At 64.0% G+C, this 55,781-nt stretch carries 53 protein-coding genes and 3 tRNA genes (1 of these 56 only partly in view); 33 read left to right on the forward strand and 23 right to left on the reverse strand.

Annotated elements, in window-relative coordinates:
• Together JLC71_RS01670 and motD are read left to right on the forward strand one after the other, a co-directional pair.
• Positions 1 to 156 carry the 3' portion of a S49 family peptidase gene (locus JLC71_RS01670; protein ID WP_200916955.1) on the forward strand. Its footprint begins 786 nt before the window's first position, so 156 of the gene's 942 nt are visible here — the last part of the coding sequence; its start codon lies off the left edge, out of view; its stop codon occupies positions 154 to 156.
• An 8-nt stretch (positions 157 to 164) separates the two neighbouring features.
• Positions 165 to 959 carry a flagellar motor protein MotD gene (gene motD / locus JLC71_RS01675; protein WP_200916956.1) on the forward strand — a complete coding sequence of 265 codons (795 nt, stop codon included), beginning with the start codon at positions 165 to 167 and terminating at the stop codon, positions 957 to 959.
• A gap of 13 nt (positions 960 to 972) precedes the next feature.
• On the opposite strand, the gene JLC71_RS01680 is transcribed toward motD, so the two are convergent.
• The 5 genes from JLC71_RS01680 to JLC71_RS01700 all read right to left on the reverse strand — a co-directional run bounded on the left by JLC71_RS01680 (position 973) and on the right by JLC71_RS01700 (position 4,901).
• Positions 973 to 1,401, reverse strand: coding sequence for a DUF411 domain-containing protein (locus tag JLC71_RS01680; RefSeq protein ID WP_200916957.1), 429 nt, complete (start codon positions 1,399 to 1,401; stop codon positions 973 to 975).
• Positions 1,402 to 1,461: 60 nt separating this feature from the next.
• Positions 1,462 to 1,941, reverse strand: a complete 480-nt coding sequence (locus JLC71_RS01685) for a cupredoxin domain-containing protein (RefSeq protein ID WP_200916958.1) — start codon at positions 1,939 to 1,941, stop codon at positions 1,462 to 1,464.
• Between the two features lie 42 nt (positions 1,942 to 1,983).
• A complete protein-coding gene (locus JLC71_RS01690; RefSeq protein WP_200916959.1) occupies positions 1,984 to 3,294 on the reverse strand; it encodes a multicopper oxidase family protein in 1,311 nt (436 codons plus the stop codon).
• Positions 3,291 to 4,433 (reverse strand): TolC family protein, encoded by a 1,143-nt coding sequence (locus JLC71_RS01695; RefSeq protein WP_200916960.1) that lies wholly within the window; start codon positions 4,431 to 4,433, stop codon positions 3,291 to 3,293. The genes JLC71_RS01690 and JLC71_RS01695 overlap by 4 nt, the downstream gene beginning before the upstream one ends.
• Positions 4,434 to 4,532: 99 nt before the next feature.
• Positions 4,533 to 4,901, reverse strand: a complete 369-nt coding sequence (locus tag JLC71_RS01700; RefSeq protein WP_200916961.1) for a hypothetical protein — start codon at positions 4,899 to 4,901, stop codon at positions 4,533 to 4,535.
• Between the two features lie 122 nt (positions 4,902 to 5,023).
• On the opposite strand from JLC71_RS01700, the gene JLC71_RS01705 reads away from it, so the two are divergent.
• The 3 genes from JLC71_RS01705 (at position 5,024) to JLC71_RS01715 (ending at position 9,930) form a co-directional block, all read left to right on the forward strand.
• Positions 5,024 to 6,790: an ATP-binding protein gene (locus JLC71_RS01705; protein ID WP_200916962.1), complete on the forward strand. Its 1,767-nt coding sequence runs from the start codon at positions 5,024 to 5,026 to the stop codon at positions 6,788 to 6,790.
• Positions 6,791 to 6,903: 113 nt separating this feature from the next.
• The gene (locus JLC71_RS01710) at positions 6,904 to 8,199 is read left to right on the forward strand and encodes a hemolysin family protein (RefSeq protein ID WP_236250942.1); all 1,296 of its coding nucleotides are present in this window, start codon (positions 6,904 to 6,906) and stop codon (positions 8,197 to 8,199) included.
• A gap of 81 nt (positions 8,200 to 8,280) precedes the next feature.
• The gene (locus JLC71_RS01715) at positions 8,281 to 9,930 is read left to right on the forward strand and encodes a tannase/feruloyl esterase family alpha/beta hydrolase (protein WP_200916964.1); all 1,650 of its coding nucleotides are present in this window, start codon (positions 8,281 to 8,283) and stop codon (positions 9,928 to 9,930) included.
• Between the two features lie 13 nt (positions 9,931 to 9,943).
• Here the strand turns inward: JLC71_RS01715 and lplT are convergent, their stop codons facing one another.
• A complete protein-coding gene (gene lplT / locus JLC71_RS01720; protein WP_200916965.1) occupies positions 9,944 to 11,236 on the reverse strand; it encodes a lysophospholipid transporter LplT in 1,293 nt (430 codons plus the stop codon).
• Between the two features lie 181 nt (positions 11,237 to 11,417).
• On the opposite strand from lplT, the gene JLC71_RS01725 reads away from it, so the two are divergent.
• The 6 genes from JLC71_RS01725 (at position 11,418) to JLC71_RS01750 (ending at position 14,877) form a co-directional block, all read left to right on the forward strand.
• Positions 11,418 to 12,038 (forward strand): DedA family protein, encoded by a 621-nt coding sequence (locus tag JLC71_RS01725; protein ID WP_200916966.1) that lies wholly within the window; start codon positions 11,418 to 11,420, stop codon positions 12,036 to 12,038.
• Positions 12,039 to 12,069: 31 nt separating this feature from the next.
• Complete coding sequence (gene alr / locus JLC71_RS01730) at positions 12,070 to 13,140, forward strand: alanine racemase (protein WP_200916967.1); 1,071 nt, start codon at positions 12,070 to 12,072, stop codon at positions 13,138 to 13,140.
• Between the two features lie 149 nt (positions 13,141 to 13,289).
• On the forward strand, positions 13,290 to 14,513 hold the full coding sequence (locus tag JLC71_RS01735; protein WP_200916968.1) for an aspartate kinase: 1,224 nt from the start codon (positions 13,290 to 13,292) through the stop codon (positions 14,511 to 14,513).
• Positions 14,514 to 14,582: 69 nt separating this feature from the next.
• A tRNA-Ser gene (locus JLC71_RS01740) sits at positions 14,583 to 14,676 on the forward strand.
• A gap of 39 nt (positions 14,677 to 14,715) precedes the next feature.
• Positions 14,716 to 14,792: transfer RNA gene (locus tag JLC71_RS01745), tRNA-Arg, on the forward strand.
• 9 nt (positions 14,793 to 14,801) lie between these two features.
• A tRNA-Glu gene (locus JLC71_RS01750) sits at positions 14,802 to 14,877 on the forward strand.
• Here JLC71_RS01750 and JLC71_RS01755 read toward each other — a convergent pair.
• A complete protein-coding gene (locus tag JLC71_RS01755) occupies positions 14,846 to 15,706 on the reverse strand; it encodes a recombinase family protein (protein ID WP_200916969.1) in 861 nt (286 codons plus the stop codon). The genes JLC71_RS01750 and JLC71_RS01755 overlap by 32 nt on opposite strands.
• A 199-nt stretch (positions 15,707 to 15,905) precedes the next feature.
• On the opposite strand from JLC71_RS01755, the gene JLC71_RS01760 reads away from it, so the two are divergent.
• Both JLC71_RS01760 and JLC71_RS01765 read left to right on the forward strand, forming a co-directional pair.
• Positions 15,906 to 16,199: a transposase gene (locus JLC71_RS01760; RefSeq protein WP_200916970.1), complete on the forward strand. Its 294-nt coding sequence runs from the start codon at positions 15,906 to 15,908 to the stop codon at positions 16,197 to 16,199.
• Positions 16,196 to 17,062 carry an IS3 family transposase gene (locus JLC71_RS01765; RefSeq protein WP_200914866.1) on the forward strand — a complete coding sequence of 289 codons (867 nt, stop codon included), beginning with the start codon at positions 16,196 to 16,198 and terminating at the stop codon, positions 17,060 to 17,062. Before JLC71_RS01760 ends, JLC71_RS01765 begins: the two co-directional genes overlap by 4 nt.
• 235 nt (positions 17,063 to 17,297) lie before the next feature.
• On the opposite strand, the gene JLC71_RS01770 is transcribed toward JLC71_RS01765, so the two are convergent.
• The 5 genes from JLC71_RS01770 to tauA all read right to left on the reverse strand — a co-directional run bounded on the left by JLC71_RS01770 (position 17,298) and on the right by tauA (position 21,615).
• Positions 17,298 to 17,672, reverse strand: a complete 375-nt coding sequence (locus JLC71_RS01770; RefSeq protein ID WP_200916971.1) for a tyrosine-type recombinase/integrase — start codon at positions 17,670 to 17,672, stop codon at positions 17,298 to 17,300.
• Between the two features lie 419 nt (positions 17,673 to 18,091).
• Positions 18,092 to 18,928 carry a taurine dioxygenase gene (tauD, locus tag JLC71_RS01775; protein WP_200916972.1) on the reverse strand — a complete coding sequence of 279 codons (837 nt, stop codon included), beginning with the start codon at positions 18,926 to 18,928 and terminating at the stop codon, positions 18,092 to 18,094.
• A gap of 16 nt (positions 18,929 to 18,944) precedes the next feature.
• Positions 18,945 to 19,787: a taurine ABC transporter permease TauC gene (gene tauC, locus JLC71_RS01780; protein ID WP_200916973.1), complete on the reverse strand. Its 843-nt coding sequence runs from the start codon at positions 19,785 to 19,787 to the stop codon at positions 18,945 to 18,947.
• Positions 19,784 to 20,569: a taurine ABC transporter ATP-binding subunit gene (gene tauB, locus JLC71_RS01785; RefSeq protein ID WP_200916974.1), complete on the reverse strand. Its 786-nt coding sequence runs from the start codon at positions 20,567 to 20,569 to the stop codon at positions 19,784 to 19,786. Before tauB ends, tauC begins: the two co-directional genes overlap by 4 nt.
• A gap of 56 nt (positions 20,570 to 20,625) precedes the next feature.
• A complete protein-coding gene (gene tauA / locus JLC71_RS01790; protein ID WP_200916975.1) occupies positions 20,626 to 21,615 on the reverse strand; it encodes a taurine ABC transporter substrate-binding protein in 990 nt (329 codons plus the stop codon).
• 297 nt (positions 21,616 to 21,912) lie between these two features.
• Here tauA and JLC71_RS01795 point away from each other — a divergent pair, with 297 nt between their 5' ends.
• Positions 21,913 to 22,971 carry a sigma-54 interaction domain-containing protein gene (locus JLC71_RS01795; protein WP_236250943.1) on the forward strand — a complete coding sequence of 353 codons (1,059 nt, stop codon included), beginning with the start codon at positions 21,913 to 21,915 and terminating at the stop codon, positions 22,969 to 22,971.
• An 11-nt stretch (positions 22,972 to 22,982) separates the two neighbouring features.
• On the opposite strand, the gene JLC71_RS01800 is transcribed toward JLC71_RS01795, so the two are convergent.
• Positions 22,983 to 24,035: an ABC transporter substrate-binding protein gene (locus JLC71_RS01800; RefSeq protein WP_200916977.1), complete on the reverse strand. Its 1,053-nt coding sequence runs from the start codon at positions 24,033 to 24,035 to the stop codon at positions 22,983 to 22,985.
• A gap of 434 nt (positions 24,036 to 24,469) precedes the next feature.
• Here JLC71_RS01800 and JLC71_RS01805 point away from each other — a divergent pair, with 434 nt between their 5' ends.
• From JLC71_RS01805 to JLC71_RS01865, 13 genes are all read left to right on the forward strand, one after another.
• Complete coding sequence (locus JLC71_RS01805) at positions 24,470 to 26,704, forward strand: TonB-dependent receptor (protein ID WP_200916978.1); 2,235 nt, start codon at positions 24,470 to 24,472, stop codon at positions 26,702 to 26,704.
• Positions 26,705 to 26,789: 85 nt separating this feature from the next.
• Positions 26,790 to 28,091 (forward strand): amidohydrolase, encoded by a 1,302-nt coding sequence (locus JLC71_RS01810; protein WP_200916979.1) that lies wholly within the window; start codon positions 26,790 to 26,792, stop codon positions 28,089 to 28,091.
• Between the two features lie 206 nt (positions 28,092 to 28,297).
• Complete coding sequence (locus JLC71_RS01815; protein WP_200916980.1) at positions 28,298 to 29,467, forward strand: LLM class flavin-dependent oxidoreductase; 1,170 nt, start codon at positions 28,298 to 28,300, stop codon at positions 29,465 to 29,467.
• A 9-nt stretch (positions 29,468 to 29,476) separates the two neighbouring features.
• Entirely contained in the window at positions 29,477 to 30,517 is a 1,041-nt protein-coding gene (locus JLC71_RS01820) for an ABC transporter substrate-binding protein (protein WP_200916981.1), read from the forward strand.
• Positions 30,518 to 30,530: 13 nt separating this feature from the next.
• On the forward strand, positions 30,531 to 31,337 hold the full coding sequence (locus tag JLC71_RS01825; protein WP_200916982.1) for an energy transducer TonB: 807 nt from the start codon (positions 30,531 to 30,533) through the stop codon (positions 31,335 to 31,337).
• 10 nt (positions 31,338 to 31,347) lie between these two features.
• On the forward strand, positions 31,348 to 32,055 hold the full coding sequence (locus JLC71_RS01830; protein WP_200916983.1) for a MotA/TolQ/ExbB proton channel family protein: 708 nt from the start codon (positions 31,348 to 31,350) through the stop codon (positions 32,053 to 32,055).
• Positions 32,055 to 32,465, forward strand: a complete 411-nt coding sequence (locus JLC71_RS01835; RefSeq protein ID WP_200916984.1) for an ExbD/TolR family protein — start codon at positions 32,055 to 32,057, stop codon at positions 32,463 to 32,465. Before JLC71_RS01830 ends, JLC71_RS01835 begins: the two co-directional genes overlap by 1 nt.
• A gap of 17 nt (positions 32,466 to 32,482) precedes the next feature.
• Entirely contained in the window at positions 32,483 to 33,562 is a 1,080-nt protein-coding gene (locus JLC71_RS01840; RefSeq protein WP_200916985.1) for an ABC transporter substrate-binding protein, read from the forward strand.
• Positions 33,559 to 34,623 (forward strand): PhnD/SsuA/transferrin family substrate-binding protein, encoded by a 1,065-nt coding sequence (locus tag JLC71_RS01845; protein WP_200916986.1) that lies wholly within the window; start codon positions 33,559 to 33,561, stop codon positions 34,621 to 34,623. The genes JLC71_RS01840 and JLC71_RS01845 overlap by 4 nt, the downstream gene beginning before the upstream one ends.
• Entirely contained in the window at positions 34,620 to 35,834 is a 1,215-nt protein-coding gene (locus JLC71_RS01850) for an MFS transporter (RefSeq protein WP_200916987.1), read from the forward strand. The genes JLC71_RS01845 and JLC71_RS01850 overlap by 4 nt, the downstream gene beginning before the upstream one ends.
• Before the next feature lies 1 nt (position 35,835).
• Positions 35,836 to 36,630: an ABC transporter permease gene (locus JLC71_RS01855; RefSeq protein ID WP_200916988.1), complete on the forward strand. Its 795-nt coding sequence runs from the start codon at positions 35,836 to 35,838 to the stop codon at positions 36,628 to 36,630.
• Between the two features lie 10 nt (positions 36,631 to 36,640).
• Complete coding sequence (locus JLC71_RS01860; RefSeq protein ID WP_200916989.1) at positions 36,641 to 37,405, forward strand: ABC transporter permease; 765 nt, start codon at positions 36,641 to 36,643, stop codon at positions 37,403 to 37,405.
• 60 nt (positions 37,406 to 37,465) lie between these two features.
• Positions 37,466 to 38,158 carry a class II aldolase/adducin family protein gene (locus tag JLC71_RS01865; protein ID WP_200916990.1) on the forward strand — a complete coding sequence of 231 codons (693 nt, stop codon included), beginning with the start codon at positions 37,466 to 37,468 and terminating at the stop codon, positions 38,156 to 38,158.
• 6 nt (positions 38,159 to 38,164) lie between these two features.
• Here JLC71_RS01865 and JLC71_RS01870 read toward each other — a convergent pair whose 3' ends face one another.
• On the reverse strand, positions 38,165 to 38,668 hold the full coding sequence (locus JLC71_RS01870; protein WP_200916991.1) for a methylated-DNA--[protein]-cysteine S-methyltransferase: 504 nt from the start codon (positions 38,666 to 38,668) through the stop codon (positions 38,165 to 38,167).
• A 176-nt stretch (positions 38,669 to 38,844) separates the two neighbouring features.
• Here JLC71_RS01870 and JLC71_RS01875 point away from each other — a divergent pair, with 176 nt between their 5' ends.
• Both JLC71_RS01875 and JLC71_RS01880 read left to right on the forward strand, forming a co-directional pair.
• A complete protein-coding gene (locus tag JLC71_RS01875) occupies positions 38,845 to 39,576 on the forward strand; it encodes a helix-turn-helix domain-containing protein (RefSeq protein WP_200916992.1) in 732 nt (243 codons plus the stop codon).
• A gap of 81 nt (positions 39,577 to 39,657) precedes the next feature.
• Complete coding sequence (locus JLC71_RS01880) at positions 39,658 to 40,587, forward strand: DMT family transporter (protein WP_236250944.1); 930 nt, start codon at positions 39,658 to 39,660, stop codon at positions 40,585 to 40,587.
• Positions 40,588 to 40,596: 9 nt separating this feature from the next.
• Here JLC71_RS01880 and JLC71_RS01885 read toward each other — a convergent pair whose 3' ends face one another.
• From JLC71_RS01885 to JLC71_RS01900, 4 genes are all read right to left on the reverse strand, one after another.
• Entirely contained in the window at positions 40,597 to 40,953 is a 357-nt protein-coding gene (locus JLC71_RS01885; RefSeq protein WP_200916993.1) for a RidA family protein, read from the reverse strand.
• Between the two features lie 74 nt (positions 40,954 to 41,027).
• The gene (locus JLC71_RS01890) at positions 41,028 to 42,152 is read right to left on the reverse strand and encodes a Card1-like endonuclease domain-containing protein (protein WP_200916994.1); all 1,125 of its coding nucleotides are present in this window, start codon (positions 42,150 to 42,152) and stop codon (positions 41,028 to 41,030) included.
• Positions 42,153 to 42,276: 124 nt separating this feature from the next.
• Positions 42,277 to 43,377: a patatin-like phospholipase family protein gene (locus tag JLC71_RS01895; RefSeq protein ID WP_200916995.1), complete on the reverse strand. Its 1,101-nt coding sequence runs from the start codon at positions 43,375 to 43,377 to the stop codon at positions 42,277 to 42,279.
• Positions 43,378 to 43,423: 46 nt separating this feature from the next.
• Positions 43,424 to 44,206 carry a 3-hydroxybutyrate dehydrogenase gene (locus JLC71_RS01900; protein WP_200916996.1) on the reverse strand — a complete coding sequence of 261 codons (783 nt, stop codon included), beginning with the start codon at positions 44,204 to 44,206 and terminating at the stop codon, positions 43,424 to 43,426.
• Between the two features lie 166 nt (positions 44,207 to 44,372).
• Here JLC71_RS01900 and JLC71_RS01905 point away from each other — a divergent pair, with 166 nt between their 5' ends.
• The 4 genes from JLC71_RS01905 to JLC71_RS01920 all read left to right on the forward strand — a co-directional run bounded on the left by JLC71_RS01905 (position 44,373) and on the right by JLC71_RS01920 (position 48,894).
• Entirely contained in the window at positions 44,373 to 45,668 is a 1,296-nt protein-coding gene (locus tag JLC71_RS01905; protein ID WP_200916997.1) for a DUF445 domain-containing protein, read from the forward strand.
• Between the two features lie 48 nt (positions 45,669 to 45,716).
• Positions 45,717 to 46,736, forward strand: a complete 1,020-nt coding sequence (ltaE, locus tag JLC71_RS01910) for a low-specificity L-threonine aldolase (RefSeq protein ID WP_200916998.1) — start codon at positions 45,717 to 45,719, stop codon at positions 46,734 to 46,736.
• 42 nt (positions 46,737 to 46,778) lie between these two features.
• Positions 46,779 to 47,315, forward strand: a complete 537-nt coding sequence (gene def / locus JLC71_RS01915) for a peptide deformylase (RefSeq protein WP_200916999.1) — start codon at positions 46,779 to 46,781, stop codon at positions 47,313 to 47,315.
• 244 nt (positions 47,316 to 47,559) lie between these two features.
• A complete protein-coding gene (locus tag JLC71_RS01920) occupies positions 47,560 to 48,894 on the forward strand; it encodes a site-specific DNA-methyltransferase (protein WP_200917000.1) in 1,335 nt (444 codons plus the stop codon).
• Here JLC71_RS01920 and JLC71_RS01925 read toward each other — a convergent pair.
• The 5 genes from JLC71_RS01925 to lpdA form a co-directional block, all read right to left on the reverse strand.
• Positions 48,891 to 49,778 carry a hypothetical protein gene (locus JLC71_RS01925; RefSeq protein WP_200917001.1) on the reverse strand — a complete coding sequence of 296 codons (888 nt, stop codon included), beginning with the start codon at positions 49,776 to 49,778 and terminating at the stop codon, positions 48,891 to 48,893. The two genes, JLC71_RS01920 and JLC71_RS01925, sit on opposite strands and share 4 nt — an antisense overlap.
• Before the next feature lie 289 nt (positions 49,779 to 50,067).
• On the reverse strand, positions 50,068 to 50,604 hold the full coding sequence (locus tag JLC71_RS01930) for a glutathione peroxidase (protein ID WP_200917002.1): 537 nt from the start codon (positions 50,602 to 50,604) through the stop codon (positions 50,068 to 50,070).
• Between the two features lie 85 nt (positions 50,605 to 50,689).
• Positions 50,690 to 51,982, reverse strand: a complete 1,293-nt coding sequence (locus JLC71_RS01935; RefSeq protein WP_200917003.1) for an ABC transporter ATP-binding protein — start codon at positions 51,980 to 51,982, stop codon at positions 50,690 to 50,692.
• A gap of 12 nt (positions 51,983 to 51,994) precedes the next feature.
• On the reverse strand, positions 51,995 to 53,722 hold the full coding sequence (locus tag JLC71_RS01940; protein ID WP_200917004.1) for an ABC transporter permease: 1,728 nt from the start codon (positions 53,720 to 53,722) through the stop codon (positions 51,995 to 51,997).
• Between the two features lie 209 nt (positions 53,723 to 53,931).
• Positions 53,932 to 55,707, reverse strand: coding sequence for a dihydrolipoyl dehydrogenase (gene lpdA, locus JLC71_RS01945; RefSeq protein WP_200917005.1), 1,776 nt, complete (start codon positions 55,705 to 55,707; stop codon positions 53,932 to 53,934).
• Positions 55,708 to 55,781: the final 74 nt, after the last annotated feature.

The raw sequence follows: 55,781 nt of genomic DNA on the forward strand, positions 1-55,781 counted from the left end.
GGTTCGCTCGACAGCGTCGCGCGCGATGTGATCAAGGCCGATAACGTCGTCGATTTCACCACGCAACCCAGCTATCTGGATCGCTTTGCCAAGCGTGTCGGCGTCAGCGCCGCGGCGCACCTGGGCACGCAGCTGTCTGGCTATTCGCTCAAGTAGGCAAAGGCATGGCACGACGACGCAGGCACGAGGAAGAGCACGAGAGCCACGAGCGCTGGCTCGTGTCTTACGCCGACTTCATTACGCTGCTGTTTGCGTTCTTCGTGGTGATGTACGCGATTTCGTCGGTCAACGAAGGCAAATACCGGGTGCTGTCGGATGCGCTGGTGAATGCCTTTCGCGATACGGCGCCTTCGAGCGACAACTTCATCAAGCTGCCGAATCAGGCGCTGGCCGGTACGCCGCCGCGCGTGGCGGCATCGTTACCCGCGCGCAAGCCGGAACTTGAAGCGCAAGCAAAGAAGATGCGCGGTATGGCCGGTGATATTCGCGGTGCGCTTGGCCCCCTGATCGAGCAGGGCAAGGTGCGCGTCACCCAGTCCAAGCGTGGCATCGCGGTCGAGATCAGCGATAGCGTGCTGTTCGACCTGGCCCGCGCCGAGCTACAGCCGGCGTCGGTGACGATGCTCAAAACCGTGGCCGAACTCGTCAAGCGCAACGACAACCTGATTCAGGTCGAAGGCCATACCGATAACCAGCCTATCCATTCGCCCCAGTTTCCCTCCAATTGGGAGCTATCGGCGGCGCGCGCCGCCAGCGTGGTCAGACTCTTTGCCGAGAACGGCGTCGCGGCCAAACGCATGGTGGCGATCGGCTATGCCGAGTTCCGCCCGGTCGAGCCGAACGACGCCGCCGACGCTCGCGCCCGCAACCGCCGGGTTACGCTCAACATCCTCGCCGACAACAAGGACGAGGTGGCGGTGCTGCCGCTGAGTGAAACAACACCGCCCGCCCATCAGTAAGCGCTTGGGGGGCTTAGAACTTGCCCCAAGGTTTGACCTTGCCGTTGGCATCGATTGCGACGACCTCGATTGTTCCCGGTACATAGGGCCCCATGCCCGGGCTGTTTGCCGGCATGCCCGGCGCCGAGATGGCCTTGATGTTTTTCGGTTGCTGCTTCAGCAGTTTGTCGATCGCCGCCGCCGGCACGTGGCCCTCAACCGCGTACTGGCCGACGATGATGGTGTGGCAAGACGGTGCCGCGTCGGTGCGATAGCGGGCCTTGATCGCCGACATGTCATTGCTTTCGATCTGCTTGATCTGCCAGCCCTGCTTTTCCAGGTAGCTGGCGTGCTCGCCGCAGCAGCCGCAGCCGGGGGATTTGTACAGCGTCGCTTGCGGTGCCGCCCAGGCGGCGGTGGACAGTGCGAGCAATGCGGTGGCGAAGATGGCTTTTCGCGTCATGATTGGATTCCTTGGTGAGAGGCCGCGCCGGTGCGGCGCGGCGTTGAGGGATAAGGCGGATTATTTCAGCGCGGCCTTGGCCTGCATCCCGGCTTCGTAGTGCCCCGGGATATGGCAGGCCAGCACGATGCCGCCGCTGGCCGCCTTGTCGAACTTCCAGATCAGCGTCTTGGTTTCGCCGGCCGCAAGCGACACGGTGCTCGGGTCTGCATCGTGCTTCATGCCGGGCATTTTCTGCATCATCAGCGCATGTGCGCGCTGGCTGGCCGCGTCGCCGATGGCGAATTCATGTGCAATCTGCCCGGGGTTGCTGACGATGAAGCGGATCGTTTCACCCTTTTTGATCGTGCCGACGGCCGGATCGAACTCGAATTTCATTGCGTCGAGGGTGCGAACCTTGATCGTGCGGCTCACCTCCGCCGCCTTGCCCGGTTCGCCGAACGAGTAGCCGCCGTGACCACCGGCATGCTCGCCGGTAGAAAAAGCCGGCATTGCGGCGAAGGAGGCGACGGTCAGGGTGATGAGTGCAAAGGCTTTCATGGATAACTCCGTATTTGAATGGTGTGTGCAGGCTCGCTCCGCTCAGCGCGGCAGGCCATCGGTTCGCTTGGGGTCGACCTTGTTGGCGACGCTGCCTTGTGGATGCGTATACCAGCCCGGATCGCGCTCATCGTTCGGGGCCAAGCTATCGCGGACCTTGAGCGTGGTGAACATGCCGCCCATTTCGATCGGCCCGAATGGCCCTTCGCCGGTCATCATCGGCAGGGTATTGGTGGGTAGCGGCATCATCGATCCCATGGCCGCCATGTCCTGCATTTCGGCCATGCCGGACGAGCCCATTTCCATGTAGTGCTGGCCGTCGAACAGCTTCTCGAGCTTGGCGGTTGCCGCCTTCTGATCAACGCCGACGAGGTTGGGCACGCCGTGACCCATCGGCCCCATGGTGTGATGCGATTTGTGGCAATGGAACGCCCAATCGCCCGGCGCATTGGCGATGAACTCGATCACGCGCATTTGCCCGACCGCGACGTCGGTGGTCACTTCGGGCCATTGCGCCGCCGCCGGTATCCAGCCGCCGTCGGTGCCGGTGACGCGAAAATCATGGCCGTGCAGGTGGATCGGATGGTTGGTCATCGTCAGGTTGCCGACGCGAATGCGCACGCGCTCGCCGGTCCGGGCGAGCAGCGGCGGAATCGCCGGAAAGGTGCGGCTATTGAAGGTCCATAGATTGAAGTCGGTCATCTCGCTCGGATCGGGCCGGCGGGTGCCGGGGTCGATCTTGTAGCTGGCGAGCAGGAAGGCGTAGTCACGGTCGACCGGCCGCTCGCGCGCGTTCTTCGGATGAACGATGAACAAGCCCATCATTCCCTGCGCCATCTGCAGGGTTTCGTCGGCGTGCGGGTGATACATGAAGGTGCCGGATTTCGTCAGCCTGAACTCGTAGCGGAACGTCTCGCCCGGTTTGATCTGCGGCTGATTGAGCCCGCCGACGCCGTCCATGCCGTTGGGCAGCAGCAGGCCGTGCCAGTGGATCGTCGTGTGCTCGGGCAGGCGGTTGCTGACGAAGATGCGCACCGTATCACCCTCGACCGCTTCGATTGTCGGCCCGGGGCTGCCGCCGTTGTAACCCCAGAAGCGTGCGCTCATGCCCGGGGCGACCTCCTGCTCGACCTCTTCGGCGATCAGGTGGAATTCCTTGACGCCGTTGTTAAGCCTGAAGCCGAGCGTGCGCCCGCCGAGGGTCACGACCGGCCGGTAGCCGCGGCCGCCGGCGCTGCTGCTTGCTGCGCTGCCGGTTGCGCTCGGCGCTGCCACCGCTGCGCTGGCGAGCGTGGGCAGCGCCAGTCCGGCGAGAAGACCACCGCTGCTGCCGAGAAAGTGTCTGCGGTTCATTGCGGTGTCTCCTGAAGGACGGCGCCGCCGGTATCGGCCTCGAGTTGCCACCACGCCAGCCAGAAGTCATGGCGCGCCCGGGCAGTGTCGGCGGCGACGGTCAGCTCGGCGGATTTGGCATCGATCAGTTCGTACACGCCGATCAGCATGCCGTTGTAATGCTTGAGCGCTTCGGCGGAGAGTCGCTTGGCGGCCGGAAGCAGGCGGTTTTGCAGCGTCTCGGCGTGCGCCCACGCGGTGTCGGTTGCTGTAACGCTGGCGGCGACGTCGTGGGCGATGGCATTGCGCAAGGCCTGCGCCTCATGCCAGGCGGTGGGGAAGTCGTCCAGCGGTCGCCCGGGCAGACTGCCGTCGGGACCGAACAACGGTAGCGCCAGCGGCGTCGGTATCCGGCCGCTGCTGTAGCCCACGCGTTTGGCCTCCTGCACATGCTCGCGGGCGTCGGCACGCCGCGACCACGCAAGCTCGGTGAGCCTGGCGGCATCGAGCTTGGGCGGTGACGCGGGTAGTGGCGGCAGGCCGCTGGTGCGCAGTGCGGCGGCGGCAGGCAGGCCCAGCAAGCGTGCGAGTTGGCCGTGCGCCTGCGCGTAGGCTCGGCGGGCATCGGCTTGATTGCGCTCGGCCTGCAATTGCGTTTGCAGCTTGGGCAGCGATTGGTAGTCGCTGAGATTGCCGGCCTTCTGCTGTTCGGCGGCGAGTAAAGCCGCAGCCGACGCGGCCTCGGCCAGCTGGTCGGCGATCTCGCGCTGGCGTTCGGCCAGCGCCAGCGCCAGCCACGCTGCGCGCGTCTCCTTGACGACGTCGAGCATGGCCTGGCGCAGCGGCCGCGTCGCCGGGCGGGACGGGCCGAGGATGCCGTCGTAGAGCTTGGCTTGCGTCAGTACGCCGGCGGCGAGCAGGCCATCGGGATAAAGCCCCCATTCGGGGTATTGCACCAGCAATTGCGGGTTGTTGAGCAAGGCCAGCCGGATCGCCAGATCGGCACCGAGCGGCTCGCGCAGTGCGGTGGCGATGGTGGCTGCCGTTTTAGCGGCGTAGCTTGCCGGCAAGCTTGGCACTTCGGCGTGGGCAAGCGATAGCGCGCAGAATGCCGCGATCAACCCGACCCGGCCGGGGCCGTTGGGGAGTGCAAATGACATATGAGTTCTCCAGCCGTGCCCGATGGACACGGCGTGTGATCAATCGGCCGGCTGCAGCGCAGCCGGCGACAGCCCTGCCGGTGGCAGGGTGAAGAGAACTCAGTATCTGGGGGGCTTGAGCGCCGGATCGATAAGGGTATCGAGCGGCGGCGGCGGGGCAGTCGCGACCAGTATCGGCGCGATGGCCGGCGGCGTCATCGCTTGCGGGTGCACGATGGGGGGCACGCAGGCGGCACAATGTGCGTCGTCGCATTGGGCGGTCGTTTTCGACGCCGCCTTGCCACTCTCGTGGCAATCGTCCGCTTGGGCTGCGTCGGCAAGCTGCTCGCCAACGACGCTGGTCGCCTCCGTCGGCACGTGCAGCGGCATGGCGGTCGCATACAGCGATTGCCACGGCAGCAAACACATCAGCACCAGCAAGAGCCAGTGGCGGATGTCGCGTCGAGGGGAGGGGGACGGTAGGTACATGCCCTGCCAGTGTATGTGGGGCGCGTGCGCCTTGGCAAATTGCCCGCCAGGACATCGGACTGTCACCGAGCTGCCGCTACGGCTGCTTTATACTGACCGGCTTCGCTTCCCGATATCGCAACATGGTTTCCGCCCTTCGCCAGCATCCCGACGTCCTGATTCGAACCACTCGTCTGCTCTATCGCAATGCCGTCATCGGTCAGGTGATGAGCATGGTGATTGCCAGCCTGCTTTGTTACGGACTGCGTGACGCGCTACCGGGCGCCGAGCTGCTGGGCTGGCTGGGGCCGGTGCTGCTGATGGCGCTGCTGCGGATTCGTCTGGCCTACGCTTATCGGCGGGCACCGGATGATCTGGTCAATGCGCTGAAGTGGCGTCGCCGCTACCTGATTGGCACGGTGGCGGTGGCGCTGTGGTGGAGTGGCGGTGCGCTGGCATTCATGTTCGGCATGCCACCGGCACCCAGGCTGATTGTTTCGCTGGTGGTCTGCGGGATGGTCGCCGGTAGCGTGCCCATTCTGGCATCGGTACTGCCGGCGTTGCGCTTCTACGCGACGATGCTGCTGCTGCCGGTGCCGATCACGGCCCTGGCCAGCGGCGAGCCGTACGATGCACTGATCGCGGTGATGTCGCTGCTGTTTCTGTATACGGTGCTGCGCAGCGCCGGCTTCTTCAACGAGGTGCTCGCCGAGACGATCGAACTTGAGATTGAAAAAGGCACTCTGATTCACGAGCTCAAGGCCGCAACGCAGGAGGCCGAGGCGGCCAGCCGTGCCAAGAGCGAGTTTCTCGCCAATATCAGCCACGAAATCCGCACACCGATGAACGGCATCGTCGGCATGGCGCAGTTGCTTGAACACCAGCAACTGGACGCGGCCAGTCGCGAGCAGGTGACGGTGATTCGGGGCTCGACCGATGCACTGCTGACGCTGGTCAACGATGTGCTCGACCTCTCCCGCATCGAGGCCGGCCATTTCAACCTGGCCCCGGCGCCGTTCTCGCCATCAGAACTGATCGAGTCGCTGGCACGGATGTTTGGCCCGCAAGCCCGGTTGCGCGGGCTGGCTTTGCATTGGCCCGATCAGAGCTTGCCTGCCGCACTCTACGGTGACGCGGTTCGGCTGAAGCAGGTGTTCGTCAACCTGATCGGCAACGCACTCAAATTCACGCCACAGGGCGGGATCACCGTGCAGATCAGCTTGGCGCAGCATGACGCCGACGTGATCGAATGGCATGCCAGCGTCGCCGACACCGGCATCGGCGTGCCGCCAGAGCAGGTCGGGCGGATTTTCGAGGCGTTTTCTCAGGCCGACAGTTCGATTTCGCGCCAATACGGCGGTACCGGCCTGGGCTTGTCGATTTCGCGCCGGCTGGTGCGAATGATGCGGGGCGAGATGTGGATCGAGGCCAATCAGCCAGGCGGTAGCGTGTTTCACTTCACCGCGATGCTGCTGGCGTGCGATGCGAAAGCCTTGCCGAGCCAGCCGCCGGCAGCGCGGCCCTTGTCCATCCTTGTGGCCGAAGACAACCCGGTGAACCGGCTGGTGGCCGAACGCCTGCTCGAAGCCCAGGGGCACACCGTTCGGCTGGCCGATAACGGCCGGCAGGCGATCGAAGCGGCGCGCGCCGGCGGGATCGATCTGATCCTGATGGATTTGCAAATGCCCGAGATCGATGGCCTGACCGCGACGCGCTGTATTCGTGGCGCCGAGGACATGACCGGCCGTATGCGCGTGCCTATCGTCGCGCTGTCGGCCAATGGCATCGTCGAGGAAAAAACCGCCTGCCTGGTGGCCGGAATGGACGATTTCATCGAGAAGCCGCTGCAGCAGGAGGCGCTGGCGCGGCTGCTCGCGCGCGTGGCCGCCGGTGAGTATGCCGCGCGTTGATGCGCCCATGCCGGGCAGACAATCGGCCTGTCATCGTGTAGATTCGGTAACCGTTTTCATCATCCACGGGGCCTCGCCCCGACCACATGGACCCTGCGCTTAGCCAGTTCCTCATGCTCATCGGTGCACTGCTTCTGGTGCTCCTCAACGGCTTCTTCGTGGCCGCCGAATTCAGTCTCGTCAAACTGCGCCCGACCCGGGTCAAGGCCATCGCCAAGGCCTACGGATTGCGGGGGCGCATGCTCTCCAGAGTCCATCACCACCTCGACGCTTATCTCTCCGCCTGCCAGCTCGGTATTACCCTTGCATCGTTAGGCCTGGGCTGGGTCGGCGAGCCGGTTTTTGCCGCGCTGCTCGAGCCGGTATTCGGCTGGGTCGGTATCGGTAATCCGGCGTTGATCCACACCGTTTCGTTTATTTTTGCCTTCAGTACCATTTCCTTTCTGCACATCGTCGTCGGCGAACTCGCGCCCAAGACGATGGCCATTCGCATGGCCGAAAAAGTCGGCTTGTGGACTGCCGCGCCGCTGTTTGCGTTTTACTGGTCGATGTATCCGGCGATCTGGCTGCTCAACAACAGCGCGTTCTGGGTATTGAGGATGATTCGCCTCGACGTCGGTCATGGTCACGAAAGCCATTATTCGGCCGAAGAGCTCAAGCTTATCCTGCGTGCCAATCGGGATGATCCGGCCTACAACAGCGACGCCATGCGGGTGCTGGCGCATTCGCTCGATTTTACCAAGCTCACCGTTGCCGATCTGATGCGGCCGTTTTCCGAAGCGGTGACGCTGCATTTCGACGATCCGTGGAGCAAGCAGCTCGATACGATCCGTACCCACCGTTTCAGCCGCTATCCGGTCGTAGGCGATGACGATCATGTGCTCGGCATGGTGCACGTCAAGGATCTGCTGCTGCTCAGTAACGACGAAGACGAGCCCGAGCTTGATGCCCATCTGCGCCCGGCGTTGCGGGTGAGTGAAGACATGCCGGCGAATGAACTGTTGCGCCGCTTTCGCGGTGGCGCGGTGCATTTCGCCGTGGTCGGCCCGAAAGGCGAAGCGCCGTACGGCTTCATCACGCTCGACAACCTGCTGGGCGTACTGGTGGGCGAAATCCGCGACGAATTCCGCCAGACGCACAACGACTGGCTCTGGCTCGACGACGGCAGCCTGATCGGCAAGGGCTCGCTGCCGCTGTTCACGCTGTCGCGCGCGCTTGGCATCGACGTCGACAGCCCCGAGGCCGAATCGGTCGGCGGGCTGATCCAGGAAAAACTGGGTCGCTTGCCGGAAGAGGGGGAGCGGCTGTCGTTCGATGGCTTCGACGTCGTGGTCAAGAAAATGCACGGCCCGCGCATCGTCAGCGTCCGGGTGATGCCGACCGTACCGACCAGTACCAGAGAGTTCTGATCAGAAGCTTTCGCACATTGACATCACCATGACACCATCCGTTTGCAACTATGCTGAACCGGATCAAATGGAGACGAACAGATGCGTTTGCGATACCTGAAAACCATGCTGCTGGGCGCTTGTGGCTTGCTGGTTGCCTGCGTTGCCCCGCCATCCGGCCCCGCCGTGCTGGCCCAACCTGCCCGCCCGTCGTGCGAAGCCTTGTCGCAATGGCAACTGGCCGCGACGAAGATCGGCTTGCCGACCGGGGGCGCGAAAGTGGATAGCGCGCTCTGGCAGCCGGTGCCGGGGGCACAGACAAGCTATTGCCGTATTCAGGGCCGGATCGAACCGGTCGACCCGGCTGCGCCGGCCATCCTGTTCGAGGTCGGGCTGCCGGCCAACTGGAACAGCAAGTCGCTGCATCTGGGCGGCGGCGGTTACAACGGTACCGTCGTTGCCGCGACCGGCAATGTCCCCGCGCCGCCGCTGGACGCGCCGTTGCCGTTGGCCCGTGGTTACGCGACTTTCGGCAGCGACAGCGGCCATGAAGCGGCCCCGCCTTACTCCGACAACCCCGCAACGCGCTCGCTCGACGCCCGGTTCCTGCAGAACGACGAGGCACTGCGCAATTTTGCCGGCGATGCGCTGAAAAAGACTCGTGATGTCGCGACGGCGCTGCAGGTCGCTTTTTATGGACGGGCGCCTTCGCAACGCTATTTTGCCGGCGGTTCGACCGGCGGGCGCGAGGCGCTCGCCGTGGTGCAGCGCTGGCCGGACGATTACGACGGTGCAATTTCGGCCTATCCGGCCTGGAATGCTGCAACGCTTGATCTGGCCTTCGGGCGGATCACCCAGGCGCTGTCCCGGCCCGGCGCGTATCCCGGCCCGGCCAAGCAGGCTTTGCTGTATCAGGCACAGATCGCCGCATGCGATACCGATGACGGTGCCCGTGACGGCCTGATCAGCCGGCCGGCGGCGTGCGGCTTTGCGCTGAAGTCACTGCGCTGCGCCAAGGGGCGCGATCTCGGTGACACCTGCCTGTCCGATGCGCAGATTGCCGCGATCACGACCATGGCCACGCCGATGCGTCTTCAGTACCCGCTTGCCAGCGGGGAAACCGCTTATCCCGGGTTCAACGTGCTCAGCGGTGCCGATCTGCGCAGCTTCCTCGGCTGGCACGAGCAGGCGCCGACCAGTCCGGCCCAGTTGGGCCAGCCCTACATGTCGCAGTTCTGGGATCAGTGGGTGCGCTATGCGGTGGTTCGCGACCCGGCGTTCGACTCGCGCCGGCTCGATCCGGAGCGGGCCGGCCCGTACGTCGGCAGAATCAGCGCGCTCACCAGCTTGCAGGACGTCAACCGGACCGACCTGAGCCGTTTTGCTGGCCGTGGCGGCAAGCTGATCGTTATGCACGGCGCGGCCGATGCACTCGTCAGCACACGGGCGACGATCGCCTATATGGACAGGGTGAAGGCGCGGATGGGCGATGAGCAGACCGGGGCATTCACGCGCTTTTACGTGATTCCGGGCTATGGCCACGTCAACGGCGCCTTCAAGGCATCGTGGGATTCGCTGACGGCGCTCGATCACTGGGTCGTCGACGGCGTAGCGCCGGTGGCGCCGGTCGTGGCCGATGCCAACGCCGGCATGCAAGGCCGAACCCGGCCGCTGTGCCTGTACCCGGCATGGCCGCGATACCGGTCGGGCGATGTCAACGCCGCAGCCAGCTTCGAGTGCGTCAAGGGCTAGCAGGCTAGCCGGATCAGTCGTGCATCACGCCGGCGCGCACGCCGCGCCGGTAACGCAGCGTGATCAGCACCATCATCACCGCGACGAATAGCCCGAAGCCGAGCACGATGGCAACCATCGGTGGCAGGCCGCCAACGCCAAATTGCGCCACCAGCAGGGGCGAGGCATTGGCCGGCAGTGGCGTACTCAGGTATTTCACCAGCAGCGCGTGAATGCCGACCATGAGCAGGATGCCGATGTTCTCGTTGAAATTTTGCACCGCAATCGAATGCCCGGCGCCCATCAGCAGGTAGCCGCGATGCTGCAGGATGGCGTTCAGCGGCACGACGAAGAAACCCGACAGCGCGCCGACGATGAACATCAGCGTCGCCGCGATCGTGCTGTCGTAGACCAGCAGCATGCTCATCACCAGCATGCCCATGGCAATACCGGCCGGCAGCACCGAGAACGCACGCTTGAGCGGCACAAATCGGCCGGCGATCACTGCGCCAAAGGCGGTGCCGAAGGCGACCACGGCGATCAGCATGGTGGCTTTCTCCATGCTGTAGGCGAGCCAGATCACTGCCCAGTTCAGCACCACCAGGCGCATCGTTGCGCCGGCGCCCCAGAACAGCGTGGTCACCGCCAGCGATAATTGCCCTTGCGGATCCTGCCAGAGGCGTCGGGCGCAGCTGAAAAACTCGCGGGTCATCCGTACCGGCCCGTGGGACAGCGGCTTGAGCTGGATGTTGAGCTTGGGAATGTAGGCGTTGAGCCAGGCAGCGGCCAGATAGATCAGCACGATGACGAGGATGGCAAATTCCGCCGCCGCCGGCTGCCAGGGCAGATCGAAGCGCTGCATCCAGTCCAGCGCCTGCCCGCCGGTCAGAAAGCCACCGAGTACGGTGCCGAAAATGATCGCTGCAACCGTCGCACCTTCCAGCCAGCCGTTGGCTTCGACCAGTTTCTCGTGCGGCAGATATTCGGTGATCAGCCCGTATTTGGCCGGGCTATACGCCGCAGCGCCAAAGCCGACTACCGCATAAGCCAGAATGGGCGGCGCCCCGACAAGCATGCCGATACAGCCGACCAGTTTGATGCCGTTGCAGATCATCATGGCGCGGCCCTTGTGCATCGAATCGGCAAACGATCCGGCAAACGGCGCCAGCACGACGTAGGAGACGGTAAAACACCATAACAGCATCGACAGATGCCATTCGGGAGCGAGGTGCTCTTTCAATAGCGCCAAGGCCGCGATGAACAAGGCGTTGTCGGCGAGCGCGGAAAGGAACTGCGCGCCCAGAATCAGGAAAAATCCACGGTCCATGCGATGTCATCGTACCTGTGCTTGAGACGACGCGGTTATAACACGTTTGGCTTGCCTGTCGCCTTGTCCCAAGCTTGCGGACGATCATTTGTGTATAGGGTGAAGGGCGACAAAGCGACGATCGCAAACAGCTGCGTGCTAAGATAGGGGCCGTTTCTGCACCCGCTCCCGCGCGCCGATAATGGATTCATTGCAACTGCTGGTGAGCGTCTTCACCGATTACGGCTACCTGGCCGTATTTCTCGTTTTGCTGGCCTGTGGTTTTGGTGTCCCGATTCCCGAGGACATCACCCTCGTTGCCGGCGGCATCATCGCCGGTCTGGGCTATGCCAATGTGCACACGATGTTCTTCATCGGCATGGCTGGCGTATTGATCGGCGATTCGGTGATGTTCCTGCTCGGCCGCTATTACGGCGCGCATGTACTCAAGTGGCGATGGGTCGCCCGCATCATGACGCCCGAACGCTACGCTGCCGCGCAGGATAAATTCTCCCGTTATGGCAACCGCGTGCTGTTCGTTGCCCGCTTCCTGCCCGGGCTGCGCTCGCCGATTTTCCTGTCCGCCGGTCTGTGCAATTGCGTGTCGTACTGGCGCTTTCTCTTGCTCGATGGCCTGGCTGCGCTGATCAGCGTGCCAATCTGGGTTTATCTCGGTTATTACGGCGCTTACAATCATGAATGGCTGTTGCGCTGGATCAAGCGCGGCCAGGCCGGGGTGCTGGTGCTGGTTGCCATTGTCGCCGTCATTGTGGCCGTCTGGTACTGGCGTCACCGCCGCAGTGCTAAAGCCTGCCAAGACTGATCCGCCCCTCTTTACCGGTTCGCCTACCGCCATGTCCCGCCCCATCCAGGTTTTGATCAATCCCGCCGCGATCGCCGGCAACTATCAACGCATCAAGGCGTTGGCACCGCAGTCGCGTGCCTACGCCGTGGTCAAGGCCAACGGTTATGGTCACGGTCTGGAGCGCGTCGTTACGGCCTTGCCGGATGCCGATGGCTTCGCCCTGCTGGAGTTCGGCCGTGCCATCGCCTTGCGCGAGGCCGGCGTGCGCCAGCCGATCCTGATGCTCGAAGGCGTGTTCAGCCCGGACGAGCTGTTGCTCGCTTCGCAACACGATCTCACCGTGGCCGTGCACGAAGAGCGGGCGCTGGTCTGGCTGGAAACACGGTCGCTGCCGAAACCGGTACACATCTATCTGAAGCTCAATACCGGCATGAACCGGCTTGGTTTTGTCGCCGAAACCGCGCCGGCCGTGGTGGCCCGGCTCAGGGCGTGCGCCAATGTCGCCAGCATCACGCTGATGACGCACTTTGCGACAGCCGACGATCCCGAACGCGGCATTGCATCGCAGCTGGCGCGCTTCGATGCCGCAGCGGAAGGGCTCGGGCTGCCGATGACGCTCGCCAACTCGGCTGCGACCTTCGACTATCCTGAGGTTCACCGCGACTGGGTTCGCCCCGGTGTGGCCCTGTACGGCGCCAGCCCGTTTGCGCATCGCAGCGCTGCATCGCTGGGTCTTGTTGCGGCGATGACGCTGAAAAGCGAAATCATCGGCGTACAGACCATTCATCCCGGCGACAGCGTGGGCTATGGCGCGACCTTCTCCGCGACTGAAACCATGCGCATCGGTATTGTCGCCTGTGGTTACGCCGACGGCTATCCGCGCCATGCCCCGACCGGTACGCCGGTCATCGTCGCGGGCGAGCGCACGCGTCTGCTGGGGCGGGTATCGATGGATATGCTCGCGGTCGACCTCAGTCATTTATCGCAAGCGCAGATCGGCAGTCCGGTCGAGCTGTGGGGCAAGAGCCTGCCGATCGACGAGGTTGCGGCGATGGCGGACACCATCGGTTACGAGCTGATGTGCGCCGTGGCCGCGCGCGTCCCCGTCAAAACCATCTGACGGGCCGTTTTTCGGTCTCGTAAAGCAGTCCGGCTTTCATTACAATCTTTCGTTTTGGTATTTATCGCCCGCGATGGTGTGGCCTGTCTCCAACGGGCGCCGATAGCGGGCGGACCAAACCTCATTTCATTCAACCTGCAGGTTGCATCATGGCATTGATCGTCCAGAAGTACGGCGGCACCTCGGTTGGTACGCCCGAACGCATTAAAAACGTCGCGCGGCGCGTCGCCAAATTCAAGGCCCAGGGCCATGACCTCGTTGTTGTGCTCTCCGCGATGAGCGGCGAAACCAACCGGCTGATCGCGCTCGCCAAGGAAATCCAGGCGAATCCGGATCCGCGTGAACTCGACGTCATTGTGTCCACCGGCGAACAGGTCACCATCGGCCTGTTGGCGATGGCGCTGAAAGACATGGGTATCGACGCCAAGTCGTACACCGGTGGCCAGGTCAAGATCCTGACCGATTCGTTCCACACCAAGGCACGCATCCAGTCGATCGACGACGCAAACATGCGCGCCGATCTGAATGCCGGCCGCGTCGTCATCGTCGCCGGTTTCCAGGGCGTGGATCCGGAAGGCAACATCACCACGCTGGGTCGTGGTGGCTCGGATACCTCGGGCGTGGCGCTGGCCGCCGCACTCAAGGCCGATGAATGCCAGATCTATACCGACGTCGACGGCGTGTACACCACCGATCCGCGCGTCGTGCCTGAAGCCAAGAAGCTCAAGACCATCACCTTCGAGGAAATGCTCGAGATGGCCAGCCTTGGCTCCAAGGTGCTGCAAATCCGCTCGGTCGAATTCGCCGGCAAGTACAACGTGAAACTGCGCGTGCTGTCCTCGTTCCAGGAAGAGGGTGAGGGCACGCTGATTACCTTCGAGGAAGACCCGAACATGGAAAAGCCAGTCGTCTCCGGCATCGCCTTCAACCGTGACGAAGCCCGTATCAATGTGACCGGCGTGCCGGACAAGCCGGGTATCGCGTATCAGATCCTTGGCCCGGTCGCCGATGCGAACATCGACGTCGACATGATCATCCAGAACGTCGGCAAGGATGGCACCACCGACTTCAGCTTCACCGTGCCCAAGCCCGATCTGGCCCGCACGATCAAGGTGCTCGAAGGCGTGCAGGCGCACATTGGTGCGGCGCTGATCGATGGCGACGACAAGATCTGCAAGATCTCCATCGTCGGCGTGGGCATGCGCTCGCATGTGGGCGTGGCATCGACGATGTTCCGCACGCTGGCCGAAGAGGGCATCAATATCCAGATGATCTCGACCTCGGAAATTAAGATCTCGGTGATCGTCGATGAAAAGTACCTTGAGCTGGCCGTTCGCGTGCTGCACAAGGCATTTGGCCTCGATAAAGCCTGATTTTTCAATATTTCCGTATCGGCGGTTGACGGCATTTGGGCTCGCAGGTAATATCCAGCCTCCCTTGACGGAGATGTGGATGAGTGGCTGAAATCACCTCCCTGCTAAGGAGGCATACGGGCTTAAACCTGTATCGAGGGTTCGAATCCCTCCGTCTCCGCCATCGGGCATCGTAGTATTGCAGTAAGCAGAAAGTAACCGTGCACCCGTAGCTCAGTTGGATAGAGTATCTGGCTACGAACCAGAGGGTCGGGCGTTCGAATCGCTCCGGGTGCACCATCTGCCTCAGTCCCCATCGTCTAGAGGCCTAGGACACCACCCTTTCACGGTGACTACCGGGGTTCGAATCCCCGTGGGGACGCCATCTTAACCCCAGTTAAGAGTTGGCCGTCGGTATACAGGTAGACCTCACCTGCCGACAGCGTTGCACGGCATACCATCGCACGTAGCAATGCTTTCTTTGTTTCTGTTTCCCCATCGTTCAAATCAATACACAGCTGCTGCACAAAGCGCCGAACTGCGGCTTCGTCGATCGCGCTGATCTTGGGTCGTGCTGTGCGTTGCAGCGCCTGCTCCAGTTGCGCGAGCTCTTCGCTGAGCTGATCAATCCGCCGCAACAACGGTTCGCGATGTTCCAGATGCGCCAACGAGCTGACCAGAGTGTCCTGTTCATGTTGCAGGCGCTGCTGGGAACGCTTGATCTGTGCCGGATCGCTTTCGCTGCGTTTGGCGAGCTGCGCCAACTGCCGGTTGACCGCATCGACCGTTTGCCGAATCGCGTCGTCACTCAACACCCGAGTCAGCAACGTCGTCAGTGCGGCTTGATCGAGCCGGTCCTGGCGAATGCTCCGTTCCCCACACTTGCCGTTGCAGCGGTAGAAGCCACCACAGCCGTAAACCGGTTGGCCACAACCGCAATACAGCAGGCCGCTGAGCAGATAGGGGCTCAGCCTGCCCCGCTTGCCTTTGACGCTGCGCTGCTGTCGGCGCGACAGAATCTGCTCGGCTTCTTCGTCGCTGATCATTGCCGGATGCGCATCTCGCTGAATGAGCCACTCCGAGCGTGGTCTGTACTTGCGCCCTTCAATATAGGTGCCGTCGATTCGCTCGTTGACCCGGTTCCAGACCAGATGCCCGGCGTAGCACAAGGCATTGTCCTCTACGCTGATCATCGTGCCGATCGGCTGGGACAATCCCAAGCGCTGCATCAGGCCGACTCTGGATTCGCCAAGTGCCCGTCTACGCAAGTACTGTTGTACCGGCACGAACCACTTCGGATCCGGTTCGAGGCGCGATTTGAGGATCGGCCCATTCTCGCGCTGGCCTACCTTGGTCTGTCCCTATACGGAAGGACACTAACTTAAGGTGGATAATCGCCACCAAGGAGTGTTCATGACCCAAATCCGCCGTACCTTTCCCGAGCCCCTCAAGCGGGAAGCTGTTGAGCAAATCCTGGCTGGCACGCCGCTACGTCACGTCGCGCAGGCCTTCGGCATCACCGAAGGCCTGCTGGGCAAATGGAAACGCCAGTTTCTGCTCAAGGGCATGGATGCCTTTCCCGGTCATGGCAAGCAACTGGGCGAAGCAGCCGAACTCAAGCGTCTGCGCGATGATCTAGCACGCGTCACCATGGAGCGTGACGTCCTAAAAAAAGCGCTCGCCATCTTCTCGCAGCCCACGAAGTGAAGTACCGCGCCATTCAGGCGCTTGCTGAACGTTATCCTGTTGCCGTCATGTGCCAGTTGTTCCGCGTCTCACGGAGCAGCTACTACGCTTGGCGCAACCGGCCGCCTTCGATGCGAGAGATGGCTAATCGCGTGCTGTTACGGGAAATCCGTCTGGTCCATGCCGAAGTCAACGGCATCTATGGGCATCGTCGGATACATGCGGAACTGGTCGCACAAGGCTTCGCCTGTGGCCGCCACCGTGTTGGCCGCCTGATGCGCCAAGGCGGGCTGAAGGTACGTTCCCGTAAACGGTGGCGACCTGTCCCGGTCAGCCAACACCTGCTTCCGGTGGCACCAAATCGGCTGGAACGGCAATTCGACGCATCCGGGATGAATCAACGCTGGGTGTCGGACATGACTTACATCCGTACTGACGAGGGCTGGCTGTATCTGGCTGTGGTGCTGGACTTGTATTCCCGCGCCGTGGTCGGCTGGGCAATGCACCATCGAATGCAGCAAGAACTGGTGCATGCTGCGTTGACGATGGCCGTTGCCAGACGGAAACCGGTGCGGGAGGTGCTACTGCATTCGGACCGAGGCAGCCAGTATTGTGCGTTTGATTACCAGATGTTGCTGAAACGGCACGGCATGGTGCCGAGCCATTCACGAGCGGGCAATTGCTGGGACAACGCTGCGATGGAAAGCTTCTTCCGGTCGTTGAAGGCGGAGCGGGTTTACTTGACCCGCTACCGGAGTCACGACGAGGCCCGCGCGGATATATTCGACTACATCCGATTTTACAATCATCGCCGCCGCCATTCGACGCTGGATTACCTGGCACCGGTCGAGTTTGAACGGCAGCATTCAGCGCTTAGCGCTTAATCCTCTGTCCTTCTGCATGGGGACAGACCAGCATATCGCGTTCTTGCTGGCGAATTCAGCGCCTCAGTGGTGCAGCCGATCTTGGCAGAGATGAAAACGATCGCGGCCGACTGCGATTCGTACTGGTCCTTGGCGTCGAAGGCCATGCGCACGGCTCGGGAGCGAATTTGGTGGATTTGCTCAGGGCTCGATTCTCTCTGGCGAGTGAGCCTCCGCGAAACCCGGGGCGCGACCGCTACCGCAGCGGCCCGACCTTGTTCGCCCGTCGGTAATGTTTGGTCATGCCCATCGTCGAATGCCCCTGGCGTTCGTTGGCGCGGAACAGGTCGGTTTCGTCGGTGGCCGATTTGGCGCGCAGGTTGCGCAGCTGGAAGTGCACGCCGGCTGCGGTTCTGGCCTGTTCGAACATCCGCCGCAGCTGGGCGTAGCCCAGCGGCTCGCCCTTGGCGTTGCGGACCAGATGCAAGGTAGCGACGTTGCCCGCCGGGCTCGGCCGGGTGAGCGGGCGCTGGATCACGTCGGCGAGCTGACCTTCGATGGCGACGCCGATCAGTTTGTTGGTTTTGGCTTGGCGGATCCACAGCCGGCCATCGCAGATGTCGGTGCGCATCACCGCGTCACATCGGTCACACGTTGACCGGTCAGCAGATACAGATCTCATGACGCCCTGCAGCGCCGGCTCGGCCTTGTCGTGCACGGCGCGGAGTTCGTCATCGTGTACCTAGCGGTCCCCCCGGACGCAGGGGGAGCCGTTCTCATGCGATTGTGAGGATGAACCATCATCAAACTACCCGGAGGCATCGCTAGGTGCCGAGGTTTACAGCGATCACCCGTGGGGACGCCAGTTTCAAGAGAACGGCCTGACAGAAATGTCAGGCCGTTTTCGTATTCCGCTGGCACTTCCGCCTGCACAGCGGCTTGCCGGCATCTTATGGCCCATCCTCCGGGCCTTTACCGTTACATCGTCTTCCCCCGTATCAAGCGAACATCACTGGTGTGCCGGTTTGCGCCTGGCGTGAGCCGCGAGGCTCAGAATGGCGCATCGCCCAGAATGGTGGCGCGGTGCATCACGCGCCGTGCCGGCAGGTAATCGGCGATCGCGTAATGCTGGGTGACGCGGTTGTCCCAGAACGCCACGTCGTTCACCTGCCAGCGCCAGCGCACGGTGAATTCGGGCCGGGCAACGTGGGCGTAGAGAAAGTCGAGCAAGGCGCGGCTTTCGCGCTCGGGCAGCTCGTTGATGCGCAGCGTGAAGCCCTCGTTGACGAAGATGGCGCGGCGTCCGGTGACCGGGTGGGTGCGGATCACCGGGTGTGACAGCGGCGGGTTTTTGGCGCGCGTCGCTTCCCACCGCGCGCGGCCGGCGGCCGAGATTGCGTGGCGGCTGGCCGGGAAGGATTTGGCGAAGTCGTGCGTGGCGGTCAGTCCTGACAGCAGCGCTTGCAATTGCGGCGATAAGGCATCGTAGGCGGCGGTACCGCTGGCCCACAGCGTATCGCCACCGGTGGGTGGCAACTGTTTGGCCGCGAGCACCGCGCCCAGCGGCGGCGTTGGAATGAAGGTGACGTCGGTATGCCAGTTGTCGTTGTCCGGCAGATTGTTGGCATCCGTGTCGAGGACCAGGATCTGCGGCGTTTCCGGCACGTTCGGATAGATCGGATGAATGTGCAGATCGCCGAACTGGCGGGCGAAGTCGCGTTGCTGTTCGGGCGTGAGCGCCTGGTCACGAAAGAACAGCAGCTGATGGCGCAAGAGCGCATCGTTCAGGGCGGTGCGGTGCTCGTCGCTCAAAGGGGCGGCCAGCGAGAGGCCGCTGACAATGGCGCCGATGGCCGGGCTGAGCGGGGTAATGGCAAGTTCGGACATGAATGCTTCCTGTGGATCAGTGGCCCTGCCAGGGCACGAGTTTGCGCTGCAGGGCACGCAGACCCAGTTCGAGCGCAAAGGCGATGACGGCGATGACGATGATGCCGAGCACGACGACATCGGTGACCAGAAACTGCGCCGCCGACTGCACCATGAAGCCGAGGCCGCGGGTGGCGGCGATCAGCTCGGCGGCGACCAGCGTCGACCAGCCGGTGCCAAGTCCGATGCGCACGCCGGTGAGGATGTCGGGCAGCGCGGACGGCAGAATCACGTGGCGGATCAGTTGCCAGCGCGTTGCGCCCAGCGATTGCGCTGCACGCAGCCGGGCCTGATCGACGCTGCGCACACCGGTGGCCGTGGCGATGGCGATCGGCGCGAAGATCGCCAGATAGATCAGCAATACCTTGGACAACTCGCCAATGCCGAACCAGATCACGATCAGCGGCAGATAGGCGAGCGGCGGAATCGGCCGGTAGAACTCGATCAGCGGATCGAGCACGCCACGCGCGGTGCGCGACAGCCCCAGCGCCAGGCCGACCGGCACCGCGAACAGCACCGCCGCGATCAGCGCCACGACGATGCGGAATGCGCTGGCGCCAAGGTGCTGCCACAGCGTGGCATCCATATAACCCTGCGTGATCGTGAGCCAGAGCTTGCCGAGCACGGCTTGCGGCGGCGGCAGGAACAGCGGCGCGATCAGGCCGCTGAACGTCACCAGCCACCAGATGAAGACCACTGCGGCGAGCGTCAGGCTGCTGATGCGCAAGGTGCCATTGCCCGGCGGTGATGCCTGCGGTGCAAGCGCGCGCTCGGCATCGGCAAAGGGCTGTTCGCCCAGTGCGAGTTCGGCGGCGGTCATGATGTTGCTCCTGCGGCCTGGTGTGCGAACACGCGCGCCAGCACACGTTCACGCACGGCAATGAATTCGGGATCGGATTTCACGCTGCGCACCGGCTCGCCTGCGGCGTGGCGGCGGCCGAAATCGAGCGACAGCCGTTCGACGATCCGGCCGGGTCGCGGCGACATCAGCACCAGATCGGTGGCGAGGAACACGGCTTCCTCGATATCGTGGGTGATCAGGAACACGCGCTTGCCCGTAGTGCGCCAGATGTGCAGCAGCAGCGTCTGCATCTGTTCGCGGATAAAGGCATCGAGCGCGCCGAACGGTTCGTCCATCAACAGCAGCTGCGGATCTGCCGCGAGGGCACGGGCGAGGCCGACGCGCTGGCGCATGCCGCCCGAAAGCGCCCAGATTTTTTGTTCGGCATAGCCGTCGAGATCGACCTGCCTGAGGACTTCGCGCGCGCGCGCCTCGCGCTCGCTGGCGCCGATGCCGCGCAGGCGCAGGCCGAAGGCCACGTTGTCGAGCACGTCCAGCCAGGGCAGCAGCGCGTCGTCCTGAAACACCACGCCGCGCTCGGCGCCAGGGCCGCGCACCGGCGCACCACCGAGCGTAATCGTGCCGGCGCTGGGGGCGATGAAGCCGGCGATCAGATTCAGCAAGGTGGTCTTGCCGCAGCCCGATGGCCCGAGGGCGACGACCAGGCTTTCGGGCTTCACGGTCAGCGAGACCTCGTGCAGCGCGGCACTGGCCGCGCCCGGATAGCGCACCGAAACGCGATTGACGATGAGTTCGGACATGCGGTGGTTTCCTGTCTGCATCCCGACAAAGGCCACGCCAGCGTGGCCTTTGTCGCTTACTTGCCTGCCGCCTTGGCGAAACCGGCATTCACATACGCGGCATAGCTCGACTGTACGCTATCGACCTTGCCCTGTTCCTTGAGGAAGGCCGAGGTGTCGGTCAGTGCCTTCACGGTGGGCGTTGCCAGAATGCCGGCTTGCTCGCTGGCAACGGGGTAACGGTTGCCGGCCAGCAGCGCGGCGACTTCGTCGGGCTTGGAGCCGGTGATGCGGGCGATCTTGTCGATCCGCGCGGCATCGCTGGTGAAGGCCTTGGGGTTGGCCTGGTAATCGGCGTAAGCCTTGAGCGTCACCCTGGCGAACTGTTCGACGAAGCGGGGGTTCTTCTCGGCGAAATCCTTGCGCACGATCCACGCATCGAAGGTCGGTGCGCCCCACTTGGCCACCTCGGTCGAGCTGACCAGCACCTTGCCGTTTTCCTTGGCCTTGCCCAGCGCCGGATCCCAGACGTAGGCAGCATCGATATCGCCGCGCTGCCATGCGGCGGTGATTTCGGACGGACGCAGGTTGATGATCTGCACCTGGGACGGCGAGATGTTCCAGTGCTTGAGCGCGGCCAGCAGGCTGTAATGCGTGGTCGAGACGAAGGGCACCGCAATCTTCTTGCCGACCAGATCGGCCGGCTTGGCAATGCCGGCGCCGTTGCGCACCACCAGCGCCTCGGCCGAGCCGATCTGCGCCGCGATCAGAAAGGTCTGCACCGGTAGTGCGCGGCTGGCTGCGGCGGCCAGCGGGCTCGATCCCACATAACCGATTTGCACATCGCCCGACGCCACCGCGGTGATCACCTCGGCGCCGCTCTCGAACTTGCGCCAGCTGATCTTGCTGCCGGTGGCCTTTTCATAGCTGCCGTCGGCCTGCGCCACCTTGGCCGGCTCGACCGTGGTCTGGTAGGCGATGGTGACCTCATCGGCCTGGGCGCCAAAGGCCGTGACTGTGAACGCCAGCGCGGGCAGCCAGCGTTTGAAAGTGTTCTGTGTACTCATGGCAATCCTCACCGGGGTTTGCTCGCGCCGAAGCCGGGCGAGGCGAGGATCAAATCTAACCGGCGGTGAAATTAACAAAAAGGAATATTAAATGATTTTAAAATTCCCAGTGGTTATGTTGTGCGTCAGCAGAACCGCATGTTGATTGCGCAGGGTGGATCCGCCCGGATGGATGAACGCAATGCAATGCTTGTAAGCTTAGGGCCATAAGAATATGCGCAAGCATTCTTTGTCGTGCTCCCGGGCACGCAGGGATACTGGGGCCATCCCGTTCAATCCAATTCAAGCGCCCGCACCGTGCTCATCCTCCCGAACAGTCCGGAACACGCCATTTCGATCCGCGCCAAGGCGCTGACCTTCGAGGCACCGCAGTCGCGCATCCTGCGCGAGCGGGTGCATCTGGTTGCGCCCAGCGATGCCACGGTGCTGATCACCGGCGAAAGCGGCACCGGCAAGGAGCTGATCGCCCGGCTGGTGCATACGCTGAGCGAGCGCAAGGCGGCGCCGTTCGTGGCGGTGAACTGCGGCGCGCTGTCGGAAAACCTGATCGAAAGCGAGCTGTTCGGCCACGAGAAGGGCGCATTCACCGGCGCCGCCGGCGAGCGCACCGGCTGGTTCGAGGCGGCCGACGGCGGCTCGCTGTTTCTCGACGAAGTCGGCGATCTGCCGCTGTCGATGCAGGTGAAGCTGCTGCGGGTGCTGCAGGAGCGTGAGGTCGTCCGCGTCGGTTCGCGCCAGCCGCGCCGCATCGACGTGCGGCTGATCGCAGCGACCAATGTCGATCTGCTGGCGGCCGTGCGCGCGGGGCGGTTCCGCGAGGATCTGTATTACCGGCTCAACGTCGCGCCACTGGCGATCGCACCGTTGCGCGAACGCCGCGAGGACATTCCGGCGCTGACCCGGCATTTCCTCGCGCTCTACGCCGGCAAGTTGCGCATTGGCGTGCCGGCGCTGACCGATGCGGCCCACGAGCGTCTGCTGACGCACCCGTGGCCTGGCAACATCCGCGAGCTGGAGAACGTGATCCACTATGCGCTGCTGGTCAGCAGCGGCGATCTGATCGATGCCGACGACCTGCATTTCACCTCGCTGGCGCCGGTTGCGGCGGTACCCGCACCGCGCCCGCAAGCCGACGGCGCGCCGACGCTGGAAGCGGCGCTGCTGGCGCTGTGCGAGCAGGGTCATCCCGATCTGTGGCGCCATATCGAGGAAACGGTTTACCGCGTGGTCTACGCCTTTTGCGAAGGCAACACCGTGCAGACATCGCGGCTACTGAACCTGAGCCGCAACATCGTCCGCGCCCGGCTGACGCAGTTCGATGTGCGGTCGCCGGAGCGGGCGACGGCCGGCGACTGAGACGGCCGGAATCAGGCCTGTCGCTGGCCGAGGCGGCCCGCTTGCACCGCTTCGAGCGGGCGCGGGTCGATCCAGTCGTCCAGATCGAAATCCCGCTCGAGAAAGCCCCAGTCCAGCAAAAAGGCCTTGAAATCGGCCAGCGCGGCGATGCCGGCGTCGTCGAGGCCGAGCCCGAGGTGCTGGTGCAGCCGGTCGCCGTAGGCGCGGCTGACCCACGGTGTATCGATGCCGGTTTCGGCGCTGACGAAGGCCAGCGTTTGGGCCGGATGCGTGCGCGCCCAGTCGCCGGCGTCGGCGACCAGCCCCAGAAAACCGTGAACGATGTCCGGATGCTGCTGCAGCACGTCGGCGTTGACCGTCAGCGGCCGCGGCGTGCCGTTGTTATTGCGGATGCGCGGATCGGGGTGGAAACCGATGTCGACGATGATGTGCGCGCCGGTCTCATCGACGGCCTTGAGCCCGTGCGCACCCTTGACGTAGATCGCGTCGACGTCGCCACGCAGCAGCGCCGCACATTCGGCCGCGTAGTCGTTGGCCGTCGGCGCCGGCGGGATCGGCGCCGCAGCGCGTGATTCGACCGGCGCCGCCGGAATGTCGACGAACAGCACGTCATCGTGATCAAGCCCGGCCAGCGACAGCGCATTCAGCGTGCCGCGCAGGGCGGTGGCGCGAAACAGGTCGATGCCGTCGTCCGGACGCAGCGGCAGGCCGATGCGTTTGCCCTTGAGCGCGTTCAGTTGCGTGATGCCGCTGTCCGGCCGGGTGATCAGTAGCTGCGATTCGTCGACCCAGGTCAGCCCGATCACCCTGGTCGCCGCGCCCCGGGCGCGCGCCCAGATCGCCGGCACGCTGCCGCCCTGGCGGAAGGACTGGCTCAGCGTCCGGAAGCTGCTGCTGCCGGCCGACGGATCGGTCGACTGCAGCGAGCGGATCGCGATGCCGTCGGCGGAAAGCTCGCCGTTCAGCCAGCCCAGATGCACGGCGATGCCGAGCGGCGTGGGAACCGGCGAGCGGGCGTAGCTCAGTGAGGAGAGGGGGGATTGCTGTTCGGAAATGTGCGCCATTCGGTGCTCGCTGTCGGTTGGAAAGCGTCCGGCGGGCCGGCATCGGGCCCTACCGGGACGAAGGGAAAACCAAGCAATAAGCAAGCCACCATGGCAGCACGCCGGCCGGCATCGTCCGGGCCGGGGCGGGCTGCTGGATTCCGCGCAGCGTCTGCTGGCCGGGTGGTGGCCAGCCACCACTTCGGTGTGTTTGGCCACGTGTCCCGCTGCGCTACGGCATGGTGGCCAACCACCACCCCGTCACCAATCCCGGTGGCAAGCGCAACAGCCGGAGATGGGGCTTGATCCGCCGATTTTCTACATGTCTTTGAAAATGAACGATTTTGTCGTTCTGGCACGCGGATTGCGAAGCATGAACCGGTTTGTCACTTAAGCGACGTCCCGATCCAGGGGCGCGCAATGCATCCGATTCTTGCTTCAGGGAGCAATCACTCATGCAACACCTTCGTCAACGCAAGCTGGCCGCGCTGATCGCCATCGGCTTTGCCGGCACGCTCGCCGGGCCGGTGCAGGCACAGGACGCCACGACCGCCGCAAAAAATCCGGATGGCGTCGAGCTGTCGTCGGTCGTCGTCACCGCGCTGCGGCGCGAGCAGGGCATTCAGGACGTCCCGGTCGCGGTGACCGCAGTCGGCGGCAACGAGGTTCGCAACAGCGAACTGCGCACCGTCAACGACATCACCCGCTACGTGCCCAACTTCAATGGCCAGTCGACCGAGGGGCGCGAGCGGCCGCGCTGGTTCCTGCGCGGCGTCGGCAGCAACGATCCGTCGCCGACCTCGCTGAGCCCGATCGGCTTCTATCTCGACGATGTCTACCTGAACAACGTGTTCGGCCAGGGCGTGCCGCTGTTCGACCTTGAACGCGTCGAGGTGCTGCGCGGGCCGCAGGGCACGCTGTGGGGCAAGAACACCATCGGTGGCGCGATCAACGTGCTGTCGAAGAAGCCCGGCTTCGATACCGACGGCTACGCCAAGCTCGGCTTCGGCAACAACAGCAGCAATGTGTTCGAAGCCGCGGTCGGCGCGCCGATTGTCGACGAGCGTCTGGCGGCGCGCGTGTCGGTCTACCACGAGCAGGGCGACAGTTCGATCACCAACGACTACACCGGCGAGCAGTTCGGCAGCTTCAAGGACAACGCCGTGCGGGCGCAGTTGCTGGCGCTGACCTCGGACGATTCGGACCTGTTGCTGAACGTGCATGCCCGCAAGTACAGCGGCGCGGGCAACCCGTGGCGCAGCACCGGCATCTTCAAGGGCAAGGATCTGTACGGCTTTGCCGCATCGCCCGATGTCGATCATGTTTCGCTCAACGCGCCGTCGAGCGACGATATCGAAACCCGTGGCGCGGCGCTGACCGGCCACTGGACGCTGGGACAGGGGATCACGCTGACGTCGATCACCGGTTATGAAGGCGTCGACCGCGAGTTCTTCGGCGACAACGATGCATCGCCGAACGAGGTGGCGCGCGGCCACAGCAGCCTGAGCTCGGGCCAGTGGTCGCAGGAATTCCGGCTGACCTCGTCGCCGAAGCAGGCGCTGACGTGGATCGCCGGCCTGCACCTGTTCGGCGAAAACCTTGATTCGGATGCCCAGACCGGCACGCTCGCCAACGGCCCCAAGGGTGCCGCCGGTACCGCGTTCCAGCGGACCTGGTTCAATCAGGATACCGACAGCCAGGCGATTTTCGGCAGCGCGACCTACAACGTGACCGACCGCTTCAACGTCACCGCTGGGCTGCGCTGGACCCGCGAGCGCAAGACGATCGACCTGCACGGCGTGACCGCCAAACCGGGCATCGTGCTCGGCGATTCGGGCAACTGGTGGCAGCAGGGTAGCGACGGCCTGCCGGTCACGCTGTCGCAGCAGCAAGACAACACCTGGTCGGCGCCGACGTGGGATTTCTCGCCCGAATACCGGCTGAGCGACAACGCCATGGTGTTCGCGCGCATCGCGCACGGATTCCGTTCCGGCGGCTACAACACCGGCGCCGATGGCGATGCGTCGTTCAACACGGTCGATCCGGAATACCTGACCGAGTATTCGCTCGGCCTCAAGAGCGCGTGGTTCGACAAGCGGCTGATCTTCAACGCCACGGCGTTCCACTACGACTACAAGGACATGCAGGTGTTCGCGCTGGCGCCGTCGCCGCTGGGCACCGGCGACAGCGTGGCGACGCTGTCGAATGCCGGCAAGGGCCGTGCCGACGGGCTGGAGCTCGAGTTCAAGGCCCAGCCGACGCGCGCGCTGAGCCTGTACACCAACCTCGGCTTCCTGCGCACCAAGTTCACCGAGTTCGATAACGTCCCCGGAGCGGTCGGCAATTCGTTCGCCCGCGCGCCGAAAACGACGGCCGGCTTCGGCGGCGAATACCGCTTGCCGCTGGCCAATGGCGCGCTGTCGCTCGGCGGTGACCTGATCTATCGCGCCAAGGAGTACTTCAGCGCAACACGCCAGACCGACGCGAACCTGTGGCAGGACGGCTATACGCTGATCAACGCGCGCCTTGCCTACTTCGCGCTTGGCGACAAGTACAGCGTCACGCTGTGGGGCAACAACCTGTCCGACAAGCAGTACAAGAAGCTCGGCCTCGTGCCGTCCTACGGCGCCTATCAGTCGCTGTGGGGCGACGAGCGCACCTTCGGCCTGACCTTCACCGGCAAGCTCTGAGCCGTGTCCGCAGCCGGGCCTTCGGGCTCGGCCGGCACGGGTTGACCCTCGCGGCCGCGACGCGGCCGGCGCACGGATTCTCCTCATGAAAACTTCCCTGATCGCGCTGCTGCTGGCCTTCGCCGGCACCGCGCAAGCCGGCGGTACGCCGGACGGGTTGGCGCTCGATGCCGACATCGCCCGGATCGAGCCGCAAGTGATCGCCTGGCGGCACGACATCCACCAGCACCCGGAACTGGGCAACCGCGAGTTCCGCACCGCGGCGCTGGTGGCCGATGCGCTGAAAAAGCTCGGGTACACGGTTCAGACCGGCGTTGCCGGTACCGGCGTCGTTGCCGTGCTGCGCGGCGACCGGCCGGGGCCGACCGTGGCCTTGCGTGCCGAGCTCGATGCCTTGCCGGTGACCGAGCCGGCCGGACTGCCATTCGCGTCGGCGGTGCGCAGGCAGTGGAACGGCCGTGACGTCGGCGTGATGCACGCCTGCGGCCACGACGCGCATGTGGCGATGGCGCTCGGCGTAGCGACGCTGCTGGCGCAGCGGCGCGCGCAGCTGCACGGCACGGTCAAGCTGGTGTTCCAGCCCGCCGAGGAAGGCCCGCCCGATGGCGAGGAGGGCGGCGCGGCGCTGATGATCAAACAGGGCGTGCTCACCGACCCGAAGCCGGACGTGTTCTTCGGCCTGCACGTCGGCCCCGGACCGTCGGGCAGCGTGTCGCTGAGTCGCGAACGCGTTACCGCCGGTTCGGACACCTTCGTTACCCGCATCGTCGGCCGGCAGACGCACGCGGCATTTCCGTGGGCGGGGATCGATCCGGTGGTGCTGGCGGCGCAGGTGACGCTGGCGTGGCAGACGATACCGAGCCGCCAGTCCGACCTGCAGGCGCAGGGCGCGCCGGTGATCAGCATCGGCCGCATCAACGGCGGCGTGCGGCAGAACATCATTCCCGAAGACGTCACGCTCGAAGGCACCGTGCGCACGGTGACGCCGGCACAGCGCGACGCGGTGCTGGCGCGCCTGCAGCAGGCCGCCAGCAGCATCGCAGCCAGCGCCGGCGGGCGGGCCGAAACGCGGATCACCGAAGGCTATCCGTCCGGACGCAACGACGCCGCGCTGGTCGATCGCTACCTGCCGCTGCTGCAGGCGCTGGCACCAAGCGGCCAGGTCGCGCTGACCGGGGGCAGCTACGCCGCCGACGATTTCGCCTATTTCTCCCGCGCCGTGCCGGCGCTCTTCGTCGGCCTTGGCGTTACGCCGCCCAGTATCGCGCCGGAGGCCGCCGCGCCGAACCATTCCCCGGGGTTTCTGGTGGACGACGCCGCGCTGCGCGTCGGCGTGCGCGTGCAGGCCGGGCTGATGCTGGCTGCGCTCGGCGCGACCGGCTCATGAGGGGTGGTGCTGGATCACCAGTCGCTCACCAGTCGGCTGTCGCTTGCGCAGCAGCGCACCGGTGGTCCGGCCATGGTAGGGCTCCTTATTTCTGAAAATATCGTTTCAAAACATATTGTTATTCCGTATTTGAAGGCCTGGCACGGTTGCTGCTAACCATAGGATCAAAGCCCGTCGCGGCATTCGTTCACCTGCAAGGATTCATGATGTCCCTCGATTTTCTCTGGCGTCTTCCGCAACACGGCGACGGCCGCCGTGCCCATGATCTGCACACCCGTGGCGAATGGAACCGCCAGACCGGCTCGCGCGTTGCGCCCAAGGTCGACAACGACGATTTCGGCTACATCGACTATCTGGCGCAAGTGGCGCGCGCGGCCGAGATCAACGGTTTTCACGGCGCGCTGATCCCGATCTTCCGCATGACCGAGGAACCGTGGGTCGTCGCCGCGGCACTGGCGCGTGAAACCCGCCGCCTGCGGCTGCTGATCGCGCTGCAACCGCACTTCATCCAGCCCGCCTACGCGGCACAGATGTCGGCCAGCCTGCAGCGCATTTCGCGCGGCCGGGTCGAGTGGAATGTGATCAGCGGCGGCGATCCGGTCGCCCAGCGCGGCTACGGCGATTTCAGCGCGCATGACGAGCGCTATGCGCGCACCGAGGAATTCCTCGACGTCGTCCGCGGCGTCAGTGCCGGCGCGCCGTTCGATTACGACGGCAAGCACTATCGCGTCGAAGGCGGCGGCCTGCTGCATCCGCTGGACGCCCAGCCGGTGCCGCAGATCTATCTGGCCGGCGCCAGCGACGCGGCGATGCGTGTGGCCGGCAAGCATGGCGATATCCATCTGACCTGGGGCGAGCCGCTGGCGAAGCAGCAGGAAGTGATCGACAAGACCTGCCGGACGCTCGACGCGCTCGGCATCGAACGCGAGATCCGTTTCGGCATGCGTATCGACGTGCTGGCGCGCGAAACCGAGGAACAGGCGTGGGCCGAGCTGCGGCAGATGTACGCGACGGTGAGCGACACGACGCGCGGTTTCGGCTTCGGTGGCCAGCGCGGCAAGTCCGAGTCGGTCGGCGCGGCGCGGCAGCAGGCGCTGCACGGCGGCAGCCAGCATTTCGACGATCTGACCGTCGGCCCCAATATCTGGGCCGGGATGTCGCAGATTCGCGGTGGCCCCGGTTGCGTGCTGGTCGGCAGCCACGAGCAGGTGGCCGAGCGGCTGGCCGAGTATGTCGATATCGGCGTCAGCTCCTTCATCCTCGCCAGCAATCCGCACCTCGAAGAGGCCTACCGCGTCGGCGAGGAAGTGCTGCCGCTGGTCGCGCAGGCGGCCCGGCGCAGCGTGGCGACTACACCGCTGGCTGCAGTGGCCTAGGGGGCGATGATGAGTATCGATACGCTCTGGTACACCCGCTGCCCGGTGCCGACGCCGCTGGGTATCGCCTTCCAGCAAGGCTGGTTGCAGGACGCTTTCCGGCCCGACGGCATCACCGTGCGCTCGCTGCAGGACACCGCCGATCCCGCGCTGCGCGAATCGCACTTCGATCACACGCTGGCGCACTCGTTCCGCCAGGGCGGCAACATCCCGGCGATCTGGGCCCGTGCGCGCGGTGCGACCACGCGGGTGATCGGCCTGTCGTGGACCGACGAATTCCAGGGCATCGTCACGCTGCCGGGCAGCGGGATTGCGGACATCACCGGGCTGCGCGGCCGCCGGCTCGGCCTGCCGAAGCACGCGATCAGCATCGATTTCACCCGCGCTGCCGCACTCAAGGGCTACGAGAGCGCGCTGGCGCTCGAAGCGATCGGCCTGCACGAGGTCGAGCTGGTCGACCTGCGCGACCCGCCGCCGGACGAGCAGGGCGACCAGCCGCTGTATCCGAGTCCCTTCGGCGGCGGCCGTCGCCACGGTTATCTGAACGAGGTGCAGGCGCTGCTGCGCGGCGAGGTCGACGCGGTCTTCGTCAAGGGCGTGCTCGGCCTGCAGACGGTGCACATGCTCGGCGCCCACGTCGTCACCGACCTCGGCCGGCATCCCGATCCGCTGGTGCGCAACGGCAACGGTACGCCGCGCACGCTGACGGTCGACCAGGCGCTGATCGATGCCCGGCCGGATTTGATCGCGCGCTTTCTCGGCCAGGTGGTTGCCGCCGGCGAGTGGGCGCTGGCGCATCCGCATGACGCCGTCGCCTACATCGGCCGCGAAACCGATGCGTCGGACGAATGGGTGCGCTACGCCTACGGCCGCAACGTGCATACGCAGCTGCAGACCGATCTGGCCGCGACGTCGATTGCCGGGCTGAAGACCTTCAAGGACTTCCTGTTGCGGCACGGCTTTCTCACCGCCGACGTCGACATTGACGCGTGGATAGACCCGGCGCCGCTGGCCGCGCTGAGCGAACGCACGCGGCGGATTTTTGCATGAGCAGGAGAACGCAATGACGACCGCCGAACTGTCGTGGGGGCGTAGCCCGCGCCGCGCCGTATTGCGAAATGCGGTGGCGCGACCTGTGGCGGCGAGCCGGCCGGTGGCGCCGGCCACGATTGTGCCGGCGGACGAACCGTCGTCGCCGTACCGGCTCTGGCTGGCGCTGGCCTTGCTGATCGCCGCTGTGCACTGGGGCGGCGCGGCCTTGTTGTCGGGTTCGCCGAAACCGGCGCCCGCCGTGATCCCGGCCAAGGTGCCGCCGATCCGGATCGAACTGGCGCGACCGCTGCCGCAGGCAGTCAAGCCAAGCCCGCAGGCGGCCGAACCACTCCCGCAGGCGGTCAAGCCTCCGCCGCAAGTGGCCAAACCGCGCCCGCCCGAGCCGCAGGCGGCGAAGCCGGCGAAAGCCGCGACGGCGACAGCCCGCCCGGTCGCCGCACCGAACGCCACGGCGGTCGCACCCGTGGCCGACACCGTCGCCGTCAGCCGCGAGCCGGCTCCGGCCGCCGCGCCCGCGCCGGCTTCCGAGACGGTCACCGAAGCCAACGGTTCGACCGCCTATTTGCACAACCCGGCGCCCGATTACCCGCCGATGGCGATGAGCCAGGGCTGGGAAGGCAAGGTGCTGCTGCGGGTGTTCGTGCTCGCCAACGGCAGCGCCGACCGCATCGAGATCAAGCAGTCGAGCGGCCGGAAGATGCTCGACGACGCGGCGATCAAGGCCGTGAAGCGCTGGGTCTTCGTGCCGAGCAAGCGCGGCGGCACGCCGCTCGACGGCTGGGCCGTCGTTCCCATCGAATTCAAACTCGCCAACTAAGAGGTAAATCATGTCCGAATTCCTGACCACCCTGATCGTTGACGGCACCCTGTGGGCGCTCGGCGTTTTTTCGGTGCTGACCTGGTCGCTGATCCTGCTCAAGGGCTGGCAGCACTGGCGCGTGGCGCGGCAGGACCGTGCCTACGCCAAGGCCTTCTGGTCGGCGGCCAGCCTTGAACAGGCGGCCGCGCTGACCGACGCGGCCGGCCCGCAGTCCCGGCTTGCCGCGACCGGCTTTGCCGCGCTGCGCGGCAGCGACGGCAGCGTGCACGATCTCGAACACAGCTGGGACAGGCAGGAGCTGCTCGAACGCCATTTGCGCCAGCAGATCCACAAGGAGCGCCGCACGCTTGAAAGCGGGCTCGCGGTGCTGGCGTCGATCGGTTCGACCGCGCCGTTCGTGGGGCTCTTTGGCACCGTGTTCGGCATCATCCATGCGCTCGGCGCGATCAGCCATGCGGCGTCGGCCAGCATCGACATCGTCGCCGGCCCGATCGGCGAGGCGCTGATCGCCACCGGCGTCGGCATCGCCGTCGCCGTGCCGGCGGTGCTCGCCTACAACTTCTTCCTGCGTCGCCTCAAGCTCGCCGGCGCCGATTTCGACGACTTCGCCACCGATTTCGTCAACCTCGCGCAGCAGAACGGCTTCCGCATCCGGCCGGCGGCGAATCCGTCGGCGGTGATCCGTGGCGTGCCGTTCAAGGAGGTTGCAGCCTGATGGCCATCTCCACTTCCAGCCAGGGCGATGAAGTCCTCAGCGAAATGAACATCACGCCGCTGGTCGACGTGATGCTGGTGCTGCTCGTCGCCTTCATCATCACCGCGCCGCTGCTGAACAACGCGGTCCACATCAACCTGCCCAAGACCGCAACCACCGCCGCGCCGGCGCCGGAAAAAGCCGTCACCGTCAGCATCGATGCGCAGCAGCGCGTGTTCATCGACAAGCGCGAGGTGAAGGCCGAGGCGCTCGAAGCCGAACTGAGCGCGCTCAAGCGCGGCGCCGCCGACCTCAGCCTGCACCTGCAGGCCGACGAGGGCGTCGCCTACCGCCATGTCGCCAAGGCGATCGCCAGCATCGAGCGTGCCGGCATCACCCGGCTGTCGGTGCTGACCCAGCCGGGCGGCTGATCCCTGACGGACAAACCATGACGACTTCCACGACTTCCTCTCCCGATACGCTCTGGTTCACCCGCTGCCCGGTGCCGACGCCGCTCGGTATCGCCGCCCATCTGGGCTGGCTCGACGACGCCTTCGCCGCCGAACCGGTCCGCGTGCGCTCGCTGCAGCAGGCCGGCGCCGAGGCCGTCCGGCACGCGCATGTCGATCATTCGCTCGCCAATGCCTTCCGCCAGGGCGGCAGCATTCCGGCGATCTGGGCGCGTGCCGCCGGCGCCGACACCCGCGTGATCGGGCTGAGCTGGATCGACGAATCGCAGGTGCTGCTGGCGCTGCCGCAGGCCGGCATCCGCGACATCGCCGATCTCAGGGGCAAACGCATCGGCCTGCCGTTGCGCGCCGGCGAGCGCATCGACATTTTCCGCGCCGCGGCGCTGCGCGGTTTTGCCAGCGCGCTGTCGCTCGCCGACCTGAGCCTGGCCGATGTCGAGCTGGTCGACGTGCCGGTAACCGCCGCGCCGGCCGATGCCGAGCCGTTGCGCGCGCATTTCGCCAACCCGGGCAGCGTCACCAGCCGTGCGCTGTACGCCGCCGAGGGGCGGGCGCTGGTGCGCGGCGAGGTCGATGCGATCTACGCCAAGGGCTCGCTCGGCCTTGAAACCGCGCAGCTGCTCGGTGCGCAGGTGATCACCGATATCGGCTTCCATCCCGACCCGGCCATCCGCATCAACAACGGCTCGCCACGGCCGATCACCGTCAGCGCCGCGCTGCTGGCCGAGCGGCCCGATCTGGTCGACCGTTTCCTGGGCCGCGTGCTCGACGTCGACGGTTGGGCGCGCGTGAACCAGAAGCAGGTGCATTACCAGCTCGGCCGTGAAACCGGTTCGACCGAACCGTGGCTGCGTCTCGCTTACGGCGACGAGGTGCACGAGCGCTTCGGCACCGGCCTGCAGCTTGAGGCGATCGCCGCGCTCGGCCAGTTCAAGGATTTCCTGCTCGCACACGGCTTCTTGCCGGGTGATGTCGATATCGCGGCCTGGATCGATCCGGCGCCGCTGCAAAGGCTGGCGGCGACGACCGCCCAGCCTGAACCGAAGGAACACAGATGAAGCGCAAACCGCTGTTGACCGCCTTGCTGGCGGTACTGATCACCACGCTCTCGCCACTGGCCAGCGCCGCCGACGCCGTGCGCGAGGTGCGCATTTCGACGATTTCCTACGCCAGCAACGGCAAGACCAGTTACTCGGGCACATCCGGGCTGATCGCGCAGCAGGGCGATCTCGAAAAGGCGCTGGCCAAACGCGGCGTCAAGCTGACCTGGGTGCCGGTGTCCACGGCTGCGGTCGGGCCGCAGATCAACGAGGCCTTCGCCAACCGGCGGATCGATTTCGCCGGTTATGGCGATCTGCCGTCGGTGATTGCCAACGCCTCGGGCATCAGAACGAAGCTGCTGGTGCCGGGCGGCACGTCGACGACGTATCTGGTCGTGCCGACCGGTTCGAGCGTGAAATCGATCGCCGACCTCAAGGGCAAGCGCATTGCGCTGCACCGCAGCCGGCCCTGGGAGTTCCCCTTCCTGCAACTGGCACAGGCCAACCGGCTCGGGCCGAACGACTTCAAGCTGGTGAACCTGAACCCGCAGGCCGGTGCGGCTGCGCTGAGCTCGGGCAGTGTCGATGCGTTCTTCACGCTGTCGGATGCGTGGCTGCTGGTCGACAAGGGCGTCGGCAAGGTCATCTGGAACTCGAAGCAGTCGCCGGAAAGCTGGCAGATGCGCGCCGAACTGTGGGGCGCCAGCGATTTCGTCGCCGCGAACCCGGAAGTGACCCAGCTGGTCGTCGATGCCTACGTGAAGGCGGCGCACTGGGCGTCGCTCGAACAGAACCGCGATGCCTACATCCGGCTGCAGGCGGCTTCGGGCCTGCCCGAGAGCGTGATCAAGCGCGATTACGACGGCGATGCGACCGCGTGGAAGCAGCGCGCCTCGCCGCTGTTCACCGACGCACTGGCCGCGCATTACCGCGACGAGGCGCGCTATGCCAAGGGCGCGAAGCTGATCGGCAAGGACGTCGACATGCCGGCGACGTTCGAGCCGCGCTTCGTCAATGCCGCGCTCAAATCGCTCGGGCTGACGCAGTTCTGGGCCGATACGAAGGTAGCCCGCCAATGAGTGCTGCCCGCGACGCCGGCGTGCCTCCGTGCGGTTTCCTGCTGCATTTCGTACTGCTGGCGATGCTCAGCGGCGCGACCATCGGCACGGCCAAACTGGTCACGACCTTCTATGCGCTGCATCTGGGCGCCGATGCGGCGCAGGTCGGCTTCATCTCGGCGATGGAATCGCTGGGCATGGTGCTGGTGACGGTGCCGGCGGGTTTCCTGATCGCCCGCTTCGGCGCGCGGCGGGTGTATTTCATCGCCAGTCTGGGGCCGCTGCTGCTGAACCTGCTGATTCCGTTCACCAGCGTCTGGTACGCGATCGCGCTGACGCAATTGCTGATCGGCCTGTGCATCCCGTTCCGTATCGTCTCGATGAACAGCGCTTTTCTCGAACACCTGAAACACGCCGGCAGCAGCCGGGCCGGCTGGTACAGGGCGGCGCTGGTGGTCGGCATCGGCCTGTGCGGGCCGGCGGTCGCCGATCTGCTCGGCGCACGGCTGGGCAATACCGGCATTTTCGCCGTCGTCGCCGCCAGCTTTGCCGTGATGGCGGTGTACGGCCACGCCTTTCTGCCCGAAGCGCGGCCGGTGGCGCCACCTGAGGCCGGCCCGGCGACGGGCATGCTGGCCGGCCTGCGCGACATGCTCCGCAGTCCGGAGATCGGCAACAGTTGCCTGATCGAGGTGCTGGCGGGCGCGACCAATGCGCTGTACGGCACCTTCATCATGGTGGTGGCGATCCAGTCGCTGCACATGAGCCGTGCCGAGGCGCTGCAACTGGTGATGGTGCAGGGCGCGGCATCGGTGCTCTGGCTGATGGGGCTGGGGCGCGTGGTGTCGCGGCTGAGCGAGCGTCAGGTCTATCCCTTCAGCGTGGCCGCGGCCAGCGGCGGGCTGATGCTGCTCGGTACCGGGCAGGGTTTCGCCGCGCTGGCCGCCGGTGCGGTGCTGATGAGCTTGGGCGCGGCAATGATCCACCTGCTGAACATGACCCAGCTCAGCCGCCACAGCATGGACAAGAGCCGCATCTCCGGGCTGTTCAATCTGGCGTCGATGGCCGGCGCATTCGCCGGTGCGATGGCCGGCAGCCTGCTGAACCGCTGGATGCCCGTCCAGCATGTCTTCCTCGCATGGATTCCGATGGTGTTGCTGACGACGCTGGCGTGCCGCGTGCACGCCGGCCGCCATGCCGGACGTGCCGCGCTGAACGCGGCGGGAGCATGAAATGAACAAACCGGTTTCCTTGCCGTGGCCGATTCAGTGGCCGGCCTGGCGGATTGCGCTGCCGTGGTCGTCGCTGAGCGTGCCGCTGCTGTTGCTGCTCGGCTGGGCGGCGCTGGTCGGCAGCGGCTGGATTTCGCCGCAACTGCTGCCGTCGCCGCTGGCCGTGGCCGACGCCGGCATCGCGCTGTGGCAGGACGGCGAGCTGCAGGGGCATCTGGACGTGAGCCTGACCCGGCTGGCGATCGGCTTCTCGCTCGGCGCGCTCGGCGGCCTCGTCTTCGGCGCCGCGATGGCGGTGTCGCGCAATGTCGAGGATTACGCCGGCGGGCTGTTCCACCTGTTCCGGCACATCCCGACGATCGCGCTGATTCCGCCCTTCATCCTTGCCTTCGGCGTCGGTGAAACCTTCAAGATCCTCATCGTCGTGAAGGGCGTGTTTTTCCCGGTGGCGATCGCCGCGCACGATGCGGTGCGGAACATTCCGGCCGGCTATTTCGAAGTCGCCCGGCTCTACAAGCTGTCGCGTACGGCCACCGTGTTCCACCTGCTGATCCCGGCCACGCTGCCATCGATCCTGACCGGCCTGCGCATCGGCCTCGACCGCTCGTGGATGCTGCTCGTCGTCGCCGAACAGATCGCCGCCGAGAACGGCATCGGCCAGATGATGGAAATGGCGCGGCAGATCTTCCGCATCGACATCGTCATGCTCGGCGTCGTACTGACCGGCGTGATCGGCTTCGCGCTCGACCGCAGCGTGCGCCAGCTCGAAACGCTGACCCTGCGCTGGAAGCGCTGAGGACATGATGATGACCCTTTCCGAATCAAGCCGCCGCAGGCTCAAACCGCTGTTGCTGCCGGTGCTGCTGCTGATCGTCTGGCAGTGGCTGTCGGGGCAGGGGCAGGCCTATGCGATGGTGTTCGTGCCGGCATCGCAGATGCTGGCCGGGATAGCCGAACTCGTCCGCAGCGGCGAGCTCTGGCACGCGCTCAGCGCCAGCCTCGCGCGGATGGCGCTGGGGCTGGCGATCGGCGTGGGGTCGGGCTTCGTGCTGGCGGTGCTGACCGTGTCGTCGCGGCCGCTGGACCGGGTGCTGACGCCGGTGCTGAACGCCGTGCGACAGGTGCCGCTGCTGGGCTGGGCGCCGTTGCTGGGGCTGTGGCTCGGCAACGGCGAGCCGGCCAAGCTCTTCGTCATCGGCATGGCGGCCTTTTTCCCGACCCTGCTCGGCGCGCATGAAGGGCTGAGCGGCGTCGACCGGCGCTACCGCGAGCTGGCGGCGATCTCGAAGCTGTCGCCGTGGCGCGCCTTTGCCGACGTCACGCTGCCGGCGGCCAGCCCGAGCGTACTCACCGGCGTTTCGCAGTCGCTGGCCGTGGCATGGATGGCCGCGATCGGTACCGAGCTGCTGTTCGCCGCCGGCCCGGGGCTGGGCACGCTGATGTTCACCGCCGAGACCGGTGCCCGCATGGACATCGTGCTGGTCTGCGTCGCGGTGATCGGCGCGCTCGGCTACACGCTGAGCCGCGGTTTCGAGCGGCTGGCGCACTGGCTGCTGCGCTGGCGTTGCTGAGCTTCATCCCATCAAACCCGCATACGCCCGCCAGGGCATCGATACCCCCAAGGAGACATGATGTCTGACAATCAGCCCACCACCTCGAAACTCGAACTCGCCGAATTCGTCGCGCAGGCGCAGCGCGATTTCGAGCAGGCCAGCCGCGTGCTGCGCGACACCCGCACGCTGTCGGCAACGAACACCTTCCAGGCGATCACCCGCGTGCCCGGGCAGGCTGCGCTGGTGGTGCAGTCGGCGCCGGGGCCGTGGGACGAGAAGGGCGCCGAGCCGGCGGTGATCCGCATCGACGGCACGCCGGTGTCGGGCAACGGCCGGCAGGGCGCAGGTGGCGCCCGCTACGGCCGGATCTTCGCGCAGCGCCCGGAGATCAATACCGTCATCCACGTGCACACGCCGTATCTGGGCGGCTGGGCCAGCGCCCACCGGGTGTTGCCGATCCGCTATGCGCCGGCGCAACGGGTGACGCTGGCGCGCGAGATTCCGGTCTACATCGACCGCCGCCCGGCCGAGGCGAGCTTCATCCTCGACCGGATCGCTGAGAACCCGCATACGCCGGCCATTCTCGAAGCCAACGGCGGCGCAACATTCTGGGGCAAGAGCATCCTCGCCGTGTCGCAGTACATCCTGCTGCTCGAAGAAGCCGCCTACTTCCAGGGGCTGGCCGAGCAGCTCGGCGGCGGCAAGGAATTCGGCCCCGGCGTGCTCGAACAGCAGTGGCGCATGGGTGGCTTGTACCCGGCAGCGGCCTGATCCGGCTCAGTCGGCGGTGTCGAACAATCCGCCGCCGGCTTCCAGCGCCAGCAGCATCCGTTTGGCCTGCAGCCCGCCGGCAAAGCCGGTCAGCTGCCCCGATGCGCCGACGACCCGGTGACACGGCGCGATGATCGAAATCGGGTTCCGGCCGTTGGCCGCGCCGACGGCACGCACGGCCCTGACGTTGCCGATCTGTCTGGCGATGTCCAGATAGCTGCGCGTTTCGCCGAATGGAATCGTCAGCAGCGCCGCCCAGACCTGCTGCTGGAAGGCGGTACCGCTGAACGACAGCGCAATCTCGAAACGGGTGCGCCGGCCGTCGAAGTATTCGCCGAGCTGGCGCGTTGTTTCGATCAGCACCGGTTGCTCGCGGTCCTCGGTCATTGCGCCGAGCGGCACCCGTCCGGGCTTGTCGTTCTCCCACAGGATGGCAACGAGGGCCGCGTCGTCGGCAACGAGCTTGAGCTTGCCGAGCGGCGAGTCGATGTACGCATACTGGTACGACATGTTTGTTCCCGGATGAGGTCGGTGCGCGTTTCGCCACCGGCGAATGTTCGCGTGATGCCAAGCCTTGGCGACGTATTCGGGTGACTTTACCGCATGGGCATCAAGGGCGTCGCAGCGCCGGCCAGTAGGTTTTGCGGCAAGTCGACGACGCCATACGGCTGGCGTATGGTCCGGGTATGGATCTCCTGCTTCCTCTGAGTCTGCGCAGCTACGGTGCCGGCGGTGCGTCACACCAGCACACGCACGTCCAGCTGGTGCTGCCGGTGCTTGGCCGGCTCGACATCGAGGTCGGCGGCAGCGGCGGCCGGCTGGATGTCGCACGCGGTGCCTTCATAGCGCCGGATACCGCCCACGCCCAGTCGGCCGAAGGCGAGAACCGCTTTCTGGTGCTCGATTGCGAGGTCGCTGATCTGGGTGACGATGTGGTCGAGCGCTTGCGGCGACAGACCTTTGTGCCCATTTCGGCGGCGACGCGCAGGCTGATCGAGTTCATCGATCTGGCCTGCCACGACCGCAGCGTGCCGGCCGCCGTGGCGCAACACGGCCTGCCCTTGCTGCTCGCATCGCTCGTGCCGGCTGCGCCGCAGCCGCGGCGTCTTGATGCCTTGCGCCGGCATGTCGAGGCGAGGCCGGGGGAGGACTGGAGCGTGGCGAGTATGGCCGCCGAAGTCGGGCTGAGCGCGAGCCGGCTGCATGTATTGTTCCGCGCCGAAACCGGCCAGACGCCGCAGGCCTGGCTGGCCGGCTTGCGGCTGCAGGCGGTGCAGGACGCGCTGCGCCATTCCGACCGGCCGATCGCGCAACTGGCATTGGATGCCGGCTACGCCGACCAGAGCGCGCTGACCCGCGCGCTGCGCATGGCGACCGGCGAAACGCCCGCGGCCTTTCGCAAACGCCACCGGCAGTAGTCCCGGTATAAAACGCGCGAGTGCCGGCCAAGACCGGTGCCAAGCGCCCGCTTATGCTTGCCGTCACAGGAGGAGGGCAGTATGCGCGGACGGATGGTGATCGCGGTGGGCAATGGCGTGGCGGCGGGGGCGCTGTGGGGCGGCGTGTTCCTGGCGCCGCAGGTGCTCGCCGGCTTCTCGGCGCTGCAGCTGTCGGCGGCCCGCTATCTGGTTTACGGCCTGGCGGCCGCGCTATTGCTGTTGCCGCGCTGGCGCGCGCTGACGCTCGGCCGCGACGAGTGGCTGGCGCTGCTCGGGCTGGGCCTGCTCGGCAACATCGTCTACTACATCCTGCTGGCGAATGCGGTGCGCTGGGCCGGCGGCGCGGCGACGTCGCTGATCATCGGCATGCTGCCGGTCGTCGTCACGCTGGTCGGCGCGCGCGACCATGGCGCGGTGCAGGTGCGCAAGCTGGTCTGGCCGCTGTGTCTGTGCGTGCTGGGGGTGGGGCTGGTCGGCATCGAGGCCATGCGGGCCGAAACCGGGCTGGCAAGTTCCGGCTTGCGGGCGGCCGGCCTGCTGTGCGCCTTCGGCGCGCTGGCATCGTGGGCGGTGTATTCGGTCGTCAACAGCCGCTGGCTGGCGCGGCGGCCGGACATTTCCGGGCATGACTGGTCGCTGCTGACCGGGGTGGTGACCGGCGGGCTGGCCTTGCTGCTGGTGGCGCCGGCATTCGGCGGCCCGCAACAGGGGCATCAGGCGTCGGACTGGCTGTGGTTCTGGAGTGTCACCACTGCGGTCGCAATCTGCGCGTCCATCCTCGGCAACGGTCTGTGGAACCGTGTCAGCCGGCTGTTGCCGCTGACGCTGGTCGGCCAGATGATCATCTTCGAAACGGTGTTCGCGCTGCTCTACGGTTTTCTGTGGGCCCAGCGCCTGCCGACGGTGCTTGAGGCGTCGGCCATCGCCTGCCTGCTGGCCGGCGTGCTCTGGTGCACCATGGCGCACCGGGACACGCGGGTTTCGGGGTGAGGCGCCGGGTCAGCCCAAGGTGGCGGCGGTGAAGGCGATTTCGATCTGCAGGTCCGGCGAGGCCAATTCGGCGCGCACGCACGCGCGTGCCGGCGCACTGCCTTCGGGCAGCCATTCGGCCCAGATCTCGTTCAGTACCTTGCGGTTGGCCAGATCGGGCAGATAGATCGTCACCATCATCAGCCGGCTTTTGTCCGAGCCGATCGCCGCGAGCGTGCGCTCGGCCTGCGCCAGCAGTGCGCGGGTCTGTTCGGCGAAGCTATCGCCGCTTTCGGGGACTTCGACGAAGCAGGCGATGCGGTTGAAAACCACCGCATCCGACCAGATCGGGGTTGGGTTGAGACGCTGAATGTCTTGATTGCTCATGAAGTGCTCCGGTCAAGAAAGAGACGCCGGCCAAAGGCCGGCCATGACCGAATTATGCACCGGCACATTCAAACTTAATGTGCGCTGAGCCAATCCTTGAGGTGTTGCCGCAGATCGACGAGATCGTGGCCGCAAACGATTTCGATGTCTTGTTGCTCGGCGCGGTGGATCTCATGATCGGTTGGCCGGCTGACACTGACCAGCATTGCCCGGGCGTCCAGTTCGGACAGGTGCGAGACGCTGTCGAGCTTGAACAGCACCTCATTGCCGACACCTCGGCCGATCTGGCGGTTTTCCGGTTGCTGGGTCTTGCATTCGACCAGATAGAGCTGGTTGTTGCACAGCAAGGCCAGGTCGTATTCGTTTTTGACGCCGTCGTGAGTGACGATCTGCACGCCACACGCCACATCATGAATGGCGCACTGGCCGATCAGGCTGGCGGCTTCGGCGAACAGCCAGTATTCGAGCCAGCCTCCGTTGAGAAAGCGTAGCGCCTGTGCATCGCGCAGCTTCAGCTCGCCGCCGTGCAGCAGCGTGATCAGCCCGGCCTGTTCGATCGCCATCAAATAGGGCTGCAGTTCGCGCGGCAGTGGCGCGGTCAGGCCATTTGCATCGGCGCGAACGACATGCTGCATCAGCGAATACAACTGGCGCGGATCGTTGCTGGCAAACCAGGCCATATGGCGGGCGAGTTTTTCCAGCGGTGGTTTGCGGTGCTTCAGGTCAAGCGAGGTTTCGATGACGTCGCAGCCGAACAGACCGAAATATCCTTCCAGCGTCAGCCGGTCGGCGACGTTGTGGCCTTGCGCCGGCTGCACATTGGGCAGGTGGTTGAGCCAGACCAGCGTATCGCGTTCGGGGTGGATCACGAAGCTGGGCACCTGTCGCAGCAGCGCGACCTCTTGCGCCAGCGCTGCAAGGATGGGGCTGGCGCCGCTGAGGTTGATCAGCGTCGGCATTGGCGCTTCGTGGATGATTTGTGCCAGCGTGCCGCGCAGCAGTGATGGCGAATCCTCGCCGGTCAGCTCGATGATGTCGCATTTGATCTGCGCCGCCGCAGCGATGTCGGCAATGTCGGCGGCCGCGTTCAGCCGGTGGCTGTGTGCGGCGACGGTCATGTGCTGGATGCCGAAGATCCGGTCGAGCGCGGGGGTGAGGATGTCGGAGTGGACGGTATCGATGGGGCAGAGCAGATGCATGGTGGATCCGTACGAAGCGGCGAATGGCCGAGTCTAGCAGCGAAGCGCCGGCATGCATTGCCTTGCCGTGCGGATGTTGTAGTCAGTCTGCAGCGGCGCGTTGGCGTGCCGCTGCAGGCCCGGATCAGCCGAGCTCGAGCGCGCTCATGCGCCCGTTGAGAAACTGCCGCGCTTGCGATTCGCCATCACGAATCAGCCGGCCCAGATTTTCCGGGCTGCGATCCAGTTTGCTCTCGTAATCGAGATCGTCCTGCAAGGCTTGCGACATTTCGATAAACGGAATGTGATAGGGCTGCGCCGGTTCATTCTCGAAGCAGCGCGGGATCAGCACCGGTTCGGTGATCTGGAACTGGTTGAGGAAATCGGTGTTGAATGCGCCGCGCCGCAACAAGTCGTTCAGGAAGCCGATGCTGTTCAATTGATGAAACAGCGACATATTGCCGACCATCTCGTTGCGCCGATCAAGGATCTGCTCGGGTGCCCGCGGCACCGTGTTGCAACCGGTCGGGTTGATCTTGATGACCCAGATTTCGTCGGGCAGGTTGTCGGCGCCGACAAAGGCGGCTTTGGCCAGCTCGTCGACCGGCGGATTATCGGAAAACAGCCCGTCCCAGTAGGCGCCACCATCGAACTCGACCGCAGGGAAAAGGTTGGGCACCGCGCATGACGACAGCAGATGCTCGATGCGGATGGATTGTTCGCGCGAATTGAATTTGACCTGCTGGCCGGACAGGATTTCGGCGGCGCCCAGCAGCAGCGCCGGCAGATCGGGACGCGGCCCGCTGGCGGCCAGTTCGTCGAAATCGATGTGCTTGCTCAGCAGCGCATGAAAATCGGTGAAGTGCGGCCGCAATTGCGAGGTGGACAGACTCATCATCGTCTGCAGCAGCGGCGAGTACGGGCTGAAATTGAACTGCGGCAACTGGCCCCTGTTGGTGGCACGCAGCGATTCGGTGATGTAGTGGTTGAAATGCTCCTCGGCTTGCGTCTGCGCGGTGTTGTCGGCCCAGAGCGCCATCATCCGGCCCGGGACGTCGTCGTCGCCTTTCAGCAGCGCGTACCAGACCAGCGCAGCGCACAAGGCGCCGCCGGAGGTGCCGCTGATGCTGGTCAGGCGGAAATGCTCGCCGAAGCCGTTGTCGTACAGTGCCTTCAGCGCGCCGGCGGTGAAGGCGGTCTGGCTGCCGCCACCCTGGCAGGCGATGGCGATTTTTCGTTTTGTCATGATTTCTCCCTGATGTTTTTATATTGGGCGGTCTATCGTTTGCCGATCAATGCGCCGTCCAGCCGCCGTCCACCGGCAGTGCGGTGCCGGTGAGCGATTTGGCGCCGTCGCTGCACAGGAACACGGCGAGCGCGCCCAGTTCGTCGACCTCGACAAAGCGCTTGGTCGCCTGCGAGGCCAGCAACACATCGCGGATGACTGCTTCTTCGCTGATGCCGCGCGCTTTGGCGGTATCGGGAATCTGCTTTTGTACCAGCGGCGTCATCACATAGCCGGGGCAGATGGCATTGGCGGTGATGCCGTACTCGGCCAGTTCGAGCGCAACGGTCTTGGTCAGCCCGAGCACGCCGTGCTTGGAGGCGACATAGGCCGATTTGAACGGCGATGCCACCAGTGCATGCGCCGAGGCGATATTGATGATCCGGCCCCAGCCGCGTGCCTTCATGCCCGGCACCGCGAGGCGGATGGCGTGAAAGGCCGCGCTCAGGTTGAGCGCGATGATCAGGTCCCATTTCTCCGGCGGGAAATCCTCGATCGGCGAGACATGTTGCACGCCGGCGTTGTTGACGAGGATGTCGAGCCGGCCGTGCTCGGTCTCGACCTTGGCGATCAGCTCGGCCACCGCATCGGCACGGCTCAGATCGGCGCCGATGAAGCTGATGCTGGCGCCGGTATCGGCGGCCAGTTGCGCGCGCGTTGCTTCGATCTCTTCGGGTTTGCCCAAACCGTTGAGCACCACCGTGGCGCCTTCGCGGGCGAAGGCATGGGCGATACCCAGGCCGATGCCGCTGGTCGATCCGGTCACCAGTGCGACTTTTCCTTTGAGCATGAATCGTCCTTCATGATTGAGTGGGGTACTGCAGCGGTATAGCACCGAATCATGTCACCTGAGTGCTGGCTATTATGGCGATGACATCATCGGTAATGTAAAGCGGGCATTGGTCTGCGTGCGCCGCGCTGTTATCGTTAGGGTTGATTCAACGATTCGAGCCGTGATGTCATCGGACACATTTACCGCCGCGCTCTACGCCCAGCGCGAAGCCGAAAAAAGGCAGCGCCTGCAGCGATCCCGCGCCGGCGCAACCGGTTTGCTGCTGTTGATGGCGGCCTTGGCGCTGCTGGCCTTGCTGGTGGGCGGCGGCCGTGGTGGCTGGGGTTATCTTGCGGCGTTTGCCGAGGCGGCGGTCATCGGTGGGCTGGCCGACTGGTTTGCGATCACCGCACTGTTCAAGCATCCGATGGGGCTGCCGATTCCGCACACGGCGATCGTGCCGCAGAACAAGGCGCGGATCGCCGATAGCCTCGGGCAATTCATCGAAACGCACTTCCTTCTGCCCGATGTGCTGGCCAAGCGCATCGATGCGTTCAATCCGGCGCGGCGGCTGGCGGTATGGCTGGCGCGGCCCAACAATGGCCGGCAGCTGACCGAACAGGGGACGCAGTTCTTTCGTTTTTTGCTCGACATGCTCGACGATTCCAAAATGAGCCTGCTGGTGCGCGATCTGGCGCTGAAGCAGCTGGCACAGATTGATCTCGCCGGTCGCATCGCCGCGCTGCTGCGGATCGTTCGCAAGGCCGATGGCCATCAGCAGGTGTTCGAGAGTGTGGTGCGCACCGCGCTGGCGCGGCTGGATACACCGCAAACGCAAGATTATCTGGCCACGCTGATCGCCAATGAATTCAATGTGCTGCGCTGGGTGGCGCTGGATGAAGCGGGCGGCCGCTATCTGGCGCGCAAGCTGATTGCGGCCAGCTCGCACGAGCTGGAACGCGCACTGGCGGATCATGAACACCCGCTGCGGCTGGCCTTCGATACCCAGCTAACCGACTGGATGAGCGCGCTCGAACATGATCCGCAGACACGCCAGCAACTGGCTGCGTGGCAACGATCCTTGCTGGATGATTCGCGCTTGCAGCAGGGGCTGGACGGGCTGTGGCGCGACGTACTCGGCTGGCTGCGTAATGACCTGGAGCGCGATGATTCGCAGATTCGCGCCAAATTGGGCGGCGCGGTCAAGCAGCTCGGGCGGCGCCTGCGCGACGATGTGGTTTTTGCCGACTGGCTCAATCTGCGTTTGCGCACCTTCGCCGCGCAATCGTTGACGCGCTACCGCAGTGAAATCGGCATATTCATCGCCGATCAGCTCAAGGCGTGGGATGACAAGGTGCTGGCCGACCGGCTGGAAACCAATGTCGGCATTGATCTGCAGTTCATTCGCGTCAACGGCACGCTGGTGGGCGGCCTGATCGGCCTGCTGATCTATGCCGTGCGGCAGTTTGCCGGCCTGTGAGCCGCTGGCTGTTTTCTTATACATGTATGGATTCAGGAAGGTTTTGCGATGCAATGGATCGATGTACGCAGTGACACCGTCACCCAGCCGACCCCGGCAATGCGCGCGGCCATGGCCGATGCCGTCGTCGGCGACGACGTGTACGGCGACGATCCGACCGTCGCAGCGCTTGAAACCGCCGCCGCCGCCGCGCTGGGCAAAGACGCGGCGCTGTTCGTGCCCAGCGGCACTTTCGGCAACCAGCTCGCCTTGTTCACCCATTGCGAGCGCGGCGACGAAGTGATCGTGGCCGAGGACAGCCATATCGTCTGGCACGAAGTGGGCGGCGCGGCGATCATCGCCGGCGTCAACCTGCGCCCGGTGCTGCAGCTCAATGGCGACGCGGTACGCACGCGCATTCGCCCGGGCGGCGACATCCATTTGCCGCGCACCGGCCTCGTTTGCATCGAGAACGCCCGTGGCAATGGCAGCGTGATGCCGCTGGAGACGATGCGCGAGCTCTGGGACGTCGCCCAAGCCGCTGGTATTCCGGTACACCTCGACGGCGCACGGCTGTTCAACGCCGCGGCGGCGCTCGGCGTCGAAGCGCGCGAGCTGACGCAATACGCCGACAGCGTGATGTTCTGTTTATCCAAGGGGCTGGCGGCGCCGGTCGGCTCCATCCTCGCCGGCCCGGCGGACTTCATCGAACGCGCGCGGAAAAAGCGCAAGCTGATGGGCGGCGGGCTGCGTCAGGTCGGCGTGCTCGCCGCGCCGGGGCTGATTGCGCTGGACGAAATGAGCTTGCGGCTGCATGACGACCACGCCAATGCCAGACTGCTGGCCGAGCTGCTCGAACAGCTACCGGGTGTGGTGGTGCACCGTGACCAGCTTGATATCAATATGGTGTTTTTCGAGCTGCTCGATATCCATCTGGATGCCGACGCAGTGATTGCCAAAATGCTGGCGCAGGGCATCAAGGCCAATCTGCCTGAAGCCGGCGTCTGGCGTTTCGTCACCCACTGGCAGGTGGGCCGCAGCGAAGTCGAGCAAGTCGCCGCAGCCTTCGGCGCAGCGCTGCGCCGCTAATCAGGCTGCGCAGCGCATTCAAGCAAATTCAGTGAGTGAAAAATGGCGATTCGACCGGTTCTGAAAATGGGTACCCCAAGCCTGCTGCAGCAATCCGAGCCGGTGCAGGCTTTTGATACACCCGAGCTGCACGCGCTGATCGTCGACCTGTTCGACACCATGCACGCCACCGATGGCGTCGGCATCGCCGCGCCGCAGATCGGCATCAACCTGCAGGTGGTGATCTTCGGTTTCGACGCCAACCCGCGCTATCCCCACGCTGCGCCGGTGCCGCCGACGGTGCTGATCAACCCAGTGATCACGCCGCTGTCCCAGGAACTGGAAGAGGGCTGGGAAGGCTGCCTCTCAGTCCCCGGCCTGCGCGGCGAAGTGCCGCGCTATACCCGGATCCGCTATCAGGGCTTCGATGCGCAGGGGCAGGTGATCGATCGCGAGGTGGATGGCTTTCATGCCCGCGTGGTGCAGCATGAATGCGACCACCTGTGGGGCATTCTCTACCCGCAGCGGATTCGCGATATGACCCGGTTCGGGTATACCGATGTGCTGTTTCCGGGCTTGCCCGACACGCCGGATGAGTGAGCTAGGCAAGGGGAAAGGCGCGCAGCGATTGCCTTGTTAAGCGAGAGACTGGCGTTAGCTCTAATGGCTGTTTTCGACTCGCCGGAGGCATTCGAGCTCGGTGTGTCGTGATTGGAATAACAGTAACGCACCCGAAGCTGCTTGTTTTCCGAACATGGCCGCTCGTCACAACGGCTAGGGTAGATTCTCCCAGCTCCTACTATTAATGCTAACATTCAGTACCCCGGTTACCTAAAAAAATATCATGGCTGTTGGACTCAACAAATCAGAACTTACTGATGAAGCAAAGTTGACGGTGGCGCGTGATCCCCGCCTCTCTCCCGCCTTGCCGCCATCGAACACAAAGGTTTCCCTCAGCTATCCAGGTAAATTGTCTGAAAGCGATGTTCTCAAATCAGTATCGACCAGGTATAAGAAGCTAGATGGTTCTTCAATCATTGATGTAGATGGCATCGGTTCAAATGGTTTCGTATGGGCTGATAATTGGTTTGGCCTTCATTCTTTACTGAATACCAAGACGAAAGCACAATTGATCTATCTTGATCCACCATATGCCACTGGGTATGACTTCCAATCACGGGGTCAAGAGCATGCATATAATGATTCACTTGGTGATGCCGCATATATTGAGTTCATGCGCCGACGGTTAATTTTGCTTCGGGAGCTGCTTGATGATACGGGCTCCATTTATGTTCACATTGGGCACCAGATGGTCTCCGAGCTCAAGATGCTCTTAGATGAAGTCTTCGGAAAACGCAATTTTAGAAATTTGATTTCTCGCAAAAAATGCAGCAGCAAAAACTTCACAAAGAATCAGTATTCAAATATGAATGACTATGTGCTGTTCTATACGAAGTCTGCTAATTACATCTGGAACCGCCCTTCACAGAAACCTGATCCAGAGTGGATTGCCAAGGAATACTCTAAGGTTGATGAGAAAGGTCAATTCAAACTGGTGCCTATTCATGCTCCCGGCGTACGGCATGGCGAAACTGGGTCGGCTTGGCGGGGAATGATGCCGCCTCCGGGAAAACACTGGCAGTATCAACCATCCAAGCTTGATGAACTGGATGTGAAAGGGGAAATACACTGGTCGAAGACAGGAAATCCCCGCCGGAAGGTCTATCTGACTGAAGATAAAAGCATCGGCTTGTCGGATTACTGGGATCAGTATAGAGATGCTCATCATCAGAGCATCTTGATAACTGGTTATCCAACAGAAAAAAACTTCGACATGCTTAAGATGATCGTCGGTGCAAGTAGCAATCCCGGCGATTTGGTAATCGACCCATTTTGTGGATCCGGATCAACACTACATGCCGCAGAAGCTCTTGGGCGCCGATGGATTGGAATCGATCAGTCGTTCCTTGCAGCAAAAACGGTAACGGAGCGGTTATTGCGTGGAAGAAAGCCGATGGGCGACTACGTCAAACGGGATGGGTCTCTTGATCTTTTCCCTCAAATAAGTGTTACCGCACAACATGAGAAAGCCGAAGCAAACTTCAACGTCTATCTTGATGATGAAATCGCTTCGGCGTATCCGACAGAGCTAAGTGAGCTGTCGGCGCTCCTGCGCTAAATATGCGATAGCCAGTCAGCGGTAATACGGGATGGAGCTGTCTTCATGGTGGTAACTCTTACGTTGCCGCTCCAAGAGCCATCAAGCTTGCATGCTTCCGCCCAAGTATCGTTGTGAATCAGGCCGGGCCCGTCTGCCAGGAAGAGCAGACGGAACTTCTCACCGGTCGAGTTAAAGAGCTCCCTTGCTTTTCCAACCTTGTCAGAGTTTCCGCCAGTTCTGTCATCGGATTGTGCACCACCGCGAGTCGAGTCATAGCGGGCAAAGCCAATGGCACAGACCGTTTTGCTCTTAGCATTGCGGATGACGAAGTCGCAAGGGTAGCTGCCAGAATAGTTAGGGAACACACTTGACAACTCGATATCACGGCCTGCACCTCTCGGGCCTTCAATCGTAAAAATCCCATGGAAACTATTCTCAAACCAAGTAAAGAAGGCTTCCGTCAGAAAGTAGCCCAGCTGCCCTTTAGTGTCATATTCACCGATCAAAGCTGCTAAAGCTGCTTCTTGATCCTTGGTCAAGGAAGCCATCTGTTGCTGAAGTAAGTCAACGCGCTTGAAAGTATGACCAAGCGATTGAATCAAACTGTTGGTTGACACTTTGGTTATTTTTTTGGCCATTTCGGTGTCGAGAACCGGAGACACGCACCGGCGGAACATTTTAAGCAATGACATTCGTTGGTTGGCTGTAAATGCTGACGAACGAATTCGACCGAGAAGTTCTTCCGTAGACTGTGACTCGGCAACTAGAGCTTTGAAGCGTGCGATGTCCTCAACGTACTTGATTTGGCACGAGTCCAAAATTTCGGGAAAGCGTATTGATGCATCAATAGCTGTGATAATTTTATTTGGCTCAGTAATCGACGCCAGGTACTTGACGGGCATGAGTTCCTCCTCTATGTGCTCGAGAGAGAGAAGGGTAACACATGTTTTCAAAGGGCTTCAGTAGAGCCAAAGCTGAGCTCCTTGAATAAGCATCAGCCCAATACATCTTGCAGAGACATCGTGCGGCAATCAGGTGATAGTGAACCACTTAGGTATCTGTAGGCGCTATTAAAGTTTAGCGTTGGCCGAAAGCTTTCCATTCGCCTCGAATGCAGCGAATGACCACTTTTTTCCGAAGCGATCCATTGGAATAGCCCTGCATTTTTGGGCTTTGAAGGGCGAGATACGCTCAGCGCAGCCACCCCTCAATCTTGCCGATGATTTCCTTGTCGTCCGGTTCTGTCACCGAGCTGTATGCGGTCACCGTTTTGCCATCCGGGGCGATCAGGTATTTGTAGAAATTCCATTTCGGCGTGGTGCCGCTGGCCTTGATCAGGTCGCGAAAGAACGGATTGACGTCCTTACCCCATACCGCTGATTTCTCCATCATCGGGAACTGCACCATATAGGTCAGCCGGCAGAAGTCGCCGATTTCCTTGTTCGACTCAAGTTCCTGTTTGAAGTCGTTCGACGGGAAGCCGACCACCAGCAGGCCGCGATCCTTGTATTTGGCGCTGAGCTTTTCCAGCTTGTCGAACTGCGGCGCGAAGCCACACTTGCTCGCGGTGTTGACCACCAGCACCGGCTTGCCGGCGGCCTGGCACAGATCGAAGGGCTGGCCTTGCAGCGTTTTGAACTGGTGGTTGAGCAGCGGCGGGCAGGCAGCCAAACCAGGGGTAGCAAGAAAAGCGGTCAGGGCCGTTAAAACCAGGGTGAGCGCACGCATGGCGAAATCTCCGGGAGGATGACATCAACGTACGCTGGCCTTGGTGCTCACGCAATCCTGGCCGGCGCAATGGCCGAAGCGGCGCTCAGTGTTCCTCTACCTCGGGCAGCTGGATCATCCCGGTGTGGTAGTTGTATTCGTAGACTTCGCCATAACGGCCCCACTCGATTACCACCTTGAGTACGCGCTCGGCTTCCTCGGCGTCGAGCGATTCGCGCAGCAGTTTGAGGAAGGGCTCTTCCCGTAGCTCGCCATCGGTTTCCTGTTGCAGGCTGTGGTGAATATGCGCCGCCAGCGGTACATGGGCGAGTAGCTGTTTGCCGAACAGTTGTTGGCGCGCGGTGTTGTCGGCGGCGACATATTCGTGCCCCAACGGGGTAACGACCGCATCGCCGTGTGCAAGCTGCAGCAGGCCAAACAGGTGCAGCGCTTCGGTCAACGGCAGCAGTTCGTCGTCGGTCAGCTCGGTTTCCTCGGCTAGCTTCGGCAGGTCGGCGCGGCCGTTGAACGGCGGCTCCATCAAGAGTTCGAGTACGCCCTCCATCCGGTGGATATCGGCCTCGGGCAGCCGGCTCGCCAGCGCCAGGCGGGCTTCCTCGGCGGTACGGCGAGGCGCCTTGGCGGTCATCAGTGCGTAGATCTGGTCGATCAGCGAGCGCACTTGCGGGCTGTCGGCATCACGCGGCCGTGGCAGCGGAATGCGCAACTCGGCGCGTACCCGACCGGGGTCGCTGGCGAAAATCAGCACCCGGTCGGCCATCATCACCGCTTCCTCGATATTGTGCGAAACCACGAGAATGCCCTTCATCGGCGTGGTTTGACCTTCCCACAGCTCGAGCATGTCGTCTCGCAATTGCTCGCCGGTCAGCACGTCGAGCGCCGAAAACGCTTCGTCCATCAGCAGCACATCGGGTTCCATCACCAGCGCGCGGGCGATGCCGACACGCTGGCGCATGCCACCCGAGAGTTCGCGCGGCAGCGCGCCTTCAAAGCCCGAGAGGCCGATCATGTCGATCGCGGCCTCGGCGCGGCGTGCGCGTGCGGCGGCGGCAACGCCCTGTGCCTCAAGGCCGAGTTCGACGTTCTGCTGCACCGTCAGCCACGGAAACAGCGCGAACGACTGAAACACCATGCAGATGCCGCGTGCCGGACCATACAGCGGCTGGCCGCGATACCGCACCTCGCCGCCGTCGGCGTTGATCAGCCCGGCCATGATGCGCAACAGCGTCGATTTGCCCGAGCCCGACTGCCCCAGCAGGGCGACGATTTCGCCGTCGGCGAGTGTGAAGTCGACGCCGGACAGCACGGTGCGCGCGGCGCCGTCGGCCGAGCGGAACGACTTGCCGACGTTTTTCAGTTCGATCAGTTTTTCGGTCATGGTCGTGAATTCTTAGAAATGCATTTTCGATTCGGCGATCCGGTACAGCCGGCGCCAGACGAAGTGGTTGAGGCTCATCACGAACACGCACATCACGCCGATGCCCAGCGCAATGCGCGGGAAGTCGCCGGCGGCGGTCATCTGCGCGATATAGCTGCCCAGGCCCTCGGCCTTGAGCGTCGTCGGCCCCCACGAGACGTATTCGGCGACGATGCTGGCGTTCCACGAACCGCCGCTGGCGGTGATCGCGCCGGTGACGAAGCTCGGGAATACCGCCGGCAGCAGGTAGCGCTTCCATTTGAGCCAGCCGGTCAGCCCGAGATTCTGCGCGGCATAGCGCAGCTCGGTCGGCACCGTCGAGGCGCCGGCGATGACGTTGAAGAGGATGTACCACTGGGTGCCGAGCACCATCAGCGGCGACAGCCAGATGTTCGGATTCAGGCCGAAATGCACGATGGCCATCACCGCGATCGGAAACATCAGGTTGGCCGGGAAGGCGGCGAGGAACTGTGCGATCGCCTGCAAGCGGTCGGCCCAGCGCGGGTTCATGCCGATCCAGATACCGATCGGCACCCAGACCAGCGCTGCCAGGCCGATCAGCAGCAGCACGCGGATCAGCGTGTAGAAGCCGAGCACGAACACCCGACCCACCTCGGCCCAGCCGACCTCGGCGTGGACGAAGCTGAACAACTGGTACGCGGCGAACAGCGCTAACGCGGCGATAAGCGCATCGACGGCGCGTGATTGCCATCCTGGCGCCGTCTGTTCGCGGGCAAGGATAGAGGTGCCATCATGGGTTTTACGAAACCAGGTGAAGCTGCGCTCGAACACCGCAACACCCGAGAGCGCCACCTTTTGCAATACGTCGGTACGGCGGATCAGCGTCAGCAGCCACGAGGATTGGCCGGATTCGCTGCCGGTGGCTTCGAAGCGGAACTTGTCGGCCCAGGCGAGCAGCGGCCGGAAGAACAGCTGGTCGTACAGCAGAATGCCAAAACCCATCGCGGCAATCGCCCAGCCGATCGCGCTCAGATCTTGCGCCTGGATCGCCACGGCGATGTAGGAGCCGATGCCGGGCAGCTTGATGTCCTGCCCGGAGACCGAGATCGCTTCGGAGGCAACGACGAAAAACCAGCCGCCCGACATCGACATCATCATGTTCCACAACAGCTGCGGCATCGCATAAGGCAGCTCCAGCCGCCAGAAGCGTTGCCAGCCCGAAAGCTGGAACACCCGCGCGGCTTCGGACAGCTCGCTGGGGACTGTGCGCATCGATTGATAGAGCGAGAACGCCATATTCCACGCCTGCGACGTGAAGATGGCGAAAATCGCCGCGCATTCGACGCCGAACAGATTGCCGGGAAAGAGCGCAATGAAACCGGTGACGGTGATCGACAGAAAGCCCAGTACCGGGATCGACTGGAGGATGTCGAGCATCGGTACCAGCACCTTTTCACAGGCGCGGCTTTTAGCCGCCAGCGCGGCGAACACGAAGGCGAACAGCAAGGACGCTGCCAGTGCGATAAACATTCGCAAGGTGGTGCGCAGCAGGTAATAGGGCAGCGATTCCGGATCGAGCGAAATCGGCAAGACCGCGCCGAGCTGGTAGGGCGCGACCATCTGCCGCGCACCGTAGGCCAGCAGCACCAGCGCCGCGAGCACCAGCGGCAGCAGCACCCAATCCCAGCGGTTGCCGCCGGCGTCGACGACCTGGCGGGGGAAGTATTGAAAACGGATCATCGGCGGTTCGGTGGGGTTCGTTATGGCTCAGTATGGCCGAGCGGTACGGGTAGCGGCTATGCCTGCGCGTGATGTTAACGCGCGAAGGTCAAAACGGTTGTCCTGCGCGTGAGTGCATCGCCACCTTACGCGCATTCTTTTGCCCGGCGATGACGAAAAAATACCGCATCCGGGGATGCGGTATTTGTACTGCGCGAGATCGGGATCGATCAGCGCTTGCGTTGCGGCGGCAGGTCGGTGCAGACGCCCTTGGCGACTTCGGCTGCCATGCCGATCGATTCGCCCATGGTCGGGTGCGGGTGGATGGTCTTGCCGATATCCACTGCATCCGCGCCCATTTCGATCGCGAGGCAGATCTCGCCGATCATGTCGCCCGCGTGCGGGCCGACGATGGCGCCGCCGATGATCTGGCCGTTGTCGGCGTCGAAAATCAGCTTGGTGAAGCCTTCGTCACGACCGTTGGCGATTGCGCGGCCCGAAGCGGCCCACGGGAACACGCCCTTGAGGATGGCCTTGCCGTCCTTCTTGGCCTGATCTTCGGTGATGCCGACCCATGCCACTTCCGGATCGGTATACGCGACGCCCGGAATCACCCGCGCGTCGAAGTAAGCCTTCTCGCCAAACGCGTTCTCGGCGGCGACGTGCGCTTCGTGCACGGCCTTGTGTGCCAGCATCGGCTGGCCGACCAGATCGCCGATCGCGAAGATGTGCGGCACATTGGTGCGCTGCTGATTGTCGACGTTGATGAAACCACGCGGATCGACGATCACGCCGGCGTTTTCTGCGCCGATCTTCTTGCCGTTCGGCACGCGGCCGGTGGCGTGCAGCACCAGATCGTAACGGACCGGATCCTTCGGCGCCTTCTCGCCTTCGAACGTCGCCCAGATGCCGTCGTCCTTGGCTTCGAGCGCCACGGTCTTGGTATTGAGCATGATGTTGTCGAAGCGATGGGCGTTCCACTTTTCCCAGACCTTGACGAGGTCACGGTCGGCGCCCTGCATCAGGCCGTCGGTCATTTCGACCACGTCCAGACGCGAACCGAGCGTCGAGTAGACGGTTCCCATTTCCAGACCGATGATGCCGCCACCCAGAATCAGCATCTTGCCCGGCACCGATGCCAGTTCCAGCGCGCCGGTCGAATCGACCACGCGTGGATCATCCGGCACGAATGGCAGCTTGAACACCGACGAGCCGACCGCAATGATCGCGGTCTTGAACTTGACGATCTTCTTCTCGCCGGTCAGTTCCTTGCCCGCGCCCGAAGTCAGCTGCACTTCGATATGGTGCGGATCGATGAAGGTACCGACGCCACGCACGGTTTCCACCTTGCGTGCCTTGGCCATGCCGGCGAGACCGCCGGTGAGCTTGCCAATGACCTTTTCCTTGTAGCCGCGCAGCGCGTCGATGTCGATTTCCGGCGCGCCGAACTTGATGCCGTTTTCGGCCAGGTGGGCGACTTCATCGATCACAAACGCGTTGTGCAGCAGCGCCTTGGACGGAATGCAGCCGACATTGAGGCAGACACCGCCCAATGTTGCGAAACGCTCGATGATGACCGTCTTCATGCCGAGGTCGGCCGAGCGGAACGCCGCCGAGTAACCGCCTGGGCCGCCGCCGAGCACCATCATGTCGCACTCGATATCGGCCGCGCCGCTGTGGCTGCCGGCTTGCGGTGCCGCGACCGGCGAAGGAGCGGGGGCCGCAGCAGGAGCAGGCGCTGCAGCGGGTGCAGGCGCCGCTGCGCCGGCAGCGGTTTCGATCACGACGACGAGGCCGCCTTCGGAGATCTTGTCGCCGACCTTGACCTTCACTTCCTTGACCACGCCGGCGTGCGTTGCCGGCACTTCCATCGTGGCCTTGTCGGTTTCCAGCGCAATCAGGCTGTCTTCGACGGCGACGGTGTCGCCGACCTTGACGAATACTTCGATGATGTCGACGTTGTCGTGACCGCCGATATCGGGAACCTTGAGTTCAATCGTGCTCATGGTTGTTTCCAATGTGTAGGGCGGATTAGCCCGATCAGGGCGTAATCCGCCGTTGCGCATTCGGTGACCGGGGA

Source organism: Jeongeupia sp. HS-3 (genome assembly GCF_015140455.1).
Taxonomy (GTDB): Bacteria; Pseudomonadota; Gammaproteobacteria; order Burkholderiales; family Chitinibacteraceae; genus Jeongeupia.

Excerpts from the sequence above, each read along its gene's own strand:
- tauB (WP_200916974.1), bottom strand. The coding sequence starts at position 20,569 with ATGTCCGAACTCATCGTCAATCGCGTTTCGGTGCGCTATCCGGGCGCG.
- JLC71_RS01900 (WP_200916996.1), bottom strand. The coding sequence starts at position 44,206 with ATGCTCAAAGGAAAAGTCGCACTGGTGACCGGATCGACCAGCGGCATC.
- JLC71_RS01705 (WP_200916962.1), top strand. The coding sequence starts at position 5,024 with ATGGTTTCCGCCCTTCGCCAGCATCCCGACGTCCTGATTCGAACCACT.
- ltaE (WP_200916998.1), top strand. The coding sequence starts at position 45,717 with ATGCAATGGATCGATGTACGCAGTGACACCGTCACCCAGCCGACCCCG.
- tauC (WP_200916973.1), bottom strand. The coding sequence starts at position 19,787 with ATGACCGCCGCCGAACTCGCACTGGGCGAACAGCCCTTTGCCGATGCC.
- JLC71_RS01905 (WP_200916997.1), top strand. The coding sequence starts at position 44,373 with ATGTCATCGGACACATTTACCGCCGCGCTCTACGCCCAGCGCGAAGCC.
- JLC71_RS01865 (WP_200916990.1), top strand. The coding sequence starts at position 37,466 with ATGTCTGACAATCAGCCCACCACCTCGAAACTCGAACTCGCCGAATTC.
- JLC71_RS01820 (WP_200916981.1), top strand. The coding sequence starts at position 29,477 with ATGAGTATCGATACGCTCTGGTACACCCGCTGCCCGGTGCCGACGCCG.
- lpdA (WP_200917005.1), bottom strand. The coding sequence starts at position 55,707 with ATGAGCACGATTGAACTCAAGGTTCCCGATATCGGCGGTCACGACAAC.
- JLC71_RS01725 (WP_200916966.1), top strand. The coding sequence starts at position 11,418 with ATGGATTCATTGCAACTGCTGGTGAGCGTCTTCACCGATTACGGCTAC.
- JLC71_RS01850 (WP_200916987.1), top strand. The coding sequence starts at position 34,620 with ATGAGTGCTGCCCGCGACGCCGGCGTGCCTCCGTGCGGTTTCCTGCTG.
- JLC71_RS01860 (WP_200916989.1), top strand. The coding sequence starts at position 36,641 with ATGACCCTTTCCGAATCAAGCCGCCGCAGGCTCAAACCGCTGTTGCTG.
- JLC71_RS01880 (WP_236250944.1), top strand. The coding sequence starts at position 39,658 with ATGCGCGGACGGATGGTGATCGCGGTGGGCAATGGCGTGGCGGCGGGG.
- JLC71_RS01805 (WP_200916978.1), top strand. The coding sequence starts at position 24,470 with ATGCAACACCTTCGTCAACGCAAGCTGGCCGCGCTGATCGCCATCGGC.
- JLC71_RS01930 (WP_200917002.1), bottom strand. The coding sequence starts at position 50,604 with ATGCGTGCGCTCACCCTGGTTTTAACGGCCCTGACCGCTTTTCTTGCT.
- JLC71_RS01840 (WP_200916985.1), top strand. The coding sequence starts at position 32,483 with ATGACGACTTCCACGACTTCCTCTCCCGATACGCTCTGGTTCACCCGC.
- JLC71_RS01825 (WP_200916982.1), top strand. The coding sequence starts at position 30,531 with ATGACGACCGCCGAACTGTCGTGGGGGCGTAGCCCGCGCCGCGCCGTA.
- JLC71_RS01830 (WP_200916983.1), top strand. The coding sequence starts at position 31,348 with ATGTCCGAATTCCTGACCACCCTGATCGTTGACGGCACCCTGTGGGCG.
- JLC71_RS01810 (WP_200916979.1), top strand. The coding sequence starts at position 26,790 with ATGAAAACTTCCCTGATCGCGCTGCTGCTGGCCTTCGCCGGCACCGCG.
- JLC71_RS01870 (WP_200916991.1), bottom strand. The coding sequence starts at position 38,668 with ATGTCGTACCAGTATGCGTACATCGACTCGCCGCTCGGCAAGCTCAAG.
- JLC71_RS01895 (WP_200916995.1), bottom strand. The coding sequence starts at position 43,377 with ATGACAAAACGAAAAATCGCCATCGCCTGCCAGGGTGGCGGCAGCCAG.
- tauA (WP_200916975.1), bottom strand. The coding sequence starts at position 21,615 with ATGAGTACACAGAACACTTTCAAACGCTGGCTGCCCGCGCTGGCGTTC.
- JLC71_RS01855 (WP_200916988.1), top strand. The coding sequence starts at position 35,836 with ATGAACAAACCGGTTTCCTTGCCGTGGCCGATTCAGTGGCCGGCCTGG.
- JLC71_RS01925 (WP_200917001.1), bottom strand. The coding sequence starts at position 49,778 with ATGCCCGTCAAGTACCTGGCGTCGATTACTGAGCCAAATAAAATTATC.
- def (WP_200916999.1), top strand. The coding sequence starts at position 46,779 with ATGGCGATTCGACCGGTTCTGAAAATGGGTACCCCAAGCCTGCTGCAG.
- motD (WP_200916956.1), top strand. The coding sequence starts at position 165 with ATGGCACGACGACGCAGGCACGAGGAAGAGCACGAGAGCCACGAGCGC.
- JLC71_RS01700 (WP_200916961.1), bottom strand. The coding sequence starts at position 4,901 with ATGTACCTACCGTCCCCCTCCCCTCGACGCGACATCCGCCACTGGCTC.
- JLC71_RS01940 (WP_200917004.1), bottom strand. The coding sequence starts at position 53,722 with ATGATCCGTTTTCAATACTTCCCCCGCCAGGTCGTCGACGCCGGCGGC.
- JLC71_RS01875 (WP_200916992.1), top strand. The coding sequence starts at position 38,845 with ATGGATCTCCTGCTTCCTCTGAGTCTGCGCAGCTACGGTGCCGGCGGT.
- JLC71_RS01815 (WP_200916980.1), top strand. The coding sequence starts at position 28,298 with ATGTCCCTCGATTTTCTCTGGCGTCTTCCGCAACACGGCGACGGCCGC.
- JLC71_RS01885 (WP_200916993.1), bottom strand. The coding sequence starts at position 40,953 with ATGAGCAATCAAGACATTCAGCGTCTCAACCCAACCCCGATCTGGTCG.
- JLC71_RS01890 (WP_200916994.1), bottom strand. The coding sequence starts at position 42,152 with ATGCATCTGCTCTGCCCCATCGATACCGTCCACTCCGACATCCTCACC.
- JLC71_RS01715 (WP_200916964.1), top strand. The coding sequence starts at position 8,281 with ATGCGTTTGCGATACCTGAAAACCATGCTGCTGGGCGCTTGTGGCTTG.
- JLC71_RS01760 (WP_200916970.1), top strand. The coding sequence starts at position 15,906 with ATGACCCAAATCCGCCGTACCTTTCCCGAGCCCCTCAAGCGGGAAGCT.
- JLC71_RS01920 (WP_200917000.1), top strand. The coding sequence starts at position 47,560 with ATGGCTGTTGGACTCAACAAATCAGAACTTACTGATGAAGCAAAGTTG.
- JLC71_RS01835 (WP_200916984.1), top strand. The coding sequence starts at position 32,055 with ATGGCCATCTCCACTTCCAGCCAGGGCGATGAAGTCCTCAGCGAAATG.
- JLC71_RS01845 (WP_200916986.1), top strand. The coding sequence starts at position 33,559 with ATGAAGCGCAAACCGCTGTTGACCGCCTTGCTGGCGGTACTGATCACC.
- tauD (WP_200916972.1), bottom strand. The coding sequence starts at position 18,928 with ATGTCCGAACTTGCCATTACCCCGCTCAGCCCGGCCATCGGCGCCATT.
- alr (WP_200916967.1), top strand. The coding sequence starts at position 12,070 with ATGTCCCGCCCCATCCAGGTTTTGATCAATCCCGCCGCGATCGCCGGC.
- JLC71_RS01685 (WP_200916958.1), bottom strand. The coding sequence starts at position 1,941 with ATGAAAGCCTTTGCACTCATCACCCTGACCGTCGCCTCCTTCGCCGCA.
- JLC71_RS01710 (WP_236250942.1), top strand. The coding sequence starts at position 6,904 with ATGCTCATCGGTGCACTGCTTCTGGTGCTCCTCAACGGCTTCTTCGTG.
- lplT (WP_200916965.1), bottom strand. The coding sequence starts at position 11,236 with ATGGACCGTGGATTTTTCCTGATTCTGGGCGCGCAGTTCCTTTCCGCG.
- JLC71_RS01800 (WP_200916977.1), bottom strand. The coding sequence starts at position 24,035 with ATGGCGCACATTTCCGAACAGCAATCCCCCCTCTCCTCACTGAGCTAC.
- JLC71_RS01680 (WP_200916957.1), bottom strand. The coding sequence starts at position 1,401 with ATGACGCGAAAAGCCATCTTCGCCACCGCATTGCTCGCACTGTCCACC.
- JLC71_RS01935 (WP_200917003.1), bottom strand. The coding sequence starts at position 51,982 with ATGACCGAAAAACTGATCGAACTGAAAAACGTCGGCAAGTCGTTCCGC.
- JLC71_RS01735 (WP_200916968.1), top strand. The coding sequence starts at position 13,290 with ATGGCATTGATCGTCCAGAAGTACGGCGGCACCTCGGTTGGTACGCCC.
- JLC71_RS01695 (WP_200916960.1), bottom strand. The coding sequence starts at position 4,433 with ATGTCATTTGCACTCCCCAACGGCCCCGGCCGGGTCGGGTTGATCGCG.
- JLC71_RS01770 (WP_200916971.1), bottom strand. The coding sequence starts at position 17,672 with ATGCGCACCGACATCTGCGATGGCCGGCTGTGGATCCGCCAAGCCAAA.
- JLC71_RS01690 (WP_200916959.1), bottom strand. The coding sequence starts at position 3,294 with ATGAACCGCAGACACTTTCTCGGCAGCAGCGGTGGTCTTCTCGCCGGA.